Here is a 57,671-nt window from a genome sequence, read left to right on the forward strand (position 1 = left end):
TAGGGGAGTTTCTCGATAACGAGATACAATTCAACATGATTAAGGGATTAATTGGTAGCGCTCCGCTTGTCTAGGAATGGGCTATTTCAACCTGTCTGAACGCGCGCGCTATGAACAAACCTGCGCTACAGAATTTTCTGTTAAATCATCTTGCGCTACACAACTTTGAGTGGTACAATCATCTTCTGTTTCAAATTTCCCCAGTATCATATCATCATCCGGAAACGACAGGACAAATTCTAGGAAAGCGGAGGATCTGTACATGCAGAGACACCCTGATTTTGAGTTTGAGGCTGAGCGTCTGGACTACACGGTGCATTACATGCGACGGCTTTTGGAAGAGTCGCAGCGTGATGTCGACGCCTCTCAAGAACAAATTCGTCACGCAATGGCGGATTTGGATTATTTGGATTCCAGTATGAGTTACATTAACATCCTCACGAACACGCGGTTTTTCGAAATGGCACGCTCACAGAAGGAAGCATTTGAAGCCATCCAGAAGAAGCCGTATTTTGCGCGGATTCATTTCCAACCTGATGATGAAAAAGACCAATTTCTGTACATTGGTAAGACATCGGTGTTTCATCAGGAGACGCAAGAACCAATTATTGTCGACTGGCGGTCACCTGTCGCGAATGTTTATTATGACGGACGTTTAGGTGAAATGACGTATGATGTCCGAGGTGAAGAAGTCAGCGGGCATTTGCATTCAAAGCGGCAATATCAGATTGAAGAGGGCGAGTTGCTCGATGTTCGTGACATTGACTTGACGACGAACGATGAGTTATTGCAGGAAGCGCTTGCGGGCAAAGCAGATGTCAGGTTGACGGAAATTATCTCGACGATCCAGTCAGAACAGAATGATATCATTCGAGCGAGTTTGCGCAAGCCGATCATTGTGCAAGGTGCTGCTGGCAGTGGAAAAACCACGATTGCATTGCACCGGATTTCCTACTTTCTTTATACAAAAGGAACAGATTTCCCTGCTGAAAAGTTGATGATTCTTGCACCGAGCAAGTTGTTCATGGATTATATCGGAGATGTGCTGCCTGAGCTCGGAGTGGGCAGTATTTGCCAGACGACGTTTGAAGAATATGTTTTGAATGCGACAGGTTTGAAGGTGAAACTGACTGATACGAATGCAAAACTTGAGCGATTGGCATCATCAGATTCATTGGATGAAATGACGATAACCATTGCTAGGATGAAAGGATCCGGAGAGTATCGGTTGATTATGGCGAAGTACGTGGAAAAACTCGAACAACAAACAGTGGCACTTTTTGAAGATGTTTTCATCGACAATTATCGCATCATGGGTGCGAAGAGATTGCGAAAATTATTCATGGAAGACTTCGGATACTTACCAATCGAAAAACGGCTTGAACGCATTAAATTGATCATGAAATCCGAGGTCACGCGCAAGCGCAAACAGCTCTACCAACTTTTATCAGATAAATATGAAGCTGCGCTAGATAAAGCATTGTATGGAATTCGGGATGATGAAAAGCGTAGGGCTCGTATCACACGAATCATGGACGAGCGTGACGAGAGACTTCCTAAGATTGAGAAAGAAGGGAAGCAGAAGGTTGCTTCTTATATGAAGCGTTTCAAAAAGTTCAACGTCAAGCAATTGTATCGGAGTCTGCTGACGGATTCTGAATTACAGACAGAACTAGCGCCTGAGTGGTCGGAAGCGTTTAAGGTTTCATTCCAAGAAGTACATTTGAAAAATACGTGGGAATCTGAAGACTTGGCGGCACTTTACGACTTGCATGTGCAGCTGAAGGGGCTCGATAATGAATGGAAGATGCGAGTTGTTTTCATCGATGAAGCGCAAGATTACAGTGAGTATCAGTTGGCTGCGTTACATGATGGACTTGAGACGGAATTGTTCACGCTGGTTGGCGACTTGGCGCAAGGAATTCATAGTTATCGCGCACTTACGTCATGGGAACCAGTGCGGAACATGCTCCCGACAGCTACGTATACGACGCTTCAGAAGAGTTATCGGACAACGATTGAAATCATGAATCTGGCGAACACGGTGCTCGCGCAAATGGAGGAGGATTTGCCACTTGTTGAGCCGGTAGTTCGTCATGGAATCGAGCCTGCGTTTCATGAAATGAAAGAGTTGGATATTGGACGAGTGCGAGAGATTTACGAATCGATTTCGGGGCGTGGTCATCGCTCTGTCGCGATGATTTGTAAAACGAATGCCGAAGCGAAACAACTTTTTGGGGTGTTGTCGGAGGGTGGATTGGCGGTCCAATTGCTGGACGATCAAAGCGATATTGATGATTCCTGTATGCTCATCGTGCCGAGTGTTTTATCGAAAGGATTGGAATTCGATGCGGTCATAGTGGCAGCATTTGAAGATCCATTTCGAGATTCACCAATTGACCGCAAGTTGCTGTATGTGGCAATGACGCGCCCGATGCATGAATTGCATGTACTGGGCGATGCGGCGAAGGAAGTTTTAGGTAAATGAATTCTAGAATCCCGCGAGCGCTTCGTGCGCTGCGGGATTTTTTGTATGGAGAAAGATTTATCGGCAAAATGTCAGGGGGTATCGGAAGTTTTAAGCGAGGAATCAGAACATTGGATAGAGGAATCGGAACTTCCAAGCTAAGAATCGGCAATAGGGAGGAATTAATCGGAAACGAGACACAATTCAACACCGTAAAAGGATTAATTGGTAGCACTGCGTTTGATTTAAAAGAGCTCTCATCTTCTCCAAAAGATGCGGTTACATTTAGAGAATTATGCAGATTTAATCCAAAATCCAACAAATTCCTCAAACTACCATCGATTCCTTTGAAACCTCTGTCGATATTTGGTGTAATAGGGAAAAGAGAAGAAGTTAGGGGGACTCGTGTTGGAGGAGGATATTCAAACACCAACGCATTGTTTAGCTGTTGAAGCGGTACCTGCGCTAAGATGGGGATCGACCATCAGCCATGTAATCATGCTGGCAATTTTTGGGGTTTTATACGCCATCAGTGTGTACTTTTCTTGGTGGTCTTGGACTCATTGGATTGTATATGGATTCACAGGACTCACTCTGATATCGGCGGTCTGGTCAATTGGATTAAGGCCAGTCTATTTCCATAAGCATTTTCGTTATGGAGTGAATGATGAATTTCTTCAGATTAAATCAGGTGCGTTTCATGAAAGTTATGAGCTCATTCCGATGGCAAAGATTCAAGCGGTTTCGACAAATCAAGGACCGATTTTGAGACGCTTCGGTTTATATTCATTGGAAATAGAAACGATGGGATCGAGTCATGGAATACCTGCGTTGCCGAAAGAAGTAGCGATTGAAGTGAGAAATCAGATTGCCCGCTACGCAAAAATCAGGGAAGTGGATGAATGATGAAAATGAGGCGATACCATCCGTTATCCATCCTGTTCGAATTCGCCGCATTTTTGAAAAGCTATGCAATTCTTGCGTTTGTCGTGGTAGTCAACTACGGTTCAGACTCTTGGATAGCCCGATTGGGTCGTATACTTCTGTTAGTATCAGTAGCCCTTACAATCATCGCCAGTATTCTGAAATGGATCACCCGAAAGTATGCGGTTGACGAACTTGCGTTTCACCTGAAAACAGGGATTTTCGAGAAAACGGAGCGGACGGTCTATTTTGATAAAATCCAAAACGTGCAGCGCCATACATCGTTTTTACATAAGCTGTTCGGGATGACTTCCATAACTTTTGAAACTGGTACGTCTGGGATGAACTCGAATGTGAAGTTCGACGCTTTGACACGTTTGGAAGCGGATCGATTGGAATCCCTAGTAAAAGAGTTCATGCAATTAGGGAAGCCGACAACAGACTCTGAAACTGAAAAAGCTGCTATGACTTCGGATCGTGTCGTCCATTTCACACCGACTCGAAAAGATACCATTAAAGCTTCGTTCACATCGTTTAGCTTTTTGATCATCCTAGTGATTGGGGCATCTCTCTTTTCTAAGGTTGCTCAACTGTTCGAGGTAGTGGACTATGTGAAAGGTTGGGTTGCGTCTGTTCTGATATCGGGCTGGATTATCGGTGGAATAGTGGTGGGTCTAATTGTACTCGCTGTAACGATCGGAGTCATATGGACGTTTGTGAAATATGGAAACTATGAAATTGCTTCAGACGAAGAAAGGATCTATATTTCAAAAGGTGTTTTGGATGAAACCGCATTTTCAATCGGGAAGAAACGTGTGCAGGCAGTGGAAATTACGCAGTCCTTCATGAAAAGAATTCTTGGCCTCGCAGAAGTGAAGTTGATAAGTGCTGGTAATCTTGGAGATGATGAGGATGAAGTCAGTTCGTTGTATCCGTTTTTGCCGGTGAAGCGGGCGTATGCAATGATTGCAGAGTTGCTACCTGACTATCAAGTAGTTCCAGATACGGAACGGTTGCCACGGAAATCATTGTTGGCTCGTCTCATCAAGCCCTATTGGTTCTGGCTGATTGTAACGATCCCTCTCACAATTTTTAGACCAGAAGTATTTGAGTTGCCTATTGGGTGGGCAATTGTTTCAATCACACTTCTTGTCCTACTCATACTAAGCCGAGTACTCGGCTATTGGAACACTTCCTATGCGGTGAAAGGGCGATTCATTCAACTAAGTCAGGGGACATTTGAAAAAACGACGTTTCTGACGCGACGTGACAAAATCATCGAAGTATCTGTGAAACGGACGAAACTTCAGCAATGGTTTGGTGTTGCGACGATAGGTCTTATTAATCGTGCTAAACCGGTGCGCCATGAGACACTTCCAGATATGCCAATAAAAGAAGCCCAGCAATTTGTAAAGTGGTATGCGGAACGGACAAAAAATGTGCAACTGAAGTGAAATCGGTTTAATCGGGACGACTTCAGGAATAGACTAATTAGAGGCGTCTGTCTAAAAAAGGGGTGTTGGAATGGGACGACGGAAAAAGTTCGGGAAAATGAGTGTAGTTGTACTCGTGACATATCTAGTAATGATTGTGATGAACTACTTGGCGAATGCGCTTCCGCTGAACGGGATGACGACTGGAGAAGTGTCGGATTCCTATAGCAATCTGTTCGCACCAGCGGGTTATACGTTTGCAATTTGGGGACTTATTTATGTGCTACTTGCGTTTCATGTCATTTATCAACTAGGATTCTTCAGATCCGGTGAACGTTCAGAAGTGACGCAACTCGTGAAAAAAATCGCGGTCTATTTTTCGATTTCATCCGTAGCGAACGCATTATGGATTGTAGCATGGCATTATGGAAAGCTGGGGACTTCGATCGTTTTGATGCTCATCATTTTGGTGAGCCTAATCATTATCAATGGCATGACGGTGAAAGCTGATCTGTCATTTAAAGAGAAGTTTTTCATCCGGCTTCCGTTTAGTGTGTATTTTGGTTGGATTACAGTTGCCACTATCGCGAATATTACTTCGTATTTCGTTTCCATAGATTGGAACGGTTTCGGATTGTCAGATCAGACATGGACAGTCATCATTCTACTCGCTGGAACAATTATAGGAATTGCAACACTGCTCAAAAATTGGGTTGCCTCTTACGGATTTGTCCTCGTTTGGGCGTATATCGGAATTTACAACAAACACGTATCGCCTGAAGGGTGGAATGAAGCCTATCCTGGTATTATATTAACGGTTTCAATTTGTATTGTCTTACTTACCTTGCTAAGTTTGTGGGTACTGGTGAAACGACGGAAACGAACAAATCACAGTGGACGCATTCATACATTTAGGTGATTGAGCTTCACGAGAAGTGAGAAAGTTGTTTGATGTATTATTCAGATTTTTCATTGACCGCATTGGTCGAAGTATGGTATTCTTACTTCGACCAGTGTGGTCTAATTTTTTTGTTATCAAATCGACCGGGGTGGTCTAAAGAGGTGGGCAAATGGTAAAGGCGTTTGAAATGCTTGATGAATCTAAGAAAAAAAGAATTATAGATGCGGCAATACATGAGTTTGCGGAGCGTCCGTATGAACAGGCATCGACGAATCGAATTGTGAAAGAAGCGCATATCGGAAAGGGAATGCTGTTTCACTATTTTGAAACGAAACAAGCTCTTTATGAGTATTTGGTCGATCGCGCCCTCAATGTGATGGAAGAGTTGTATGTTCAATATATTGATGTGTCAGAACCGGATTTCATTGAACGGATGAAAGGTTCTGCCAAGATGAAGATGGATGTATATCGATTGCATCCGGACTTGTTTCATTTCATCGGTCAAGTGGTTTTAGAGAAAGAGACAAAAATTCCAAAGGCGCTTGCCGAACGATTGGAAAAGATGCAGCAGGATGGGATGACGAGTTTGTTGAGCGGAATTGACTTGTCCAGATTTCGGGAGGATATACCTGCAGATGAAGTGATGAAACTCATTAGTTGGTCGATTGAAGGATATGGTAAGGAGCTACTTGCAAAGCTGGATGGGCAGACATTTGTGGAATTGGAATTGGATTCGTATTGGCATGAATTTGACGCATTTTTAGATGTGCTGAAGAGAATTTATTATAAATAGGGGTGTGGGGATGGCGATTTTAGATGTAAAAGGATTGACGAAGACGTTTGGAAAGTTTAGGGCGCTTGATGGCGTGGATTTTGAAGTGAGAAAAGGCGAAGTGTTTGGATTCATCGGACCGAATGGGGCCGGGAAGTCCACGACGATTCGGGTGTTGCTGGGGCTGTTGAAACGGGATGCAGGGACAGCGACGATTTTCGGTCAGGATGTTTGGTCAGACGCAGTAGAGATTCATCGGAAAATCGCATATGTCCCGGGGGATGTGAATTTGTGGCCAAATTTAACGGGTGGAGAAGTCATTGATTTGTTTGCTAGTTTACAAGGCGATGTGAACGCAAAACGCCGTGAAGAACTAATTGTGAAGTTTAACTTGGACACCTCTAAAAAGTGTCGGACGTATTCGAAGGGGAATCGGCAGAAGGTTGCGCTAGTTGCTGCGTTTGCATCTGATGCGGAGCTATTCATCCTAGATGAACCGACGTCAGGATTGGATCCGTTGATGGAACGCGTTTTTCAACAGTGTGTGGAAGAGGTGAAAGCTGCTGGGAAGAGTGTTTTACTTTCAAGTCATATTCTTTCTGAAGTGGAGAGATTGTGTGATCGAGTCGGGATTATTCGTTCAGGGGTGATGGTGGAAACAGGAACGCTAGCAGAATTGCGTCATTTGACGCGTTCGAACCTGTATGTGGAGTTAAATTCACCTGTTACCGATATCAGGCAGATACCAGGTGTTCATGAGTTGGTGGAAGCTGGAGATGGTTGGAAGTTTCAGGTGGACGGTGATAAACTCGATGCTGTTATGTCGTATTTGAGTCCGTATGGCATCCGGAGGTTGGAGAGTGCGCCACCTACGCTCGAAGATTTGTTTATGCAACATTACGGAGACGTGACTGGAAGAGCAGAAGAAGGTGATTCTTAATGGGACGTTCTATGGCAGGAAGCGGTCGACTGACTAGGTTCATCATCCGACGTGATTTCTTCCGATTACTTCTTTGGATTATGAGCATTTCCTTTGTAACGTTTTCTGTACCGCTTGCATTACAGGAGTTGTATCCAATGCAGGAGCAGCGGGATGGAATAGCTGAAACGATGAGAAATCCTGCGATGACGGCGATGGTAGGACCAGGTGATTTGGAAAACTATACAATTGGTGCGATGACGGCACATCAGATGTTGTTGCTCACCGCAGTTGCTGTTGCATTGATGAATACCTTGTTAGCTGTCCGTTTTACGAGGTTTGAAGAGGAAGCGGGTATGATGGAAATGGTCCGATCCCTTTCCGTAGATCGACGTTCTCCACTACTTGCCGCGATGACTGTTTTGTTGGGGATAAATACAGTCCTAGCATTTGTTCTTTGGATAGGTCTCACGTGTTTGGGAATAGAGGGTATGGAGAGTTCCGGAGCGTTATTATATGGATTGACTCTTGGAGGAGTGGGTCTCTTTTTTGCTGGAGTTGCAGTAGTTTGTGCGCAGCTGGTAGAAAGCGCGCGCGGGGCGACGACTCTTGCGATGATTGTTCTGGTAGGTTCGTATGTGATCCAATCGTCAGGGAATGTTACAGAATCGGTAATGATTTGGTTGTCTCCATTCGGATGGGTAACTTCCGCTCAACCATTTAGTGAAAACAATGGATGGCCGATTGTGTTTTTAGCTGTTAGTAGTGTGGTGTTAGGGAGTATAGCTGGTATTTTGCAAGGGAAACGAGACCTCGGTTCAGGATTCATCCACCAGAAGCCGGGTAGGGAACATGCTTCTGCTTTCCTCAAAACTCCACTTGCGCTCGTGTTGCGGCTGCAACGGACAGGAATTAGCGTTTGGGCAATCGGAATGCTCATCCTTGGACTCTCATATGGTTCCGTCCTTGGTGATTTGGAATCGTTTTTCGATGGAAACGCATTACTAGCGAATATGCTTACTGGTAACTCAGATAGACCTGTCGCTGAACAGTTTTTACCCATGCTGATGCTCGTCATGGCATTCATTGCTACCATCCCTGGAATTCTAGCGCTGCACAAATTAGTGGGTGAAGAGAAGAAAGGTCGAGTCGATAGTGTGCTTGGCCGCCGCGTATCGAGGACACAACTAATGGGAGGATATGTATTCGTAGCAGTCATGAATGGAGTTGTGATGAATTCTCTTGCAGCAATTGGGTTGTGGCTAGCGGGGAGGAGTGTTATGGCTGAACCGCTAACGATTGCAACGGTATTCGGGGCGAGCGCTGTCCAACTGCCCGCAATCGCAGTGATGATTGGGGTGAGTTCCTTACTAATCGGTATCGCACCACGATGGAGCTCACTTGTCTGGCTGTATATCGTCTATTCGTTTGTCACGTTGTATCTCGGGAGCTTGTTTCAAGTGCCGGATTGGGCAGCAAGACTCTCCCCATTCGGGTGGGTGTCAGAGTGGCCAAGTGAATCAGTGAATTGGATGGCGGAATGCAGTTTGCTAGGAACAGCTGCAGTGTTAGTTGTCATTGGATTGTTCGGTTATCGAAGAAGGGATATCCTGTAGAGGTGAGTTCTAACGAGACTTAAATAAAGGCGAGTAGAATTAAAGGACAGAATAATAGAAAAAACTAATGATTTTAATAAAACCCATTGTGTCATTGATGGTCACGTTTCACTAAATCCTGTATAATGGCAGTAGGAAATTATTGGGGTGTGATTAGATATGAAACCATTTGATCAATTCATTCACTATATAACGGAACATACAGATGAACTAGCAGCGACCATCGTTGAACGGGTTTGCGAAAAACTACCAGTCGATGTCCCGCAAGTTGAGCAGCAACAGGCGTTGCTTATGTACAAGGAACTTTGGAAGTCACTAGGAGAATCACTACGAAGCGAGCATCTTGAAATTCCGGAAGCACTTATGACATGGAGTCGTAGCAATGCTGCCATGCAGACAAAAAACGGAGGTAAAATCTCTGTCATTGTCGATCGATATCCTTCCACACGAATTGTATTCTCGGATGTACTTGCTGAAATAAGTGAAAAACTGGAGCTTTCATTAAGAGAGTTTGCCCTTGTCAACAAACAAGTAAATGCAATGCTGGATATCAGTCTCAACGAAACGTATTATGCATTTGAGAAGCTATCTGAACTTTATCGGAAAAGTACTCAGCAGGAGCTTGCTAAGTTATCGGCACCCATTGTCCCAGTGCAGGATGGCATTGTCATTATACCGTTTATCGGAGAAATTACTGATGATCGAGCGTTTGCGATTATGAATAATGTCTTGCCTAAAGTTGCGCAAATGGATGTGGAGTGTACGATTGCCGATTTCTCTGGTCTCGTTTCAGTGGATGAACTAGTAATCCGATCACTTCATCAAATTGAAGACGCACTCAGTCTGATGGGGATTCTTGTCATTACGACGGGACTTAGACCCGAACTTGCACAGAAGATTGTTAATTCAGGTATGGATTTTGCGGGAACAAAGCATTATGCAACCGTTAAACAAGCATTAGAAAGTTTGTTGTGAAGTTATAAATCTAAGAAAAAGCGGGCTCTATCGTTTTAGAGTCCGTTTTTTTGTGTGGAATTTCGGTACTTTCGTAGGCGTGTCGTAAGATATAGAAAAACCAGCCGGATGATAACGGCTGGTTTGCTTTATAGAAATCCGATTTAGGATTGTATGTAGGTGTTCTTTTTGCTGCAAGATAGAAGTCTATTTTGAACAGAGAGTTCGTCTTCAGTAAGCAGACCAGATTCCCGTAAGTCCTTGAGCCGCTTCAGTTCACTTGCTAAAAACTCTTGGCGAGAGGAATGTTGGTTACTGTTCGGTTGTTCAAATTGTTTCGACTGTTTTTTTATGAAGACAAAACCTGAATAAAGTGCGCAGCACGAAAGAAGCAATACGATTCCTATACTTATTGACTTAGTAAATCCCCAAGTGACTAGCAGGACGAAAATACCGAGAACAGACCAGCTCATCTAGTTCAACCTCCACTGCATGATAAGACTATCTTATCTAGAAAATGAAAAAAAGTATACAGTACAAAGGAATCATATCCGCTTGTTCTGTAGGTTTTATTCAGCTTTCAAAAGGCATGATAGTATTAGAAAATGTGCGTTGTAAGAAACAGAGACAATAATAGGTTGCTTTCTAGTATGAAAACTGATTGTCTAGGACTATCTGGATTGTCGAAGCTGGAATTTAATAATAAACTCATTCGCCAAAGGGCTCAATAAGCTCTCGAGTGAGAGTGATCCGAGCACATAATTGACTCTCTTCGCTTTCATTCAACTCCGTCAAATAATTATTCAAATTGTATAATTTTAGTCGATATAAACAATAACTTAGGCATAGCTGATTACAACAGGGGGCAACGAATTGAAGAGAGATAAGAAAATCTATCAGAAGTGGGCATTACTAATTGTATTGATGATCACGATATCATTCATATCGCCGGTGATGGCGGAGGCGGATGGCTTTCGGGATGTCTCGCCTGCTTACGAAGAATCCGTGAATTACTTAACGAGCAAGAATTATACAAATGGAATTTCGCCGACACTTTTTGGTACAGGGCAACCGATTACTCGAGGAAGTGCAGCGGTGATATTGGCAAATGCACTGGAGTTGCCGATGAATCCCTCTGCCATTCGGGAATTTTCTGACGTTCCTGCACGTGCTAATCAGGCAGTGAGTGCTTTGAAATATGCAGGAATTATCCGAGGGAAGAGCGATAATTATTTCGGATTCACAGAGCCTATTAAACGAGGCGAGATGGCGCTTATGTTAAGCCATACGAAGGCTTATGCATTGCAAGGCGATGTTTCAAGCGTTTCGTTTCGTGATGTCAACAGTCGTTATATAAACGCGGTTGCGGGATTGGTTTCCAACGGGATAACTAGAGGGAAGTCAGAAACGCAGTTTGGCACAGACGATTTTCTGAAGCGCGGTGAGTTTGCGGTATTCGTGTACCGTGCTGAGATGGATAAAATAACAAAGTCCATGCCTGAGTCTTACGGTCAACTTGCAAACAAGTTAAAAAGCGAAAACGTGAAGTCCATCAAATTGATCGGCGATAGTATTACCGCTGGAGCTGGAGGAGATGGGTATAAGATACCTATAGATGGACGCGTGATTTTACAAGACGGGAAATCGACGTATCGTGAATCGGACCATGACGCGGATACGTGGGCAAATCGGTTCCGCACGTATGCTACAAAGACGGAATTTGGATCGATAGATTTCTTCAATGCAGGCATTAGTGGAAAGACGGCGAAATGGTCGTTGGAGCGCGTAGATAAACTCGTTTCATCCAAAGAAGATGTTGTGTTCGTCATGTTGGGTACGAACGACCGTCTTATTGGAGACCTCGATCAGTATGAGCAAACGATTCGCAAGTTGCTAAGCGAGGTGGAGAATCGGTCGGAGCTCATGGTTGTCATGGCACCGCCACCCTCTACAAACGAAATCGCAAACTATCAGTTCTCACCGGACAGTATCAACAACTTGTTGAAGCGAATTAGCAGTGAAAATGGGTATCTGTTTGTGTCGCATTACGATGCTTTGAATGCATATCTAGCTCAGCACCCTAACAAATCATATGAAGATTTGATGGAACCAGATAGTCCACATCCAACGAGCGCAGGGTATGCCGTGATGTGGGAAGCAATACAAGAAAAATTACAATTAAAATAAAGACAAGTAACCCCCTTCGAGATTTCTGGAAGGGGGTTAAATTGTGCTATGTTGAACGGCAATTTTAAAAGCCACCCTTTAAAAGGGTGACTTTTTAGCGAATCAAGAATCTGCACGAGCGTTTTGCAATTCATTGACAAACGTTCGGGTTATGTCACGGGGGCGTGTAATCGCACCGCCGACAACCGCAGCGTATACACCAAGTTCAAACACGCGCTTCAGCATGTCGGGTGTCGCGATGTTGCCTTCTGCAATCACTGGCGCAGACACTGCATTCAACACTTCCTTCAAGAATGCGAAATCATTGTTATACACTTTCTGACCTGTCGTGTTGGCGGTGTAACCATGTAACGTCGTCCCGATATAGTCGAAGCCGAGCTGATCCGCATGAACCGCTTCTTCTACGGTTGCAATGTCTGCCATGAGCTCGACATTCGGTGAAGTTGCGCGTACATAGTCAACTAATTCCTTGAGGGACTCTGCAGGACGCGATGCAAGAGTGGCATCCATTGCAATCACTTCGCAACCGCTCGCAAGCAATTCATCCACCTCAACACGGGTTGCTGTAATATAGACATCGGATTTTGGATAGTTCCGTTTCACAATCCCAATTACAGGCAGTGAAACTTCTTGCTTAATCGCTAAAATATCTTCTTTCGAATTGGCGCGAATCCCTTTTGCTCCACCTTGAAACGCAGCGAGTGCGAGTTTACTCATGATGAAAGATGAGTGTAACGGTTCGTCTTCAAGTGCCTGGCAGGAAACGATCAAGTCCGATGGTAAATGCATGAGATTTCCTCCTTATTGCTCTAAAATTTCTTCCACTTCGTTCTTCACGACAGAAACTTGAGGACCATATACGACTTGGACTCCAGTACCGTTCATGATGATCCCTTTGCTGCCTGTCGATGGGAAAACCTCTTTCTTCACGAGATCAGGATCTTTCACTGTAACCCGTAGCCGAGTCGCGCAATTATCGAGGTCTAGAATGTTACCTTTTCCTCCGAGGGCATCGATGATTGTATGTGAGCGGCTTACTTGAGGATCGATAGACGATTGACCATCAGCTGGTTCAACGGCTTTTTCATCTTCACGACCAGGTGTTTTAAAGTTGAACTTGCGAATCATGAACTTGAATGTGAAGTAGTACAGGAAGAACCAAACGATCCCGATTGGAATGACATACATCCAATTCGTCTTGGCCTCACCCTGCAAGACTCCGAAGAGCATGAAGTCGATAAAACCACCAGAGAATGTCTGACCGATTGTAATATTGAAAATGTCTGCCAACATGAATGCCAGTCCGTCAAATACGGCGTGGACCACGTATAGGGCAGGTGCAATGAATAAGAACGAGAACTCAAGTGGCTCTGTAATTCCTGTCAAGAAAGACGTCAATGCTGCAGAAAGCATGAGACCGCCCACAACCTTTTTGTGCTCAGGCTTCGCTGTGTGATAAATCGCAAGCGCTGCGCCGAGAAGACCGAACATCATTGTAATGAAACGACCGGACATGAAGCGGGATGTGCCTTCAAAGAATCGTTCGGTAGTCGGGTCACTTAGTTGTGCAAAGAAAATGTTTTGCGTTCCTTGGACGAGTTGACCTCCGATTTCTAGTGAACCGCCAAGGCCTGTTTGCCAAAATGGTAAGTAGAAAATATGGTGCAATCCGAAAGGTCCGAGCATACGTAGGATGAATCCATACAAGAACGTTCCAATGACACCTGTCGCATTGACCAAATTACCAGCTTCTGCAATTAGGTTTTGGAACAGTGGCCATACGAGATACATGATTGCTCCGAGTATGATAGCTGAAAATGCCGTTACGATAGGTATGAAGCGGGAGCCTCCGAAAAATCCTAAATACTGAGGCAACTCGATTTTGTTGAATCGATTGTGCAACATGCCAGCCATGATTCCGACAACGATACCACCGAATACACCCATCTCGAGCGTTTGAATGCCTAACGCAGTTCCTTGTCCGACAGCAGATAGATTGTCGACAGCGAGTGAATCGGTAATGATCAAGATTGCGTTAATGGTCGCGTTCATGACTAAGTAACCGACAAGTGCTGCGAGTGCGGCTGTCCCTTTATCGGATCGGGCTAGACCGATTGCAATCCCGACCGCAAAGATGATAGGGAGATTGGCGAATACAATACTTCCCGCGCTACTCATTATGGTAAATAGTGCTTGTAAGAAGTTCTGATCTAAAATCGGATAAGAACTGATTGTATTTGGATTGGATAACGCGCCCCCGATTCCGAGCAGCAAACCAGCAGCAGGTAAGATGGCGATTGGCAACATGAAGGATTTACCGAACTGTTGCGCTTTACCGAAAAAGTTTTTCATTAAAACTATACCTCCTGGAAATATTTTTAATAGAATAGCAAACGCTTTCACTATTGTCAATGTAGGAAACTGTATTTTCAAAGAGGTGTTAGCGGTTTTAGGCTATGCTATGATGAAAGAAACACCAAAATGTGAAAGGATTTGGCCTATGGACTTTGAAAATCGACTGCAAAAGCACAGCGCAGAGTTCACCGAGAACGATCGTAAAATTGCAGAACACTTGCTAGGTGAAAAAAATATCGCACAGAAATCGATTACTGATCTGGCTGAAGAAATCGATGTGTCGCCTTCTAGTATCACCCGTTTTTGCAAAAAAATTCGGTTTGCGAGCTTCCAGCAAATGAAGTACGCTTTGCTTGCGACTTACACCAAAAAACGTTCAAATGACGAAGAAGTGGAACGCGTAGCAAATTATTATCAGTCCATTATTTCGTCTACCCAACAATTCATGGACACAGAACAAACGGAGCGAATTGCAAATGACCTGATTAGTGCAAAGCGTGTGTTGTTTTGTGGCATCGGCAATTCAGGTTTGATAGCAATGGAATTCAATAGCCGCATCGAACGTATGGGAATCGATTCAGCAGCAGTCACTGATGCTCATGCAATGGTTATGAAAAGTGCGCTTTTAAGAGAAGACGATGTATTCATGTGTTTTTCATACACAGGTAAAACTCAAAGTGTGTTGGACGCTACGGAACAGGCAAAAGATTGCGGAGCGCGGGTCATTGTCATTACAACAAATGATGCAGCTGAGTTGACTGCGCTTGCCGATGAGAGCGTACTAATCTCTTCTCACATCTTCTTGGATGATGAAAAGTTCATTAACACTCAAATTTCCAGCTTGTTTTACTTGGATGTGCTGACATATCGATTGTTGGAAGATCAGATCCTTATGAAGAGTCGTCGAAAAACACTAGATGCGCTTAATCGCTTTGGATAAATGAAACAAATAAGCTGTGTTCTATAGAGACAAGAGAAGAAAGACACGATTGAAAAAAAAGCTAAATTATCCCTTCCCCCATTTGCCTACAGTTGGCAAGTGGTTTTTTTCGTTATAACAAATTATATTCTCATGGCGGGCATGAAAATTCATCAGTTTAAATGAGAGAAATAGGTCTCGTTTTAATAGACAACTCATTCATAAGAGGAGTTGAATTCGTGTATAGTTGGATTTTTATTCATATATAGGTATAGTTAGATTCGTTTAAATTAATAATAATTCCGCATTGACTACCTTTGTGTACTGTAGTAACGTATATAAAATCAATCGTTAGTCTGGTTGGAAAGTAGATTCTTATAACTGTTTATGCATACGTATACATATGTTAGGAGAATGGCCATTTGCGTGTTGTTACGTAGGTGCCTGCTTAGCAATTAAATAGAATGCAACAGGGGGGAAATGGATGTCAGAGAAGACAGGGAGTTCGAAGAAAAAGTGGAAAATGGAAGCACCACATCCATTCGTTATTTTATTTACAGTGATCATCATCATGGCAATCGCGACGTATTTAATTCCTGCGGGGGAGTATGATCGTGCCGTAAATGATGATGGCACCTCGTATGTAGTGGATGGGTCCTATCATCGAATTGACGCAAAGCCTGCAGGGATTTTGCCAGTGTTTGAAGCGGTACATAAGGGAATGGTGCAAAGCGCACCAATCATCTTTTTCATTTTCATAGTAGGTGGTGCGTTTAACGTTTTCCGGGAATCGAATGCAATTGAAGGGGCATTTGGCAGCATATCGTCTAAACTGGAAGGGAAAGAGATGTATCTGATCCCGATAGTGATGCTATTCTTCGGGCTAGGTGGAGCTGCAATTGGGATGTTTGAAGAATCGCTACCGTTCATCCTCATTATGATTCCACTTGCGATTATGATGGGATTTGACTCGTTAGTCGGGACAGGTATGGTGTTAGTAGGGGTTGCGTCAGGTTTTACGGCTGCCTTTATGAATCCTTTTACAGTCGGCGTGGCACAAGGGATAGCTGAAGTTCCGATGTTCTCTGGAATGGGATTGCGCGTTGTTTTTTGGGCCATTTATATGGTGGTTGCGATTCTTTACGTACTTCGCTATGCACATAAAGTACGTAAAAATCCTAAAGCGAGTCTTGTGTATGAAGAGGATAAGAAGCGCAATATCCGAGTGGATCTGGTCAAAGAACATACGTTGACAGGGAAGCAGATTACGACACTTATTATTTTGGTCGCAACGCTGATTGCTCTTGGATTCGGGGTTATCAAATTCGAGTGGTACATTACTGAAATTTCTGCTTTGTTCCTAATTATGGCGCTTATCATCGGTCTCGTAAACGGGAAAGGGATCAACGGCACGGCAGTTTCGTTTGTAAAAGGGTGCGAAGAATTGGTGGTCGGTGCCTTGGTCGTCGGATTTGCTTACGGTGCTTTGGTCATTTTGCAAGATAGTAGCACGATTGATACGATTCTATATGGAATTACCACGCTAGTTTCACAGATGCCTTCGAGTTTAGCTGCGATTGGCATGTACATTATGCAATGCTTGCTCAATATTGTTGTGACATCAGGAAGCGGTCAAGCTGCACTCAGTATGCCGATCATGACGCCACTTTCCGATCTATTAGGTGTGAGTCGACAAACGTCTGTACTTGCTTTCCAAATGGGTGACGGTTTGACAAATATCATTACGCCAACGAGTGGTTTACTACTTGCTGCACTCGCAATGGCCAGAATTTCATTTGCTAAATGGTTTAAGTGGGTTTGGCCATTGATTTTGATTCAATTTGTACTTGGAGCTATATTTGTAACAATTGCGCACGTGTTTGTCTGGCCTGCGTAACAACTAAGGAGGAATTGTTGTGTTAAATCAATTATTCGATCGTTTAGACGAACTATATCCTGAACAAGTCTCGATTCGCCGCGAGTTGCACCAACATCCGGAACTCTCGAACGAAGAGGTGGAAACACCGAAAATGATCGCGGAATACCTTAGGAAACTCGGTATCGATGTACGCGAAGGGGTTGGCGGTCGAGGAGTAGTTGGAACGTTAGTTGGCGGGAAGCCCGGTAGAACGATTGCGTTACGTGCTGATTTTGATGCATTACCGATCCAAGATGAAAAAGAAGTGCCATACAAATCGAAGGTACCTGGTGTGATGCACGCATGCGGACATGATTTACATACGGCGTCGTTACTCGGTGTTGCGAAAGTGCTGTCTGAAGTACGGGAACAGATCCCAGGTACTGTGATTTTCGTTCACCAATTTGCGGAAGAAACGACACCTGGTGGAGCAGATTTAATGGTTAAAGATGGCTGTTTGGATGGCGTTGACGTCATTTATGGTGCACACGTCATGTCGACTGAACCTGTTGGTACAGTGCAAGTAATGGAAGGGTATTCGTCTTCAGCGCAAGATGATTTCACGATTGAAGTGATTGGAAAAGGCGGTCACGGCGCGTCTCCCCATGAAACGGTTGACGCACTTGTTACAGCAAGTCAGCTCGTCGTCAATTTGCAGCAAATTGTTAGTCGTCGTGTGAGTCCGCAACAAGCGGCGGCTGTGACAGTCGGTTCGTTGCATAGTGGTGAAGGGCATAATGTCATTCCAAACCAAGCAATCATTAAAGGAACCGTCCGAACGTATAACGAAGAAGTTCGTGAAATGATTGAAGGCGCGTTGAAGCAAATCGTGAAATCCACGTGTGAAGCGGCGGGTGCCGAGTATAAGTTGGATTACATCAGTGATTGCCCTTCCATTTGGAATGATCCTGAAGAGACCGCGCGAGTAAAAGACGTAGCAACGAAGATTTTCAGCGAAGAAAAAGTGAGTTACGGTGAACCGATGATGGGAAGTGAAGACTTTGCCTACTATCAGAAAGCGGTGAAGGGTTCGTTCTTCATTGCTGGCGGAAGAAATCCTGAAATTCAAGCTGTCTACCCACATCATCACCCTATGTTCGATGTAGATGAACGCTCGATGGAATATATCGGGAAGACATTTATTGGACTGGTATTTGAAGAAGTATTGAACGAACGATTATAAGTGAACACTACAAAAGCTCGTACCCTTGTCAGTAAAGGGGTACGAGCTTTTTGTGTGGGGGATGTTAAAAAAGTACTTCGACTAACCCAATTATGATGAGCAATCCACCTGCAATTCCAGCTGGATACTTGCCAATCCACGTACGAGAAAGAATCGATCCGAATCGATGGCTTGCGCCAATTGTGATGAATGAAAAGAAACCGACCGAGGAAATCGTGCCAAGCATGGAGCTGCCACTAACGCCCATTCCGAATCCCGCCGCCAAACAATTTGCCGACAACAAAAAGCCGAGAGGGAGCGCTTCGCGAATGGAAATAATCCGGTCGCCATCAATATCCGCGACTGTGGGATTTTCAAATGGATTCGGTTGTACAGGCTTTGGCTGGAGCAACATCCAAACACCGATACTACTTAGCAACAACCCGCCTATGAGATCAGCAGTCCAGACTGATATATAGGTCGACAACCTGTCACCAGTGACCATTGCGAAATACGTAACAATCATCGACACGAGCGCAATGGTGACGTTCGATCGAAGGGGGATCTTCGTTTTTTGAATCCCATAAGCTAATCCAATCCCTAAATTATCTAAGTTGGCAGCGATGCCAAGGAAAAGTATCATAATCCACTGCATAGTCCTTGCCTCCTCGGTGTACCCTGCAGTATATGCAGGGGGGACTGGAAGGAAGGGGCGTCTGCATTAGATGGTGGGGCGATTCTTAGGATTGAATTGTGTCTCGATGCCGATAAATTCGCCCGTGTTGCCGATTGTTCGGATGATAATGCCGATTCCAGTGTCCATATTGCCGAATCGTCCCGTCAAGGTACCGATAAGTGGTAGCATCTTTCCGATTCAACTTCACAGCGGTGGAGCCCAGCCCTCAACAAGCGAAGCGCACCCAATGTAATCCCTTAACCGTGTTGAATTGTGTCTCGTTATCGAGAAATGCTGCTAAGTGTCGGAGAAATGTCCGTGAGTGAACGAGAAACTCACTTGAGTGAAGGATAAATCTCTCGCAGTGACGGATAACCGCCAAGATGTGTCGGACAAAGCTAGAGCTGCTTCTCCCAGAGAGCTAGCCCATCCTTCAACAAGCGAAGCGCGCCCAATGTAATCCCTTAACCGTGTTGAATGGTGTCACGTTATCGAGAAATTCTGCTAAGTGTCGGAGAAATGTTCGTGAGTGAAGGAGAAACCCACTTGAGTGATGAAGAAATCTCTCGCAGTGACGGACAACCGCCGAGATGTGTCGTACAAAGCTGGAGCGTCTTCTCCCAGAGAGGTAGCCCATCCCTCAATAAGCGAAGCGCAGCCAATAAATCCCTTAACCGTGTTGAATGGTGTCTCGTTATCGAGAAACTTCGCTAAGTGTCGGAGAAATGCCCGTGAGTGAAGGAGAAATCTCTCGCAGTGAAGGACAATCGTCGAGATGTGTCGGACAAAGCTGGAGTTGCTTCTCCCAGAGAGCTAGCCCATCCCTCAATAAGCGAAGCGCTACCAATAAATCCCTTAACCGTGTTGAATGGTATCTCATTATCGAGAAACTTCGCTAAATGTCGGAGAAATGCCCGTGAGTGAACGAGAAATCTATCGCATTGACGGACAACCGCCGAGATGTGTCGGAGAACTCTCAAATGTCTCAATTTAATTGATTACTCAAAAAATCTACAAACTAGTTATGGAAAACCATTGCCCCAACCAAGCTCACTATGCTATTCTATAAATGTGTAATCGGTTACACATGGAAATGAAATTCCTGTCTACTACTACTTGAAAACAGGTGATGAATTGAAGAAACGTATTGTCGTTGTCGGCAGTTTAAATATGGATATTATTATTTCAACAGATCGTTTGCCAAAAATTGGAGAAACAATTTTAGGAAGTGAAGTCAACTACCTTCCTGGTGGTAAAGGCGCCAATCAAGCCGTCAGCATCGCCCGTCTTGGTGGCGATGTCACTATGATTGGAGCAGTTGGCCAAGACGAATTCGGGAAAAGCTTACTTGAACAAATGGACCAAAATCAAGTGAATACCGCGTTCATCGAACAAGTCAAGGACGTCAAAACAGGTATCGCAGATATTTTTCACGTCAATCATGATAACTGTATCGTCGTTGTTCCTGGCGCGAATTTCACACTGACTCCCGATAAAATCACATCAGAAATGGAGCAACTAATCGCTCAATCGGATGTGTTGTTAACACAACTCGAAATTCCACTTGAAACAGTTCAGAAAGTCTTAGAAATCGCAAACAAAAATAACGTCAAAACGATCCTGAACCCAGCTCCTGCGCAAACACTACCTGCAGAATTGCTGAAACTCGTCGATTATTTGACACCCAATGAAACCGAATTTGCTCTACTTGCTGAGCACACGTTCACAACAAATGACGAACTCGCGAACCTTATGAAAGAATGGGAAGCCGCGTATAACCAAACGCTGATCGTCACACTCGGCAAGCAGGGAAGTGCGTATTTAAAAGAAGGCAAACTAGTCATTACTCCCGCTGAAAAAGTGGCAGTCGTCGACACGACAGGCGCCGGTGATTCGTTTAACGGAGCGCTTGCAGTCGGCATGGCAGAAGAAAAGTCACTTCCTGAAATGATTGCATTCGCAACGAAAGTCGCTGCACGTGCCGTGACAAAATTCGGCGCACAAGACGGTATGCCGTACGCCGCTGACTTGGATTAATTCACACAAAAGGAGACGATACGATGGAAACGATTTCTGTCCAATGGATCGAAGAACGCCTCGATGGGTATCTCCGAGACACATATAAACATCTACACATGAACCCAGAATTGAGTAAGGAAGAAACGAATACTCAAAGCTTCATTCAACAAGAATTGGATCGCATCGGGATCACACACAGAGCGATGGCAAAAACAGGCGTCTGCGCGGAAATTTCGGGCGCGAACCCTGGAAAGACGATTCTAATGCGGTGCGACATCGACGCGTTACCAATCGAAGAAGACACAGGACTCGACTATAGCTCGAAAAACAAAGGTGTCATGCATGCGTGCGGTCACGATGCCCACACAACAATCGGTCTTGCCATTTTAACAATCCTGAAAGAGCGCAAAGACGAGTGGAACGGGACGGTTAAAATCATGTTCCAACCTACGGAAGAAGCGCAACCGGGTGGAGCGCAACCGATGATCGATGAGGGGATCCTCGAGAATCCGAAAGTTGACGCGGCCATTTGTCTTCACACGAATCCATTCCTTGCACCGGGCGTCTTTGAGATGAAACCTGGATACATGCTTGCGAACACGGATCGCGTGTACATTACGCTGATCGGTAAAGGTGGTCACGCTGCAGCACCACAACAAGGAATTGACGCAATTGCGATGGCAGGTCAATTTGTAACAGGTGTGCAAAATATCGTGTCGCGCCAAACGTCTCCGCTGGACAATGGGGTCATCACGTTCGGAACAATCAATGGAGGAACGACTTCGAACGTACTATGCGGTCGTGTAGAAATCTCGGGAACGGTTCGTACTATTAAAACCGAAACTCAAGATAAAATCGCCTCTCAACTTGAAGTGTTGCTCCGTTCTATTACGGAATTTTGGGGTGGATCGTACGAGTACAACTACAGTAAAGGATATCCAGCAAGCTGGAATGACCCTGAACTGACGGATGTATTGACGAAATCGGTCACTAATACATTCGGAGAACAGTCTGTCGTTGTCAATGAACACCCATATATGAGTGGTGACGATTTCTCGGTTGTAGCAAGTGAAGTACCGTCCGTCTTCATGTATTGGGGTACGGGTTCATCCGAAAAAGAGAATTTCCCTTGGCATAACGCAAAGTATCATGTGAATTTAGATGCGTTGAAGTATGGCGTAGCGACAGGCTTACACTGCATTACAGAATTACTAGAATGTGAAAAGGTGGGACAAGCATGAAAAAAGTAATCATTGACGTAGATACTGGAATTGACGACGCAATCGGGATTTTGCTCGCAGAAAAGAGTGGAATGGCTGACATCCTCGGTATTACGACGGTGAACGGCAATACCTCTCTTGAACAAGCGACTATTAACACACGTAAAGTGACGACACTCCTTGGTCGCGATGACTTGAAAGTGGTCCAAGGTGCAAATCGTCCACTTATGCGCGAACCATTTTTCGAAGTGAGTGTTCACGGGAACGACGGAATCGGTGGCGCGTTAAAAGAGATGGAAGTGGAAATCCGCGATGAAGGCTTTGCACCGGATTTCATCATCGAACAAGCCAAGAAATATCCAGGTGAAATCACTGTGATTTTGTTGGCACCACTCACAAACATGGCCCTTGCACTTCGTAAAGAGCCACGTCTAAAAGAATGGTTAAAAGAGCTTGTCATCATGGGCGGAGCTGTAGACCATCCGGGAAATATCACAGCAACTGCTGAGTACAACATGTACATCGATCCGGAAGCTGCGAAAATTGTGTTCCATTCAGGAATTCCCATTACATTGGTTGGACTCGATGTGACGGCGAATACATTGCTCACGAAAAAAGACGTCGAAGCGATCCAACCAGGACCAGCGCGTGATTTTGTTGAGGAGTCGACGGTTCATTACATGAATCACTACCTTCAGAGAAATGGTAAAGAAGCGTGCTCGATGCATGACCCGTTAGCGGTTGGTGTTGCGCTTGATCGGTCGCTTGTGAAAACTAAGAAATACTTCGTGGATGTTGAAACGAAGAGTGAACTATGTGATGGACAAACGGTTTGCGACTTCAAAAATTATTACAAGAAGGAACCGAATGTGGACGTTTGTTTAGAAGTGGATGAAGCACGATTCATCCAAACGCTTGTCGATACATTGAGTAAGTAACCGTTTATTGGAGTCTGACATTGGCCTGTCAGACTTTTTTTATTCGATTTTTCATAAAGAAAGCAGGAGGTCCTATGTCGCGTTTATCTACACCCGCTTTTTCAGTTGCCGGCGTGCAATGGCTGTTTTTCATGGTCGTCAATACAGTGGTCGTCCCGCTTTCAATCGGTACCGCATTTGGTCTGACAGAAGCGGAAACAGCTGGACTAATTCGAACCTCATTCGTCACGATAGGTGTTATGAGTCTATTACAGGGGCTGATTGGTCATCGTTATCCACTACTCGAAGGTCATGGTGGAATTTGGTGGGGACTTGTCTTAAGTTTGTGTGCGTCTGCCCCTGCAATGGGTTTAAGCTACTCAGAACTTGGTGGAAGTTTGGCAGTTGGGATGCTACTTGCAGGCGTAGTGACGATCGTTCTTGGAGCAATTGGATTTATAGAAATCTTACAGAAAATATTTAATCCCGTAGTCCTGGTAATTTACTTGTTCCTGCTTGCTGTTCAGCTCATCCTGTACTTTTTTAAAGGAATGATGGGAATTGGAGAGGATGGGGCTATCAATTTGCCTGTCGCGCTTCTGTCTGTTGTAATCGTCATTGTGGTACTAGTCATGTCGCTGAAAGGGAAGGGAAGCATCGCCAATTTTTCTATACTTTTCGGAATGCTAGGAGGATGGATTTCTTACGTGCTGCTCTTTGGGAGTGAATCTCCACCGACTAGTGGCGGTATGATTTTTCAACTGCTACCACTCGGAGGATTGAAACTGCATGTCGGTATTGTCGTAACTGCCTTCATCGCAGGGCTCATTAACATGGCAAACTCCCTTGTCGCGATTTCGACAGTGGAGGAACTGTATGACAACAAAACGTCAACTAGTCGTTACAAAGCATCTTATTATGTGACAGGTGCCGGTACGATTGTCGCTGGTTTGTTTGGATTAATACCACTAGGTCCTTATTCGTCCTCCATCGGGTTTCTGCAAAGTACAAAAATCCTTCAAAGAGGACCATTCATTTTAGGAAGCATCTTATTCGTTATTCTGGGTCTTGTGCCGGCGCTTGGCGGCTTTTTCTCAACACTTCCTGCACCAATAGGGGACGCGGTATTATTTGTTGCGTATCTACAGCTATTCAGCACGGCAATCAGAAATATCCGTAAGCTCCAGATCGAAACAGTCTCGCTATTTCGTCTAACGATTCCGATGTTAGTTGGCCTTAGTCTTTTAAATGCACCGCCTGAAACGTTCAGTTCGTTTCCTGTCATGCTGCAACCGCTGATCAGTAACGGCTTGCTAGTCGGTGTACTGCTGTCCGTCATCATGGAATTCATAGCCCGCAACAAGCAAAAGGAGCTCCCGGTTTAATGGGGAGCTCCTTTTGCTTGGCAGTTAGTTCATCGTCGATTGTTTGGCGCGGAGTGTAACGGGAAAGACTTGATCGGTCATGATGTCGTTTTCTTTTCTGATCAACCCAATCAAGGCATCCATGGCGGTTTTGCCTAGTTCGAAAATAGGTTGTGCAATTGTTGAAAGCTCTGGATTCAACATCTCCAGGCCGATTCCGTCAAATCCAATCACTTTCACGTCTTGAGGTACCTTATGATTAGTTTCCTGCAACGCTTTCAGCGCCCCAGCAGCCATTAAATCATTACTGGCAAATACCCCATCTAAATCGGGATGCAGCGCAAGTAGGTCCATCATGGCAGTGTAGCCGCCTTTTACCGTGAAATCGCTATAGCCGATTAAACTTGGCATAAACCAATTCGTCCCTCTACAAGCACGCTCAAAGCCAGCGGTCCGATCACGTGAAGAAGTGATTGATAATGGACCACAAATGTGGGCTATTTTTGAGCATCCTTGTTCCAATAAATGCTGGACTGCCAGTTCGCCACCTTGTCGATTTTCAACGGTGAGCGAGACGATGGAATCACTGGAGAATACGTTATCCATGAGGACTACAGGGATGGATTGTTTCTGCAAACCTGTTAAGTGTTCGGGCTTAATCGTATAGGAAGAAATGATGATCCCATCAACTTGCTTCTGGATGAGGGTATCGATGTACTTTTGTTCTTTCGCAGAATCGTTATCCGTATTGCATAACATGACGGTGTAACCATATTCGTTTGCAGCATCTTCAATTGAACGGGCAAGCTCCGGGAAAAAAGGATTTAGAATATCAGGAACCATCAATCCAATCGTAGCGGTTTTCATGCCTGCAAGACTTCTCGCGATATTATTCGGACGGTAGTTAAGCTTTTCAATAACTTCAGCGATAGTCTCTGCTGCTTCCTTGCTGACATAGCCATTCTTGTTTAAATAGCGAGAAACGGTTGCTACAGAAACACCTGCTAACTTGCTGACATCTTTAATTGTGGCCATCTGATTCTCTCCTATTATGTGAACGTTTACATAAATATACCAATAATTGCGAGTCAGTTCAAGATGCTTTAAATAGTATGTCACAATTTGTTATTGACGCTCCTAATGAACCTGTGGTAAATTATATGAAACCGATTACACATCATAAAACAATCCATTTACAAGAGGAGAACCTAATGAACATCCTAACTGGCTTACTCGGATGCCTCGTCATCCTATTCGTCGCTTTTTTGCTCTCAGACAACAAACGCAAAATCAATTACCGCGTCGTCGGAATTGGTGTTGCCATGCAAATCTTCTTTGGTTATATCGTTCTGAAATCTTCCGGAGGACGGGCAGTTATTGAAAAGTTTTCTGCCGGTATCCAAAATGTCATCCATTATGGAAATGAAGGACTCGCTTTCGTTTTCGGAAGTCTTGCGGATTCATCAGCTCCTACAGGTTTCATCTTCGGGATCCGGGTTGCAGCGATGGCGATTTTCGTCACTGCGCTGATTTCTCTTTTGTACCATTTTGGCATCATGCAATTCTTCGTCCGAATTGTCGGTGGAGGATTGGCGAAAATTCTAGGAACAAGTAAGCCGGAATCACTTACTGCAGCCTCTAATATCTTCTTGGGACTTCAAGAAGCTCCGGTTATTATTAAGCCGTACATTAAAACACTAACACGTTCAGAATTGTTCGCAGTTATGGTTGGTGGACTAGCTTCGGTTGCGGGAGGAACGATGCTTGCATACGCAGCACTCGGAATCCCGATTAACTACTTACTATCCGCAAGTTTCATGGCAGCTCCAGCAGGACTCGTGTTCGCGAAAATTTTAATCCCTGAAACGGAAGTTCCTAAGAACGTAGTTGACGACGAGCCGAAAGAATTGATTGGCGAAGGCGGAGTGAAGCCGGGCGCAATCGACGCAGTCACTAAAGGTGCAGCTGAAGGTTTGAAAATGGCGGGACTTATTATCGCTATGCTCATCGCGTTCATCTCACTTCTTGCGATGGCTAACGGAATTCTTGGAGGCATCGGTGGCTGGTTCGGATATCCGAACATTTCACTTCAGCAAATCTTCGGTTACATCTTCTCACCACTTGCGTTCGCAATGGGTGTTCCTTGGTCAGAAGCGTTGACTGCAGGTAACTTGCTAGGTCAAAAAGTAATCTTGAACGAGATGGTTGCGTTCACATCATTCCAACCAATGATTGAAGCGTTGTCGGATAAAACCGTCGCAATCCTTACATTCTCCCTATGTGGATTCGCTAACATCGGTTCTCTCGGGATTCTAATTGCAAGCATGACAGCATTTGCTGAAAACCAACGTGCAGTTGTTGCGAAACTCGGCTTCAAAGCAGTTATCGCAGGAACTCTAGCGAACCTTATGAGTGGTACAATCGCTGGTATGTTTATGTAAATGAATTATAAAAAAGCACTCGCAGCCGCGAGTGCTTTTTTTGTGTTGAATTGTGTCCCATTATCGAGAAACTCCGCTAAGTGTCGGAGAAATGTCCGCGGGTGACCGAGAAACCTAGCTGAGTGAAGGAGAAGCCTTGCGTACCGTCGGACACTGATCAAGATGTGTCGGACAATGCTGGAGCCGCTTCTTTCAGCGAGATAGCCCTCCCTAAACAAGCGAAGCGCACCCAATTAGTCCCTTAAAGCAGTTGAATTGTGTCCCGTTATCGAGAAACTCCGCTAAGTGTCGGAGAAATGTCCGCGGGTGACCGAGAAACCTACTTGAGTGAAGGAGAAGACTCGTGTAGCGTCGGACAATGATCAAGATGTGTCGGACAACGCTGGAGTCGCTTCTTTCAGTGAGATAGCCCTCCCAAAACAAGCGAAGCGCACCCAATTATCCCTTAAAGTAATTGAATTGTGTCCCGTTATCGAGAAACTCCGCTAAGTGTCGGAGAAATGTCCGCGGGTGACCGAGAAACCTACCTGAGTGAAGGAGAAGACTCGTGTAGCGTCGGACAATCATCAAGATGTGTCGGACAACGCTGGTGCCTCTTCACCCAGTAAAATATCCAGAACCACAGATAAATAAATTATCAACCTATTGACACTCGGAACTAATAGTGTAATAATACACTAAATGAATCATTTTAAGTGTCGGAGGCATACAAGTAATGCAATCGAACCGTTAACCGACAAAATGATTCAGTTTAAGGCTATGAGACCTGAGTAAAGATAGAATACGCTCGGAAGCAATAGAAATGAACAGGAGGAGTGAAACTTATGAAACGTTGGATAATCGCATTGATGGGCAGTTACTGGGTTGCAATCGGACTAAATTTCATGACATCGAGAAAATATTTGGAAATGGAATTGACACTTATGCAAGCTGTTCCCTCGCTACTGTTTGTCGCTATACTTCTACTAGTTGCTAGCCGCTCACGATTATCCAATAAGGCGTTAACATGGATTTTCTGTATCGGCGTTATTGCCACCGTTATGTATTTGGGGAGCAATTATTTCTACCCGATTTTCATGGAGTCATCTATATTGACTGCGTTGTTTCAAGTCCAAATTCCGTTGTACTATCTATTCGTGACGCCAGTGGATGGATTGAACTTCTTCCTGCATGTAAGGCCGGATTTATTCCCGATAGTGCCAATCGTCATTTATAGTCTGGTGTTCATCCTCATAAAATTCAAAAAAACAACGGGCGATATCTATGATGTCGATAACAAGCTCTTTATGAAATTGGTTCTATTTTCCATATTATTTGTTTTCCTTGGTTTCACGATTGTTTATGGCTACATGTTCTTATACTTAAGTAGTCTAGCTCAATTTATCCCCATCCTGATAGCAGTAGTGGTGTTTATCTACAGTGGACTTGTGTTGTATCACTTCCATCTATTAAATACGAAGCGTCGTGTGCGCATATTCGTGATGTTTCTAATCTGCGTCTCAATCGCAGTGTCGATCTGGCCGATTCAAGTAGCCTACTCAGAACAAGAAGTCCACGTTAACTCACAATCAGATATTGGTCAACATTGACTGAATTTTACTCAACGATAGATAGGCACTCTCACTTATAGCAGTGGATTGTTCAGTTGATATTCAGTGAATTGGAGACTAACTGAACGAAGTGAAAATAGAGGAAGAGTGTTCATGAAAACTAAATTAGCAGTAGCAGTCATGATAATTTTAGCAACATATTTAGGTGTTTATGGTCAGAAATATGCTTATTACTTAAATGATCATTTCTTCGATATAGGCCCTCTCATTTATTTAACGGTTCAAACAGTCATCAGTATCGCGTTGTATATCCTGTCATGGATGGTAGCTTATCAAAATGGTTATGGAGCGGGAACGGATTTCTGGTTGGATTTCTCTACTTTTCTCAGTTCTAGTCGTAATGGGAGGAGCCGTTTCGCTATGGTCCATCCTCGTAACAACATTGTGGTGGGGGTAAAAAAGACGTTGAGAAATATGGAATTTGTCTTGATATTCTTGATGCTTCCAATCATTATTTTTGCTGCGTCTATTTCCGGTTTCTAATCCATTTATAGATAGTTAGTCATGCGCCTGTAACTTAAGTAGTGTAACAAACAATATATTGTTCAATTGATAGGAGAGGTTTTCAGTGGCAGCTTTAATATCAGCTTTGCTACTCGTTGTACTCGTAATTCTAACTTTAATTGCCTTCATCATTGCGATGTTGAATGGAACGGCTTATCCCATACCTTTAATTATTGTATTCCCGACAGTTTTATATTTGGCTGTCTCCTTATCCTTATTCAGATTCTTCAATACGCGAAAGAGGATCTTCACCTTCATCGGCATTGCTAGTATTGCACTGGTGATTTCCGGGTACGTGCCACTTCGGGAAGCATACACTGAAAGCATTCCGACGGTGAACGAAGAAGTAAATCAAACGTTTTACCAGCCATTTAGAGAGGATTCTAAACTTGCTCAACTTGAAACACCTGCATCGTTGAAACTTCAGGAGAAGTTGCCGAAACTGGATGGCGAGACTTGGCTATATCCCATGTATGCAGCTTTTGTCGAAGCTGTTTATCCTGAAGGGGACTATCCTTCGTATATGAAAGATGGTCTCGTAATGGGGGATGGTGGAGGCTATGCGTTTACGCATTTGATCGAGGGGAAGGCGGATATGATTTTTACTACTGCACCTATGAAGTGGCATTATAAAAAAGCGAAAGAAGCAGGGCTTGAACTGACAGTGACGCCTATTGGCAAAGAAGCGTTCGTATTTTTTGTGAATGAGAAAAACCCGGTGCAGAACATGACAACTCAGCAAATCCGAGAAATCTATGCAGGGACTACCGAAAACTGGGATGAAGTAGGTGGAAAGGATATGCCCATCATCGCATATCAGCGGAAAACCAGCAGTAGGGGTCAGAAGGCGTTAGAACAATTTATGGAAGGCGCGTCTCTGATGAAGCCCGTGACAGAGGATGGGTTTGAAGATGGGTACGGCAACGTTCAGCAGCTTGCTGAGTACCGAAATTATGAAAATGCAATTGGATTTTCACATCGATTCACAACGTTAGAATTAGTGGGAAAGCATAAAATAAAGCTGCTGAATATAGATGGTGTGGCCCCGACAAACGACTCGATCCGCTCAGGTGAATATCCGCTAGTACGTGAGTTTTATGTCGTTACAGCTGGTACGGACAATCCAAATGTACAGCAATTCATAGACTGGATTGTATCAGAAGAAGGACAACAGTTAATAGAAAAATCCGGCTATGTTCCGCTACGAAATGGGAACTAAGGAACATAACTCGACAGCCTGCACAATGTCAATGTGCCTTTCGAACATCTTGAAAAACGATTATAAACTTGTCAAAAAGGAGTTGCTATTCGATGAAAAAGTCAACTCTCATACTCTCCCTTCTATTATTTGCAAGCATCGTCACTATATTGTATTTGGCCGTCGACAGATACAATTATCGTTCTTACTCACCCAACCTGGAGGATCAAGTGATTTTAGGAGAAATGACCATGATGGTACTTGGTAACAAACAATATCAGGACATAGCATCCAAGGAAACTGTCTACGCTATCAAACAGGGAGTGAATCGTTTTAATGTAGGGGACCCGGCTTCCATGGCTAACTACGAAGTGAATGTGGTAACCAATAAGCAAACCTATATATTTACATGTGAAGATCGAGCATGTACGGATGTTTCAAATGGCGGTTGGACATATTCCAGATACTTAGAGAATGGTCCGGTATTGCCGTTAGACTTAGATGAATGAATCGTGCATCATGGTGGGAAACGAAATTAGTATCTTGCTACGGCTGGACAAATAACAAGTGCTTTTACAATCGTCTCGTTACATACCGAACATTCAGCGATAACAGACCGTCTTTCCTCTAGTAAGGAGAATGACGGTCTATTTCTATTTTATAAGATTTCTCCCCTTATCAGGCTAAAATGAAATTTTAAAATTTTTAATCTTTTTGCAATGTCTTGCCACTTTTTTAAAGGGTTTGGCAATTGTCAGCATGCTATATTTGCCTTGGAAGGAGAAACCAATTCTCCACCAAAATTGGGATGCGCACCCCTGTGAAAAGTTCTTTCTGCGAGTAGGATTTGCTGGTTCATATGAATAATGAGGTTGCAAGCAAGCTATGTAGAGTACGGATCATATTGCAGGTGAAACCTGCGGTAAAGGAGTGATTTCAATGGATGAAACAATCGAACAAAGAAATCAGCTGGTTGTGGACAAAATTAGAGAAGGCGCACCTTTTCTAATTGATGTTGTACCCGCCAAAGAAAAAATAAAAGAGTTTAATGGTAGAAAACTATTGTTGCATGCAGGACCACCGATTGAATTTCAAGACATGACGGGTCCTATGCAAGGTGCCTGCATTGGAGCTTCTCTGTTCGAAGGCTGGGCAGAAACGGAAGCGGGAGCATTAGCGATTCTCCAAAATGGGGAAGTCGAGTTCATGCCTTGCCATCACGTGAATGCAGTCGGACCGATGGGGGGAATCACCTCAGGCAACATGCCGGTATTTGTTGTAGAAAATCGGTCAGAAGGCAATGAAGCCTACTGTACGATGAATGAAGGAATTGGAAATGTCCTGCGATTCGGAGCGTATTCAAAAGAGGTCATTGATCGCCTGGAGTGGATGCGGGATGTGTTGGGTCCAACGTTAGCAAAAGCGCTGCGTTCTATAGAAGGTGGCATGAACCTGAACGTATTGATCGCTAAAGCCATTACGATGGGTGACGAATTCCATATGCGGAATATGGCATCCACCCTTGTGTTCCTGAAGGAGATCAGTCCATATCTGATGGCTGTCCCAATGGATAAGGGCGATCGGAAAGATGTCATTCAATTCATCGCGGATGCTGAGCAGTTTTTCTTGAATATCGTAATGGCTTCTGGAAAATCAGTGCTCGATGGTGCCCGTAAAATCGAAGAAGGAACTATTGTTACGGCAATGTGCCGGAATGGAAAAGAGTTCGGCGTTCGAATTAGTGGTATGGGAGACCAATGGTTCACAGCGCCTGTTAATGTTCCTCAAGGGTTGTATTTCACTGGCTACAGTCAAGAAGATGCAAATGGTGATATTGGAGATAGCGCAATTATGGAAGCGTATGGACTTGGGGGCATGGCAATGGTAGCGTCACCAGGACTGGCACGCTTTGTCGGAGCTGGGGGCTATAAAGAAGCACGAGAAATCAGTGACGAAATGAGTCAAATCGTTACGAGTCATAACGCAAACTTCCCGATTCCGACATGGGACTTCCAAGGAACTTGTCTTGGTGTAGACGCAAGAAAGATTGTTGAAACTGGAATCGAACCTTTGATAAACACAGGTATTGCGCACAAAGAAGCGGGTCTTCCTCAAATTGGTGCAGGTCAGGCTCGTGCGCCACTCGCATGTTTTGAAAAAGCAATCGAAGCATATGCAGAAAAACTGAATGTCCATAGCTAAAAGAGGAGGTAGGTTAAAATGGCACAGCACTCTATGCGTGAACAGGATGGTGTCGGTCTCAAACGTGAACCGCTCATTCCGTATTGGGTTAAACTAGTCACCGTTTTCTTTCTTGGATGGGTTGCACTCTATGCGACACGAACTGTATTAAACCCAGTGATGGGGGATATGCAAAGTGAATTCGGCTTAACACAAGCACAACTTGGATTGATTGTCAGCGTGAACTTTATCGGTAACGTAGCGTTGCAAGTTCCTTCTGGGATAATGGGGGATAAAATCGGGAGAAAACGTGTACTCGTACCAGGCTTCTTAATCGGCGGAGTGTTCGCGGCTGTAGCTGGAGGAATGCCAACGTTCTTCCTATTCATGGCTGCATGGTTCATTGTTGGAGCCGGTCAAGGTACGTACTATGGACCACAGTACGGAATTTCTTCAGCAGCTATTCCTGCAAAACGAATTACACTCGGAAGTGCAATTATTAATAGTGGGATGGCGTTCGGTACGTCCATCGGGTACTACCTCTCCAGTTATTCTGTAAGTGAATTCGGTTTGAACTGGCGTGTTCCATTCTTTATCATAGCGGGGTTATCCGTTGCTGTTGCCATCTTGATGTATGTCGTAGTTAAACGAGATCCTAGTAGGAAAGAACGACAAGCGGCAGCAGCTGCTTCTGAAAACCCAGATGACACGGGCGAGAAGCTAAAATTAAGTGTACTGTTCAAAAACAAAAACTTGCTCGTTTCCTACATTATCATTTTCGCTTCAATCTATGGATTCTTCATGTTACTCACGTGGCTCCCTTATTACTTGGAAGCCGACAGAGGAATTGTTGGTGGGAAAGTAGCGTTTGTATCGTCCATTGTTCCATGGGCAGCGATCCCAGGTTCCCTTCTCCTCAGTATGTGGAGTGACAAAATCGGAAAACGTAAACCTGTTCTGCAACTCATGCTACCAATCGCATTTCTATCAGTTGCCTCCATTGTGTTCTTTGAAAGTATGACAATGGTGTACATCGCACTGATTCTTTACGGTATTTTCGGTAAGATCAGCACGAATCCGATATTAGTGGCAGTCGTAGCGGACAATGCACCGAAGCAAGCGTACAGTACTGCATTCAGTGTTTATAATTTCTTAGGGATGTCAGCCTCCATTTTGGCACCTTATATCACAGGTTTTCTTGCAGACAAAACAGGTAGTCTCGCGTCTGGATTCTATCTTGCCGCGATTCTACTAGTCGTCGGATTCATCGCCAGCTTCTTCTTAGATGAAAGCAACCGTCCGAACGTGGCGGATGAAGAGACGGCAAAAGCTTAATCTAAAAAACCTGTCTACGCCTTCAATTAAGGAGTAGACAGGGTTTCTACTATGTTGTCATTTATATTCAAAAAGTTATCCGCTAAATTATGACGGCACGGGTTCCGTTACTTCTACTTCTGAACACAGACTTTTCACCAAAATTTCCAGCATCACTGGCAAGCGCACAAACGCACTCTCAATATGAAGTCGTTCCGTACGTTGGTGGGCATCTTTGCCGAACGGTCCTACATTTAATACAGGTGCATCCAACTCCGTCATCGCTTCAAATGGAATACTATAGGTCTTGCCCCATACAGGCGTGTTGTGCTCGTAAGCAGTCCAACCTGTTGCATTCCCTGTATAGTGGACATAGCTTAAATCGCAAATACCATTGAAGTAATGGACTTGATCGACATTCGTCCCTAACGCCGTTGCCGTTTTTTTCATAAGATCAATGGACTTGATCACCAGTGGATCTTCTGACGTGTTCACAGCTGGGTAATAGGGAGGTGCAAACAATAGGACAGTTGCAGGCGTTAGCTCCTGACATTCAATGAGAAGCGCGTCTGTAATTTTGAAGCACTTATCCCGATCATCCAGCTCCTGATCCAGAATCGCTTTTTCGATCATCAACTCTACAGCCTCTGAACCTAGCTTCGATTGCGCATACTCCAGCAATTCCTCATAACGCATCACGCGTACTTCACCAACTGGTTCCGTTCCTTCACGTTCGCAAATCCTTTTATAGGAATCATTACAAGCACTCATCGCTTGGTGAGCAACGTCTGAAAAAAGGTCCATGATTTCTGCAGCGTCGCGATCCATTAGAAATACGTTAAATAATGACGCTGCACGACATGGTGTTTGCGTCGAATACGAAGTCTTCAAATCTTTAAGTTGAAGTGAGACAGGAACAGGGGTTGTTTCTCCATAATTCGTCTCTTTAAACAACGGATTGAATTCCATCTCCTGAGCTAAAAATGAGGAGATATACGTGGCTGTTAATCCTTTCAAAGGCTCACCCACATGCGTTTCTTTCCCATAAAACAACGCAGCGGGCATGATTTTGCCGATAGTCCCAGAATAGATATACTCTTTAGGATCTCCCGGTTCTTGTGAAAAGGTCGGCTCACTGTTTAAGAACAGCTTATAGGAAAGACCATACTCATCGCGCATTCGGACGAGTTCTTCGACAGCTGTGCGCATCCCTGCTGAATTCACTTCTTCATCAGGAACCGTCAGCAATACTAGATTAATTGGCCATTGTTCAAGAGTTGCCTTTTCAATGAGCGCCATGTGAAGGGCTAGACCCATCTTCATGTCCATCGTGCCGCGCCCAAATAAGTAGTCCCCCGACAATAAATCCTTCCGCGCATCTTCAGGAAGTTCATCCGCGAGTTGATGCAGCGTAGCAGTCAACTCTTCAGGTTGGAAAGCAAGGGGCTCCAATGTGCCATATTCTTCCGTCCAGACAGTATCGAAATGACTGATCAGGACAATGGTATCTGTTGCAGCAGGATTTTTGTAAAGTGCGAGCACGGAATTTCTTCCGAGTCCTGCGTCATGGAGCTTAAGGTGTTCCGGATGGTGCGTGAAATAAGCTAATGTCTTTAGTTTGTCAGCGACACGTAATGGAAATGTGCATTCACCATCTGTAGTTGTGCGACTTTCCCAGCTGACGAGTTCGTTTAGTAAACTTCTCAGTGAAGCGGGTGTATCCCATTGTGAAATGCTCATTCTATAGCCTCCTGAATTGAGATGTCAGTAATTCGTTAGTTATTCACTTTTGCTGGTTCGGCCGTTAATGTGCCATCCGCAAGGTGCTTTTTCTCGAGTCTAAATTTATAAAAAATCATGCAAGCAACAAAGAAGCCTATGCCGTATACCAAACCAATACGCTGCGAGGGATCAAACGCAAGGAAGACAAGGATAATCAGACAGAACGAAATACAAGTAAGTGGAACAAAGGGATAGAACTTCACTCGATATTGAAGATCTTCCAGTTTTCCTCCGTGTTTCAGGTAGCGTCTTCTGAATAATAATTGGGAAGTTGCGATGCCCATCCACGAAATCGTGACAGCAATCGCAGCGATGGACATTAGCAGGACAAACACTGCATCCGCTTCCATAACACTTGTTAGAAGGGAAAGTAGTGAAAATGCCATCGTGAAAATCAAGGCATTCAATGGTACTCGGCGTTTAGTCAAACGGCCGAAGAGTCCAGGAGCCATACCGTCGTTCGCCATGGACCATAGTAAACGGGTCGATGCATATAAACAGGAATTCCCGACAGATAAAATCGCTGTCAAAATGACGAAGTTCATAATCCCAGCAGCATATGGTACTCCGGCAAGTTCCATCAATGTGACGAATGGACTTTGCATCAACCCGAGTTCAGCAGAAGGGAAGATTGCAGATAAGACAACAATCGATGCGATATAGAATACGACGATTCTGAACAAAATCGTCCGAATCGCTTTCGGAATATTCTTCTCAGGGTTTTCAGTTTCACCAGCAGCAATCCCTACTAATTCAGAACCTTGGTAGGAGAATATGACATTCATCATCGTAATGAAGACAATCGCAATCCCTGCAGGGAATAGTCCCGAAGGTGCTAAATTCGTTAAGTGTGGCGTTGGTACGCCATCCAAAGGAATCCATCCGATAATCGCTGCTCCGCCGATTACGATAAAGGCCAAGACAGCAACGACTTTGATGCTCGCAAACCAAAATTCTGCCTCCGCAAAGCCTTTTGTTGTAAGTGCATTTAGTGAGAACAGTAAAACCATGAACACAGCACACCAAATCCATATTGGCGTATGTGGGAACCAGTGTTGCATCAAGATTCCAGCGGCTGTAAATTCAACACCGGCTGTTGCGGCAGACCCGACAAAGTACATCCAGCCGAGTGAAAACCCGGCAGATGGACTGATGTATCGGGAAGCGTATTTTTGGAAGGATCCTGTTACTGGCATGTAAACTGCGAGTTCTCCAAGACAGGTCATGACCATGTACAAAATCAGACCACCAATCAGATAGCCGACAAGTGCGCCTCCAGGTCCAGCTTGGTTGATCGTATAACCGACGTTTAGAAATAATCCTGTTCCGATCACGCCGCCCAGCGACAGCATCATCAAGTGGCGGCTTTTCATTGAACGATTTAATTGAGGTTCTTCCAGGTTTTTCATTGACTATCCTTCCTCTCGATCGGATCTCGTGTAGCGTTCTTTAGAAGCGAAGCGATAGGCAGCTTAGACCACCGTCATGTTTTTGAACTTCAGACATGTCTAATTCAATCGTTTGATAGCCAGCTTCGGTGAACTTGCGATTTGTTTCCGGGAAGCCGCTTGGAAGGATCACGTAATCGTTCATGCGGATACAGTTTGCTGAGTATTCGTCTTCTTTTCCAATGACGATTTTTTCATACGAGTCAAATGCAGGATGATCCACGAACTCTCCAGCGACAACTAACTGGTTGTTTCCTAAGTAAGCGATTCCTGTCTTCAAATGGAAAAACTCTTTCAAAGGAATAATTGTCGCTTTGAATCCTTCTGACTCCAAGATTTCCTTGAGCTGTTTAGCACCTTCTTCGTTCGTGCGCTCAGAGATTCCAATGTAAAAATGATCTTCTGCCTGTAAGACATCCCCGCCATCAAGCGTTCCAGGAGATTGTATAAAATAAAACTTCTTGTAGAACTTTTTAGTGACAGCTTCGATTTCAACGGTTTCCGCATTTCGAGATTCCGCCCCAGGGTTTGTGATAACTGCAAAATCCGTAGTCAATACAGCAGCATCTTCAACAAATGTCGAGTCCGGAAATTCTTCACTTTCCTCGAGTTTCGTTACAGCAACTCCACATTTTTCGAGTGCTTCCACATATGCTTCATGCTGTTTAAGCAAGAGTTCATAATCCGGCTTTCCTAAATCTGAAGTAGTTAGACCTTCCAAATAACTTTTTCCTGGTTTCTTAACGATTACATTTGTGAACATTGCATTCTCTCCTTATCAATTACGATTATTTTTTATCCTCGAACGACTGGGCATGTCAAACAAGTAGGACCGCCAGTACCTAGAAGACTAATTTCTTGTCCTTTATAAACGTGTACAGTTGCACCAGCATCTTTCAATTGTTGAATAGTGGAAGCGTTCTCATTCGTCAGCACACAAACACGAGGAGCGATTGCCAACACATTACAGCCTAACGTGTCATATTCTTTTTTGGGTACTTCAATTAGCTGGAATCCTTTTTGTAGTAACAGCTGACGGAGGAAAACGGGCATTAAAGGTGAATGCACGACAGCTAGATCATTGTCCACCACACTCAGGAATGACATCAGATGCAGACATTCTTCCTCGCCTTGGTCATGTGGGAGCTGTACTACGATGAATTCATCCACTAAATCAGCTGTCATTTCTTTCAGCTGACGAATAGCTTCATCATTTGTCCGGTAGCCTCGACCTACGAGTAAAGTTCGGTCATCAAGCCATACGATATCCCCAGCGTCCGAAACAGCGTCTCCAACAAGTTCTCCAATAATAGGAATTCCTCTTTCAGTTAGAAACTCTTTAAATACATTAGCTTCGGGTTGACGCAGTTTTTTACCGGATTTTAAGATGAGTGCGCCAGCTGGAGTGAACTTCACTGGATCATGAGCATAAATTGAATCCAAACCAACAGTGTCACTTGAAGGAAGGTAGTCGATTTGAGTGCCTTGCTGTTCTAATATGTTCACTAATTCTGAAAACTCATTGAGTGCTTCATCGAAGTTCGGTTCTCGTAGATAGTTGAACGTTTTCCAGTTTTTCGATAGATGATCTTGAGACTTAAATGCATCTCTTGGATGTTTCATAATCACGTGCTTTAGTGGACTGTACATCGAACTGTTGTATCTCATCATTATGCCTCCTGTTTTCCGTCTGGTGGAAAGTGTTTCCGCTGAAAGGAAACCTTATCTGTTAATATATTCTGAGTATGTTATAATGTCAATGTATTTAGAAAATAAAATTGAATTTCAACTCACAACTAGGAAGTGAACTTATGCAGACAATCAATCGAGTCATGCAGCTTGCCAAAATTTTAGCATCTGAAAATACTTCTACTGGCATCTCTATTTCAGAACTAGCTAAGGAATGTGACTTAGCATTGAGTACCCTTCATCGCATCTTGAAGTCGATGGTGAAACAAGGCCTCGCTGAACAAGTTGCTGATACGAAACTCTATAAATTGGGACCGGTATGGATGGAATATGGTCTCCGCGCTTACGATACGATGGATTATGTATCGTCCATTCGTCCAGAATTAGATCGACTAAGTAGGGAAGTAGAAGAGAGTATTTATTTGAGTAAATGTACGGGGTTAGAGGCGATTATTATCGAGAGAATTGATAATGAGAACAACCAAATCCGAATGTATGACAAGCTTGGTCTGCGGATTCCTATGAATATAGGGGCGGCTAATAAAACCATGCTGGCGTGTATGCCGACTTCAGAATCCGAGAAAATTATTCAGCAACTTGTGCCGGAGTACGAACAGGACGCTTTCAAGAAAATGTTGCAGGAGATTAGGAAGCAGGGCTATGCAATCAGTCACGGTGAGCGAACTGAAGGCACTTCTTCAATCGGAGTGGCAGTGTGTAATATTACAGGAGAAGTTGTAGGTGCTATTAGTATTGGGTGTGTGACGTTTAATCTTACGGAAGATAGGTTGCAGATGATGATTGAGGCAATTTTAGCTACGAAGGAACGGGTGGCTGAGAAGATCGGGCGGAGCAACTAACGAAATCGATCCCACAAAAAAGCAGAGAGGAAGTTGTTGAATTTCCTCTCTGCTTTTTCGTTTACACTTCTAACTATTTAGTTACTAAGGCAAGGGGAACGTCATAATAATCCTGTCGCTCTTGCTGCACAAATCCGATACGTTCATACAATTTCAAAGCGTTTTCATTCTGTGTTTCTACGTCTAACTTTATAATGTTTCCAGTAGGCAGTTCCTGTTTAACAATTGATTGCAGCGCCTTACCTCCATAGCCTTTACCTCTACATTCAGATATCACTGCGAAGCCGGATATATAGGATTCGTTCAGATTACGCATGACCCGGATCTTGCCAATTGGAGTTTCATCGACCTCGATGATATACCTACTTTCTCTTTCGCGGGACAATCTTTCGTTATAGTAGGATTCGGCGTCTTCTAATGAAAAGAAAAAGGCATCTGCATCCAATGCAGTTTCAAACGCTTTGTCTTCTGGTGTAGCTTCTCTCAGCACGATATCTTCTGATTTCGAAAGTTCTTTCTGATGCCAATGCATATGGAACTCTGAAAACGAATAGTCGCACGGCTGGTCTGACATCCATCCTTTGGCGGATTCTGAGGTTCCTGGTGCATTAAATAATACCTTCTTGAATCCATTGTCTTCAATCGCTTGTTGTGCCTCGTGCCAAAGTTTTGTAAAGTATCCATTCATGCGTTCTTGCGGTTTCACCATGCCGCATACTTCGACTGTGGAACCGAATCCGTATAGCGCTAAATAAGCAATCAGTTCATCATCATTCCACATAAAGAAATCTAGTGAATCACCTTTTCTTTCCCGAAGCATTTCCCAATTCAATTTCAATTCAATCGTTTCGTACTGTTCGCATTGCTGTTGTAACTGTTCGATCCCTTTGAGTTGTTTTGTTGTTAACATTTCGTACCTCCAATGATTAGTAAGTTAAACCGTTTAAGTTTTTCACTTTCAATGTTCTATCAAAAGTTGAGTTTTGTTGCTATGCTATATGGATTCAAAAGCATTTTATAATGAAAGAAGGAATAACCATGAAAAAAGATATGCGCTATATTTGTTACCCGTTTATGCGAGAATCCGCGTCTACGGTAGACTTTGAAATTCGAACAGACTCGCTGACCACAAGGATCGGAGAAGCGTTATCCCTGACGGAAGAGGTAGAGAAAGTTCACACGGATCTTCGCTGGTTACAACCACTTGCATACCATTTGAATGGGTCTGTCAGAGGGAAACTGGCTATCTTCCCTGATGACTTACAACGTCTAAGTGACATCTATGATGAGTATGTCGAAGAACTTGGTGAATTGATAGAACAATTTGTGCTCCCGCAAGGAACCCATGCGGCTACTGTCCTTCACGTATGTCGAAGTGAAGCCAAGAAATCCGTACGAGCACTTCACAAAGTATCGTTAGAGCGCGAAGTTCCAGAAATTCTATTCGATTTTGCCCAACTGATGGCAAACGTGCTATTCGTGATGGCGGTCTATACGAACAAAGCACAAGGTTGCGATGAAATCCCGTTTGTCAGTAAATCGTATCCCGAATGGAAGAAGAAAAAGAAACAAGCTGACACGGTAAAATCTTCTTATGAATCTTGAGTTATGAATTATAAGAAAGGCTTATGTTATTCCATCTAAACTATCGAATTACCTTATCTGTTGCAGAGGGGTATACTACAACAGACAGGGAGGTGAGTGAGTATGGATTACATATTGCTCTTTTTCACGGGTCTTATTGCAATGATGCTTGGAACACTTGCTGGCGGAGGCGGGCTTATTACGATGCCAGCGATGCTGTTAATGGGAATTCCGATCCATTCTGTAATCGGGGCAAATAAGATCTCCACAACTTTCAGTTCCTTTACTACATTCCTTACCGTTCTATTAAAGAAGCAGATAACTCTCCGTGAGTCGTGGTGGATTCTTCCAATATCACTTACAGCTGGCACGTTAGGCGGACTCACCGCGACCCATATTGCAGAAGCTACTCTTTACAAACTCGCAATTGTGTTGCTGATTGGGGCCTTTTTCACATCTTTTCTCTCTAAAGCGGACTTTGCAGGAGAAGCCACTCTGCAACCATCGAAAACAGGAGTGGCAGGACTTATCGGAATCGGACTATATGACGGGCTGTTCGGTCCGGGACAAGGAACACTGCTCCTTTATTTGTTCAATCAGTTGCGAATTTCTTACATGCGATCGATTGGATTTGTGAGACTCGCTTCATTTTCAAGCGGGTTAGGGGCTGCCATCAGTTTTATCGCAATGGGGAAAATCATTTGGCCATTCGCAATAGCGCTTGTACTGGGTTCTCTGTCCGGTGCTCAAATCGGTGTACGAATTGCAGAGAAGTTGAACCCAAAGTACGTTAAAATTTTGTTGCGCGTAGTAATTATTGGATTGATCATCCAACTAATCGTGAAAGCCATTTTAAAATGAAGAAACGCGAAAGCGGCCAACTCTATTGCCGCTTTCGTTTTTTATTGTCCAGAAAATCATTTTCGTAGGGATTTTGTAACTGCCTTCCAACGTTTTCTTTCAGCAATTTGTGCTTGGGCATCTGTTTTTCGATCCAAGTAGGCAATTTCTCGTTGCAATTTGAGGTAGCTCGCGAAACGGTCTTCTGCTAGAGAGCCTTCACCTAACGCTTGTTGAATGGCGCATCCTGGCTCGGTTTTATGGCTACAATCATTGAACTTGCATGACTCTGAAAGTGCTTCAATATCTGAAAAACTACCTTCGACACTTTCACTATCGTTCCATAACTGGAATTCCCGCATTCCAGGCGTATCAATTAGTACACCTCCAGCAGGTAACGCAATGAGTTCGCGGTGTGTCGTTGTATGGCGACCTTTCGCATCGTCTTCGCGGATTGTTTGCACCGTCATCGTCGCGTCGCCACAAATTGCGTTGACTAGGGAGGATTTTCCGACACCTGAAGAGCCTAACAGCGCCGCGGTTTTACCGTCTTTAAGCAGAGAGATGACCTGATCGATTCCGTCGCCAGTTTTACTACTGACAGCGAGTACTTCCGTACCGAATGCAACGCTGCGTGCTTGGTCGATAAAATCTTGTGGTTCATCACACAGATCGGCTTTTGTTAACACGATTACTGGTGTAGCACCCGAGTCATAGGCCGCAACCAAGTACCGTTCCAGTCTTCGAATATTGAAATCATCGTTCATGGAAGTGACAAGAAAGACAATATCGACGTTGACTGCAATCAGTTGCTCAGTCATGGTGTCCCCCGCAGTTTTCCTGGAAAAAACAGAAGTTCTCGGGAGAATTGAATGGATGATTCCGCGCTCTTCACCAGGCATTTGCTCAATCGCGACCCAGTCTCCGACAGCGGGGTAATCCCGCCGGCCGATTGCATGATGAAGTAGAGATCCGGAACAAACGGAGAGCCACTCACCTTGTTCAGTAACGACCCGGTACATATGCTTGTGTTCTAAAGTCACTCGTCCAATCGTGCAGTCGTTTGCTTTAAAGTCTTGCTGTTGTTCATTCCAATGTGATTGGTGAAGTTCGTTCCAACCATAATTTTGTAGTGTGTTCAAGTGAATTCCTCCTAAATATGGGCATATAAAAAAGCATGGGGTCCGTGGATCGGACTCCATGCTTTCACGCGCATACCAGAAGAAACATGCCTATACTTAAGGCATGGCAGGTGAAAGTATGGGTCCGATCCAATTTGCAATTGTCAAGTTGAAGTTTGCCATTGTCATCACCTACTTTCTGAAAGTTATATTTATCATAAAGGAGAAACGTTTTGAAGTCAACGAATTTTTTGAATAAGGAGTCGCGATATGTATGACTAACTGGGAATTTTTAACGAATTTCATTTCTCGACACCTACAACCGCAATGCGTCAGCGAACTATGATACACTTAATCTCACTAGCAAACTAATAACAGCATTAGATGAGGTGACTCTATGAAGTCTTATATAGTAAACATAACAATGGTTGACGTTGTACCAGTAGTAAGGCGAAGAGTGATTATGCCTGCAGGGGCGACGTTTAATCGTCTCCATGAAATCATCCAACAAATGACGAATTTTGAAAGTTACTTTACGGATCAACCGTATCACTTTTTTGAAGTTAGAGTGGATGGCCTGTGCATCACTGATAATCCTGTTCAACGAGAGGAACTTAAAGACTCTAAGATCCTTACTCCAAAACTGCCGACTCGAGTCAAAATCGATAAATACTTAGAAGAACACAAGCAACTAATGTATACGTATGACTTGGGCGATTACTGGCGCTTTTCGATTCAGCTAGAAGAAATCGTAGAAGATTATCACTTCGGTTTCCCGACGCTGTTAGATGGAGAAGGAACAGCACCACCGGAAGACGTCGGTGGTCCTCCAGGATATACATCGTTCTTAGCGATCATGGAAGATCCGACACATCCTGAACACGATCATATGAAGCAATGGGTATCCAATGCGAGATATGAACCGTACGATAAAAATAGGATTAATCAATCGTTAAAAATCGTTAAATATAAAAAGACGGAATGGGATTCTATTAACCATCAAAATTACGCGATTATTAGTGATCCGTACCGCGACACAGAACTTTCGGAGGAGCAAGTAGCTGCGAAACCTGAAAAATCACTTCCGAAGAAATCTGCAAAACATGAACTAACTTCAGAGCAGCAAGAAGAAGTGGAACTGTACATCAAAGCGATGACCCGGTTATATGGCATGGTGCAGTTTGAGCAAGTCATCACGTTGTACAATCAACAAAATGACCATAAGATCACTGTTGGAAACGTGCAAGAACTCCTTACTTCAGATGAATTGGATTCGCGCTTACAAAAAGAAGATATTCTCTATAAAGATACAGTTTTCCTAGGACCGAAACTTGCCGGAATCGTCCCTGAACAATTTGTAAGGGAAACGATTGAGAAACCGTATTATCAGCCGGCAAAAGAACAGTTGTTGCGCTATGCAGATCCTAGTTATTTCGATCAGACGCCGGAATTGCTCCATCTTGAGAAACTATTCCTGAAGGAGAACATTCCACAAATCCAGATTGACCGGATGCTTCATACGTTCATGGTCGGATTGTCTATGTGGCATGCGAACTTCATGGAAGTTATCGGTAGACTAATGGCGCAAGCAGGACCATTAGCGGAAGAACAGGTGAAAAAAATCGTCCCTGTTGCCATCAATGTCTCCAATGCAGTTCGTCTCATTGAAAACAGAGGACATACCCCTCAAGAGATGTTTGAATTGGAGCGATCAGAAGTAAAGCCGTTGACGGAACAGTCTGCTGTGCATGAAGTGAAGGTCGGGCGCAATGACCCATGCCCGTGTGGTAGCGGTAAGAAGTATAAGAAATGCTGTGGTAGATAAGCATTCATAAAATGCCCGTGTCTCTGTTATAAAAACAGGCACGGGCATTTACTCGTCCGCTTATTGATGGACATGGGTATTCAATTGTTTACGAATCAGCTCCAAAACATTGAAAAACCTGTCAAGTTCCCTGTCTGTACTTCGATACCTTCGTGGTTCTGCAATCCGACTTCGAAGAAATATTGGTCTCTATCCAATTATGTTTAAATATACCAACCGACCAAGGATTCACTTTTGCATGGTTATCCGTTTCTGTAATGATGATATGATCGCCCTCATGCAAGTTTCTGCCTAAGTGATAAGCAAACAAATGGAAGAAGTTTGTCACGTTTTGACTGAATGCGATTTCTGTATGATTTTCCGCACAGATTAAATCCACATCGAGTTGACAAGCATCGACAATCTTTTAATGCATCTGTGCGGTAAGTGCAAAATCGTCTTTTTTGTGCCTTGCGATGAATGTAATAGTACGAAACGCGGTCAATGACGAAATGTGACACTTGGGCGCCTGCTGAATTGTCCAACATACTAAGGGAGGTTCCTTTGACCAAGAAGGTGTTTTATAAATTAGCACGGGTTTTAATGCGCTGGGAGTCAACTAATTATGCAACATGTAATAATGCGAGTAAATTCGGTTTTACCACATAATCCTATTTCAAGATTCATTGTAAGGAAAAAAACTTCAACATCGAGTACACTGAAACTAGTAGAAATTTGATAGTGAAAAGGAGATAGGACATGGAAGGAAACAAAAGGGACACCGAGTTGTTAGAAGCTGTACATCAGGGAGACCATCCTCGTATTTCACATTTGCTTGAACAAAAAGCAAATGTTGAAGTGACTGATGAAATGGGGCGGACAGCGTTGATGATTGCCGTTCAACATAACGACACGGATGCAGTTGCCCAGTTGCTAATAGCGGGGAGTGATCCAAATCATCGAGATATCACAGAATTGACGCCTTTCATTTGCGCAGGAGCAAATGGGTTTACTGCTTCGTTACGTTTGATGGCTACTTCAGGAGCGGACGTAACTAGTGTGAACCGTTTCGGTGGAACAGCTTTGCTACCAGCAGCTGAAAAAGGCTATTTACATACTGTGGAAGCATGTCTATCAGTAGGTGTTCCAGTCGACCATGTTAACCACCTTGGATGGTCCGCGTTGCTGGAAGCGGTGATTTTAGGGGATGGCGGAAGGCTGTACGCAGATGTAATTCAAACATTGCATGAAGCAGGAGCATCTGTTCATCTACAAGATTTCGATGGGAAATCAGCAGTGATGTACGCGGATGAACAAAAGCAAGAGCGGGTTCTTGGATTACTGACAGATACACTCGAAGATCCACAACATCCAGCAGTTCTTGAAGCGAAGTCTTATGCAGCAGATAAAGATTGGACAGCCGCTTCACAAACTGTACAAGTAGCACTCGAGTCCGATGGAGACAACTTGGATCTACTATTTTATGCAGGGTTTTATTTAGCTGCCCAAGATCGTTTTGAAGAGGCTTTGGAACAATATAGCCGGGCGTTAGTGGTTGCTCCAGATGCTTTGGAGTTCTATTTTTACACAGCCTATTGTTACCGGTTAATGAACCAACCAGAAGATGCGCTTCTTGAGTTTGATAAAGGCGCGGCGCTCTCTTTTGAAAACGCATTTCATCTCTATCATAAATCGAATTATTTACGCGAACTCGGGCGTCACGAAGAGGCGGTCGAGGTGATGGATGAACTCGTAGAACGACATCCGACACGATATGATTTCTGGTTCCATAAAGCGAACAGCTTACGCTCACTTAATCGCCACCAAGATGCAATTACGGCGATTGAACATGCAATCGAGTTACAGCCGGATAATCCGCTTTATACGAAACATAAAGCACAGTCTGAACTCTTGTTGCAGCGCTAATAAATGGATGGACAACTGCCTAGTTATTGGACTAGGCAGTTTTTTGAGTGCTTAAACAAGAAATTGATCCGGATGGTGTATATTCGTGCTCATCGAATCCCCTCCTTCTATAAGAGGAACTTCCATGATAAACTGTATAAAAACTCAGAAATGGAGTACACCATACATAATGAACAAACACATTCTGATCTATGGTGATGTATTTGTCGATTACATCGCTGAAGACGAAACCAATTCATCATTTAGTACGTATTTAGGCGGAGCAACTGTCAATGTGGCAGCTGGCATCGCTCGTCTAGGCGCACCAGTATCTTTCATCACTATAACCGGGGATGACGAAACATCTGAATTTGTGCGCATAGAGCTTCAGAAAGAAGGGGTTGACTTGGCAGCCGCTATCCTTGAACCCGCAAAACGTGTGAATGGCGTTTACGTACATCTAACACCAGAGCATGATCGCGTTTTTTCAAATTACCAAAACGAAACACCGGATATTCAAGTAACTGCACAAGATTTACGGGAAGAAACGTTTGAGCAAGCGTCTATATTACATATTTGCTCAGGCACTATGTTTCATCCGACAGCTCTAGAAACGACTCGAAGAGCAGTGAAGCTTGCGAAAGAAAAGGATACACTTGTCTCATTTGATGCAAATATTCGCCCCTTACGATGGGAAAGTGAAGAAATCTGTCGTGAAACAACGACATCTTTTTTGACGGATGCAGATCTTGTCAAACTAACGGAAGAAGAGCTAACATTCATGACGAATAAGGAGACGTTGGAAGAAGGGGTGTCTGAACTTGAAATGTATGCGATTCCTGTAGTCTTAATTACGCGAGGTGACTTAGGCACGATTGCCATTATTCATGGTGAACAGTTTCACATTCCTTCAGTCAAAGCGGTGGCAGTAGATACAACTGGAGCCGGGGATGCATTTATGGCTGGGGTATTACGTCAGATTCATCTACATGGATACCCAGTAAATTCCTCTGAGTGGAAAGAAGTGGTTCGTTTCGGAAATCAGATGGGAGCGCTATGTGTGACGAAAACAGGTGCATTGTCCGCAATGCCTTATGCGCATGAATTGGATTATATTATTTCGGAATAATAATTTTCGAGGTATTATTTGATTGGATAAACTTTTTGAGTTGGCATAAATTATTCTAAAAATAATTTAAAACTTTTTTCAGACTTCTGGAAAAAGTTTTTTTATTTATTTGAACATCTAAATACTGTCGAAAAGTGATATACTATGTTGGTTGGACAAGTCGTGGATTATCAAAGGTGCGCACAATACAAAAAAGAATAAGGTGGGACTAGTATGGAAAAGACAAAAAGTAAAATTCATTACGCATGGTGGATTTTAGTTGGGCTATGTTTAATGGTCGGACTTGGAAAAGGCGCGCTCAATAATACAGCGGGTCTATTCATTACCCCGGTTGCTAAGGATTTGGGAGTTGGAATTGGGAACTTAACGCTGTACTTAAGTATTTCAGCTATTGTAACGTTAGTATTTTTGCCGATCGGTGGAAAGTTGATGGCGAAATATGATACGAAAACACTTCTTGTTTTTGCTATAGTTTTACAGGCAGGCGCTTTCGCTGCCTTTGGATTCATGAAAGCTGTATGGGGTTGGTACGTATTCTCTATTCCATTGGCAATTGGTGGTGTGTTCATTACTGTTATTGCAGGACCAGTCTTAATCAATCAATGGTTTAAGAAAAGTAATGGGCTGGCGCTAGGGATTATGGGTGCTGCTGGAGGTGCAATCGGTGCGATTGCTCAACCTGTAGTTGGAAATCTTATTGCGGGTCGAGGCTGGAGCCAGACGTATATTATTGTCGGTGTCGCAGTAATGATTATTGTCATACCAGTGATTCTGTTACTCATCCGTAAATCACCAAAAGACAAAGGCTTGTTGCCTTATGGTGCAGCGGTTGCGTCTATCGATGGAGTACCAGCCGAGGACACAAATGACAAAGGTATTTCTTTTGCAATTGCACGCAAGTCAGGAGCATTCTATTCACTAGCAGTATTTTTCTTCCTAATTACGGCAATTGCGAGTTTCTCCATTCACATACCAACGTTTCTTGCAAACAAAGGTTATTCTGTTGGTTTTTCAGGAACAGTGATGGGGGTTTCTATGATAGGAGTGTTGGTAGGAGCACTGGTGCTTGGAGTACTAAGTGATAAACTGGGCTCTAAAAATACATCAGTACTTGCTATGCTTCTCGGAGTTGTGGCGATTGCAATGTTCTTATTCTTTGCTGAAAATGGTGTGCTTGTTACAATTGCTGCAGGGATTTTTGGATTTACTACTGCATCCATTGGGACACTTGCACCAACGCTTGCTTCAACGCTTTTCGGAAGTAAAGACTATAGCCAAATTTACGCGACTGCATCATTGGGTCTTGCTGTGGCATCCATCATCGCATTGCCTGCATATGGGTTTGTATATGATTTTTCTGGAACGTACACAATCGTTCTTTGGATCATCGCCGCAATGTTTGTTATTAACATCCTAGCAATTCTTTTTGCATTCAAAAGTAAAAAGAATCTTGTCGAACAGGGCCATTGGAACTGATCGAGCTATTCTATCCTCACTTCTATTTCTGGAAGTGGGGATTTTTTTTCTATTTCCACCAAGTCAAAAAAGGCTGCTTGCCCGTCAATAGAGACGGACAAGCAGTCTTTTTTATCGGAAACGATCGGAATGCCCCGAGAAACGAGCGTTTCCGTACCTTGAATGGAATAGTGAGAGTTATTTCACTTTCAATAATGTTGAAAGGTTATATGTAATCTCAATTTCTTCCGCGGGTAGTGGCTTACTGAACAAATAACCTTGCCCGAATTGGCATCCACACTGTGCGAGAAGTGTTGATTGGTCAACTTCTTCAATTCCTTCTGCAATAAGTTCCATATCGAGATTACGTCCCATATCGATAATCGTCTGTACAATGGATTGCATGGGTTCATGGGTCAGCATCTCCATCGTAAAGGACCGGTCAATTTTTAAATAGTCGATTGGTAAAAATCCGAGTTTACTCAAGGACGAATAGCCGGTTCCGAAGTCATCAATTGCTAATTTTATGCCGAGCGAACGAATTTCCTCGATGACTCGGACAGACTCTGAATCATTCAACATCATGGATTCTGTAATTTCTAAAATAAGTAAATGAGCAGGGAATTGAGTAATTTCCAGGACGTCTTTCACGAAAACTGGGAATTTTGGATCCTTGAACTGTCGGATGGAAACGTTGACTGCAAGACCTAAGTTATCGTTGGCACTGTGCCACTCTTTCACTTGTCGGCATGCTGATTCCAATACCCATGTACCTATATCGTTGATCAAACCTGACCTCTCCGCAACGGGTATGAACTCTCCTGGGGGCACGAGTCCTAATTCAGGATGCTTCCATCGTACAAGTGCCTCGAAGCTTTTAAGACGCCCCGTCGCAAGATTGACCACCGGTTGATAATGGATGAGTAACTGATCGGTCTCTAAAGCATTCCGGAGATCATTTTCAAGCATCAGTTTCTTCAGTTCTTCATTTTCGGCAGATTGGGAAAATACTTTATATGTGTTTCCGCCTAGCTCTTTGGCGCGATACATCGCCCGATCGGCATTTTTTAATAGTGTCACTGAATCAGAACCGTGTTCAGGAAGGTGGCTAATTCCAATACTTGCAGACGTATAAAGGAACGTGTTGTTGACTTCAAATGGTTCCTTGAACGCATCCAGTATATGTTGTGCAATCTCAACGGCTCGTGAGTTTGGCAGTTCAGACAAAATGACGAACTCATCGCCTCCGTGACGAAAAACTTGGGAACCCATGGGAATCGTTTGCCTCAGTCGCATACTAACCAATTTAATGAACTTGTCGCCTGACAAGTGCCCCATTGTATCATTGATCGACTTGAAACGATCAAGATCGAGAAAAAGGATAGCGAGTTCGGAACGCTCTGCCGTCATTTTGTCGAGTACGCGAAATAATCTATACCGATTTTGAAGACCTGTTAGAAAATCATGATTGGCATTGTAGTCCAATTCGATGTTGGTTAACGTCAGTTTCTGCTGAATTTCTTTATTCTCTACAAGTTGTTTTTGTAGAGAATAAGCAGTTTTATCAGCTTTTCGGAACAAGTATATGAAAACCGGTGTGGAAAAGAGGAGCATAGTTCCGGTTCCCAAGAGGCTATACCAAATTTTGTTATTGAACTCTAAGTGATAAATCCGAATAAGCGATTCTTCAGCAATAAGAGGCAGAATAACTACGAAAGTGATGATTAAAAAAAGTCGCTTATATTTGTATGTTTGAGTTGCTAGCTCCATAGTAGACCGCCATCCTAAGTAATGTTTGATAAATTGAAGTAAATGGGAAAGAAACCATCTGAAGGATATACGTCATTTATCGACAAAATTTTGACGGCTTGAATAGGTTTAATGGCATATGTATTGAAGTTATAAGACCTATTTAAGAAAGTGCTAACTTCAATATATTTAACATTTTTGGATAGTGTAGAGAATGTTCGCATACAGTATGCTATAATTATTTTGAAATTTACTATTATTTAGAATTTTGATGCAGAAGGTTGATTATAAGATCCGGTTTGTCGGTGAAAATACCGTTCACTCCCAGTGAAATGAGAGTGGAAGCTTGCTCTGATTGATTGACAGTAAAAGGGTGTATCGCTAACCCTGACTGATGCACGGCTTCCACAAGCTGTTCTGTAACAACCTCTGCGTTTACTCCTATACCAGAGGCATATCGTGATACTTGTTTCAGTTTTGCAGATGACAAATTCGCTTTTTTCTTAAATGAATATAGTTGGATCAGAGGAGTGGTAGGACTCAATTCATGTACTTTTTTTAAGCTGTCACTGCTGAAAGATTGGATGATAACTTTCGGAAGCGGATCATCTCGGTCTAGCAGGTGATGACCGTCCAACTGTTCAAAAAGTTGCTGTTCAATACCTGGATAACGATCGGGAGACTTGATTTCAATGTAGTAATTGGTTTGGTCTCCGAATTCACGCAGTACTTGCTCAAGGGAAGGAACACGAAGACTAGTAAACCTCTGAGATGCGAATTTGTTATCCGGTCGATTGAATTCATCTGCAGGTTTGAAAGCGCTTAACGTATCTGTGGTGATCTCATCAATCTCCAATTCACTGCCATTCAATTCAATTGAATCGTTGTGAAGGACGACGAGTTTGCCGTCTTTCGTCCGATGGAGATCGAGTTCAATATAATGTGCGCCCATTTCGATCGCGAGCTCATAGGATGGAAATGTGTGCGCTGGCGCATACGCAGAGGCTCCGCGGTGTGCAATTACAAGAAACGGTTCTGACGGTAGAGAAACAGGTTGTTGGTAAGTAGGAGAGCAGCCGGAAAGGAAGAGAAGGAGAATAGTGCCGACCTTTAGTAGCTTCAAGAGAGTGACCTCCGATCCTTTTGAATGTAAATCTCGTGTAAAGTTGATGTTAACTTATGTAAATAGTACGAAAACTTGTTACTGGAAATGATACCATGACCTTGATAAGAGCGACAGGTCAAATGGAAGTTGACTACCCGAAAGGATGGATTGGATGAAGAAAGTCGAACTGATTGACGTGTCAAAGTCTTATGACAAACAAGTCGATGTGATTTCGAATATCGACGTAACGATCGAACCCGGAGAGTTTTTTGTCTTAGTCGGTCCTTCTGGGTGTGGCAAGAGTACAATGCTGCGGATGATAGCTGGACTGGAAGAAATCACTGGTGGAATAATTGAAATCGGCGGGAAACGTGCAAATCATTTGTCTCCGGACAAGCGTGATCTATCGATGGTTTTTCAAAATTATGCTTTGTATCCACATTTGACAGTGCAGCAGAATATAACGTTTGGGCTCGATGTCAAGAAGGTGAAAAAAGCCGTCCAAACAGAAAGAGCTAACGAAGTTGCAGAGATGCTTGGGTTAACCGACTTTTTGAAACGTAAGCCGCGTGAACTTTCAGGTGGTCAGAGACAGCGAGTTGCTCTTGCACGTGCGATTGTAAGCGAAGCACCGATCTGTTTGATGGATGAGCCGCTTTCCAACTTGGATGCGAAATTACGTGCTCACATGAGGATGGAGATTCGGCGAATTCAGCGTAAGCTTGGTATCACGATGATATACGTAACGCACGACCAAGTGGAAGCAATGACAATGGGTGATCGGATTATGATCCTTCACGAAGGGAAGATCCAGCAAGTCGGAAAGCCAATCGATATTTATAATTATCCTGCGAATCCGTTTGTCGCAACATTTATCGGTTCACCGCCTATGAATATTAGTCCAGCCAGGGCGGAACCGACCAAGTCTGGTGTTTTCATTGAAGATACGATCCATGTTCCGATGAATGAGCAACAGCTTGTAGCGAGTTCTGCGAGATCGTTGCTAGCAGGGATACGTCCAGAGCATATAAAACCACTCGTGTCTGGGACGGAGAGTGGAAATCGGATTCAGGTTGAGGTGACGAATGTCGAAATCCTTGGCAATGAAACCGTATTTTCTTTCCAAGTCGGACAGCGTGAATGGATGGCGAAATGGAGTGGACAATGGGATATAGCAATTGGTGATCATATTCCTATTTTGTTAGGCGCTGAATACTTCTGTGTATTTGATGAAGAGACAGGAGAGCTGATTCGTAAACCAGAGGGTCTTGAGCACCTCTCGATTGCGAAAGAGGTGATCCTATGACGACGGTTCGTGCTCCAGGTATCTGGAAACGTTCTGCAAACTTACGTGTTGGATTTTTATATCTTTTGCCGTCCATCATTTTATTTGCGGTCTTCCTCTTTTATCCGATGATCAGGACGATTTACTTAAGTTTTTTTCTGACCGATCAAAACGGAAATGCAGCGGTCAATGTGGGGTTTGAAAACTACAGCTACTTACTCACATCTCCTGCATTTTTGAATAGTATGAAGGCAACTGGGTTATTCGTCCTGTATACGGTGCCTATAGGTATTATTCTCTCATTATTTTTTGCATTGCTCGCAAATGAAAAGCTGAAAGGAATTGGCTTTTTCAGAACGATGTATTCGTCAACAATGGGAATATCTGTTGCCGCATCCTCAGTCATCTGGTTGTTTTTGTTCCATCCGAGTGTCGGTGTTTTCAATCGGATTTTGCTTGTTCTCGATTTTCCGCAAATCCAGTGGTTACTGGATCCGGAATGGGCGCTTATATCGATTGCGATTTCAACGATTTGGATGAATACAGGGTTCTCGTTTCTGATTCTTCTCGGTGGATTACAAAACATTGACGAGCATCTGTACGAGAGCTCACGCATTGATGGGGCAGGGTATTTTTATAGACTTCGGCGCATTACAATACCTATGCTATCACCTACGTTATTTTTCATCATTACCATTTCACTGATTAATGCATTTCAAACTTTTGGCCAGATTGATATTTTGACCAAAGGAGGACCTTCTCAGTCAACAAATTTAATTGTGTACTCGATTTATCGGGAAGCGTTCATCAATTATCAATTTGGAACGGCAAGTGCGCAGGCGGTTATTCTTTTCGTTATCATTCTGGTGGTCACCATCCTTCAATTTAAGCTTGTCGAAAGGAAGGTGCATTATCAGTGAGAGACTCGACGCTTAAGAAAGTTTGGATTTACTTTCTATTGACTGTCACATCCTTTCTGGTGTTCTTCCCTGTGTTGTATGCTTTTATGATTTCATTTATGAGTGGACCTGAAATTCTTCAAGGTCGATTTTTTCCGGAAGCATTTAATTTCGATAATTATGCGAAGGTGTTTGACAGGCTTCCGTTACTTAAATACTTGTTGAATAGTTTCATTGTTTCACTTAGTGTCATGGTTGGGCAGCTCGCAGTTTGTAGTTTGGCCGCCTATGCATTCGTTTTTATTCCGTTTAAAGGAAGAGACCTCGTATTCTTCTTATTCATCTCCACGATGATGATTCCATGGGAAGCGACGATGATTCCGAACTTTTTTACGATTCAAAAGCTCGACTGGTTGAATACTTATCAAGGAATGTCCTTGCCATTTTTCGCACTCGCATTTGGAACGTTCTTGCTGCGCCAGCATTTCAAAACGATTCCGAAAGAGTTGCAGGAGGCTTCCCAAATTGCAGGGCTCAGTCGCTTTGCGTTCTTTTGGAAGGTGATTTTACCAGTTTCCAAAACAAGTCTCGTCACACTTGGGGCATATGGCTTCCTGACGACGTGGAATATGTATTTGTGGCCATTGCTGATCACGACAAATAGTTCGGTGCGAACAGTTCAAATCGGATTAAAGCAGTTGCAGTCCCAAGAGATTTCAACCGATTGGGGGGTGGTCATGGCTGGTGTCATCGTCGTCATCATTCCGACGTTATTGCTGTTGTTCATCGGACAGAAGCAATTGCAAAAAGGCTTGTCGCAGGGTGCTTTGAAGTGATGGTGTTATATAAATGAATCATTAACTTCAAATATACTCCGTTGATTGGAGCGGAAGACGGCGACTCCTGCGGAATCAGCGAAGATCGAAGACCCCGCAGAAGCGTAGCGCCGAGGAGGCTGAGATCGAGCCCGCGGAAAGCGTCCGTCTGAAGCGTAAATCAACACTGTTTATTAGCAGAACAATAGAATGAAAACTATGAGAGATGGGGTGTAGAGGAAGATGAGAAAAACTGTGAAGCTCATGCTATTATTTTTAACGGTACTCAGTCTGGCAGTCCTTGCAGCGTGTACGAATAGTGACTCCAGCACGAAGGATGAAGAGAATAAGGGAGAAGACACGAAAGGCGAAGCTACGAAGACAGAAGATGGCAAAGTGTCCATCGAGTTTTGGCACGCCATGTCCGGGACTGGACAAACGTCGTTGGATGAAATCGTTGCAAACTTCAACGAGTCTCAAGATAAATACGAAGTGAAAGCCGAATTCCAGGGGACGTATGAAGAGTCGCTGACCAAATTACGTAGTGTCGGCGGAACGAAAGACGCTCCTGCGATCACACAAGTTTTTGAAATCGGTACAAAGTATATGATCGACAGCGGCTATATTGAGCCAATCCAGAAGTTTATTGACAAAAATAATTTTAACGCTGACGAGCTCGAGCAGAACATCTTGAACTACTACAAAGTGGATGACGAGTTGTACTCCATGCCTTTTAACTCTTCCACACCAGTTATGATCTATAACAAAGATGCGTTCAAGGAAGCTGGACTCGATCCTGAAAAAGCACCTGAAACGTTCGCAGAGGTCATCAATTCCGCTGAAAAGCTGACAAAAGGTGAAATGTACGGGTTCTCCATGCTGACGTATGGTTGGTTCTTCGAGCAACTATTGGCAACACAAGGTGGCGACTATGTGAATGAAAACAATGGGCGCACAGGTGATGCAACGGAAGCTGCCTTCAATAGTGACGAAGGACGCCTCGTGTTCCGCACACTCGATACAATGAACAAAGCGAAAACGTTCGGAAACTTTGGAACAAACTGGGATGATATCCGTGCAGCGTTTGCATCTGAAAAAGTAGCGATGTATTTGGATTCATCCGCAGGGGTTGCAGGAGCAATCGACACTGCGCCGTTTGAAGTCGGTGTTGCATATATCCCACATGCGGACGAAGTGAAACGCAATGGCGTTGTAATCGGCGGGGCATCACTTTGGATGTCGAAAGGGATTGCAGAAGAGGAGCAAGAAGCTGCTTGGGAATTCATGAAATACTTAACGACTCCTGAAGTTCAGGCGAAGTGGCATTTGGATACTGGTTACTTTGCGATTAACCCAAAAGCATATGACGAAGAAAACGTGAAAGAGAAGTGGGCCGAATTCCCTCAATATAAAGTGACTGTGGATCAGTTACAAGATACGGTCCCAGGCTATGCAACACAAGGCGCGCTCATTTCCGTGTTCCCAGAGTCGCGTCAACAAATTGTGACAGCACTTGAAGATATGTATCAAGGAAAAGATCCGGCTGAAGCATTGGAACAAGCGGCAGAAGGAACGAATCGTGCGATTGAAGTGGCAAATAAAACGAAAAAATAAGAGTGAAGGCGCTCCACTACTGTGGGGCGTTTTTGCATGTGATAGGAAGGATTAAAGAAGGATATGTAGAAGATACTGGGAATTGAGTGTGGAAGGGGTGGCGGCGTGTGAATGGAAAAAGAGCTAAGCGTAACAAGAAGAAAGAAGAGAGTGGTTGCTTGTCAGATTTGTTTTTTGTCGTACCCGATATAGTGTTTGCGCCGATTCAATGGCTGTTTCGTGGTGTTATAGCATTTTTTAGGAATGTTTGGTGACGGCTAGGTCGCTACGAGAGAAAATCGGCAACATGGAGGCTGTTATAGGCAGTTTGCCGTTAGGAATCGGAACTAAGGTGTCGTGAATCGGCATTATCAAGAGAAGAATCGGCAACGAGACACAATTCAACATCATTAAGGGATTAATTGGTAGCGCTTCGCGCGTTTTTGGAAGGGTTAGTTTCACTGCGAGCTGTGCATTTTACGTTCTCCGACAGTTCTCATAGAATGCCCGACACTCCGATTGATTTCTCAGACACTGGGAGACTTTCTCAATCACTCCGACTGATTTCTCCGACACTTAGCAGAGTTTCTCGATAACGGGACACAATTCAACTGCTTGGAAGGATTAATTGGTAGCG

General features: G+C 43.8%; 50 protein-coding genes and 1 pseudogene. 36 read left to right on the forward strand and 15 right to left on the reverse strand.

Annotation, left to right across the window (positions count from 1 at the left end):
- The first annotated feature begins 262 nt into the window (after positions 1 to 262).
- The 9 genes from helD (at position 263) to N693_RS0115480 (ending at position 10,007) form a co-directional block, all read left to right on the forward strand.
- Entirely contained in the window at positions 263 to 2,488 is a 2,226-nt protein-coding gene (gene helD, locus N693_RS0115440; RefSeq protein WP_025785729.1) for an RNA polymerase recycling motor HelD, read from the forward strand.
- 110 nt (positions 2,489 to 2,598) lie between these two features.
- The gene (locus tag N693_RS0115445) at positions 2,599 to 2,919 is read left to right on the forward strand and encodes a hypothetical protein (RefSeq protein ID WP_156028943.1); all 321 of its coding nucleotides are present in this window, start codon (positions 2,599 to 2,601) and stop codon (positions 2,917 to 2,919) included.
- Positions 2,876 to 3,373: a PH domain-containing protein gene (locus N693_RS0115450; RefSeq protein ID WP_025785731.1), complete on the forward strand. Its 498-nt coding sequence runs from the start codon at positions 2,876 to 2,878 to the stop codon at positions 3,371 to 3,373. Before N693_RS0115445 ends, N693_RS0115450 begins: the two co-directional genes overlap by 44 nt.
- Positions 3,370 to 4,845, forward strand: coding sequence for a PH domain-containing protein (locus tag N693_RS0115455; RefSeq protein ID WP_025785732.1), 1,476 nt, complete (start codon positions 3,370 to 3,372; stop codon positions 4,843 to 4,845). The genes N693_RS0115450 and N693_RS0115455 overlap by 4 nt, the downstream gene beginning before the upstream one ends.
- A 70-nt stretch (positions 4,846 to 4,915) precedes the next feature.
- Positions 4,916 to 5,743: a hypothetical protein gene (locus tag N693_RS0115460; RefSeq protein ID WP_025785733.1), complete on the forward strand. Its 828-nt coding sequence runs from the start codon at positions 4,916 to 4,918 to the stop codon at positions 5,741 to 5,743.
- Positions 5,744 to 5,894: 151 nt separating this feature from the next.
- The gene (locus tag N693_RS0115465) at positions 5,895 to 6,518 is read left to right on the forward strand and encodes a TetR/AcrR family transcriptional regulator (protein ID WP_025785734.1); all 624 of its coding nucleotides are present in this window, start codon (positions 5,895 to 5,897) and stop codon (positions 6,516 to 6,518) included.
- Positions 6,519 to 6,528: 10 nt separating this feature from the next.
- Positions 6,529 to 7,437 (forward strand): ABC transporter ATP-binding protein, encoded by a 909-nt coding sequence (locus N693_RS0115470; protein WP_025785735.1) that lies wholly within the window; start codon positions 6,529 to 6,531, stop codon positions 7,435 to 7,437.
- Positions 7,437 to 9,032, forward strand: coding sequence for an ABC transporter permease (locus N693_RS0115475; protein ID WP_025785736.1), 1,596 nt, complete (start codon positions 7,437 to 7,439; stop codon positions 9,030 to 9,032). The genes N693_RS0115470 and N693_RS0115475 overlap by 1 nt, the downstream gene beginning before the upstream one ends.
- A gap of 159 nt (positions 9,033 to 9,191) precedes the next feature.
- Entirely contained in the window at positions 9,192 to 10,007 is an 816-nt protein-coding gene (locus N693_RS0115480; protein WP_025785737.1) for an STAS domain-containing protein, read from the forward strand.
- A gap of 143 nt (positions 10,008 to 10,150) precedes the next feature.
- Here N693_RS0115480 and N693_RS0115485 read toward each other — a convergent pair whose 3' ends face one another.
- Positions 10,151 to 10,459, reverse strand: a complete 309-nt coding sequence (locus N693_RS0115485) for an SHOCT domain-containing protein (protein ID WP_025785738.1) — start codon at positions 10,457 to 10,459, stop codon at positions 10,151 to 10,153.
- Positions 10,460 to 10,859: 400 nt separating this feature from the next.
- Between N693_RS0115485 and N693_RS0115490 the strand changes: the two genes are divergently transcribed.
- The gene (locus tag N693_RS0115490; RefSeq protein ID WP_025785739.1) at positions 10,860 to 12,173 is read left to right on the forward strand and encodes an S-layer homology domain-containing protein; all 1,314 of its coding nucleotides are present in this window, start codon (positions 10,860 to 10,862) and stop codon (positions 12,171 to 12,173) included.
- A 102-nt stretch (positions 12,174 to 12,275) separates the two neighbouring features.
- Here the strand turns inward: N693_RS0115490 and N693_RS0115495 are convergent, their stop codons facing one another.
- The gene (locus N693_RS0115495) at positions 12,276 to 12,962 is read right to left on the reverse strand and encodes an N-acetylmannosamine-6-phosphate 2-epimerase (RefSeq protein WP_025785740.1); all 687 of its coding nucleotides are present in this window, start codon (positions 12,960 to 12,962) and stop codon (positions 12,276 to 12,278) included.
- A 12-nt stretch (positions 12,963 to 12,974) separates the two neighbouring features.
- The gene (locus N693_RS0115500) at positions 12,975 to 14,525 is read right to left on the reverse strand and encodes a maltose/glucose-specific PTS transporter subunit IIC (protein WP_025785741.1); all 1,551 of its coding nucleotides are present in this window, start codon (positions 14,523 to 14,525) and stop codon (positions 12,975 to 12,977) included.
- A 148-nt stretch (positions 14,526 to 14,673) separates the two neighbouring features.
- Here N693_RS0115500 and N693_RS19395 point away from each other — a divergent pair, with 148 nt between their 5' ends.
- The 3 genes from N693_RS19395 (at position 14,674) to N693_RS0115515 (ending at position 18,548) form a co-directional block, all read left to right on the forward strand.
- Positions 14,674 to 15,468: a MurR/RpiR family transcriptional regulator gene (locus N693_RS19395; RefSeq protein WP_172643604.1), complete on the forward strand. Its 795-nt coding sequence runs from the start codon at positions 14,674 to 14,676 to the stop codon at positions 15,466 to 15,468.
- Positions 15,469 to 15,931: 463 nt separating this feature from the next.
- On the forward strand, positions 15,932 to 17,344 hold the full coding sequence (locus N693_RS0115510) for a YfcC family protein (RefSeq protein WP_025785743.1): 1,413 nt from the start codon (positions 15,932 to 15,934) through the stop codon (positions 17,342 to 17,344).
- Positions 17,345 to 17,363: 19 nt separating this feature from the next.
- Positions 17,364 to 18,548 carry an amidohydrolase gene (locus tag N693_RS0115515; RefSeq protein ID WP_025785744.1) on the forward strand — a complete coding sequence of 395 codons (1,185 nt, stop codon included), beginning with the start codon at positions 17,364 to 17,366 and terminating at the stop codon, positions 18,546 to 18,548.
- A 64-nt stretch (positions 18,549 to 18,612) separates the two neighbouring features.
- Here the strand turns inward: N693_RS0115515 and N693_RS0115520 are convergent.
- Together N693_RS0115520 and N693_RS20295 are read right to left on the reverse strand one after the other, a co-directional pair.
- A pseudogene (locus N693_RS0115520) lies at positions 18,613 to 19,185 on the reverse strand (manganese efflux pump); the annotation flags it as partial.
- A gap of 63 nt (positions 19,186 to 19,248) precedes the next feature.
- Positions 19,249 to 19,392 (reverse strand): hypothetical protein, encoded by a 144-nt coding sequence (locus tag N693_RS20295; RefSeq protein ID WP_156028944.1) that lies wholly within the window; start codon positions 19,390 to 19,392, stop codon positions 19,249 to 19,251.
- Positions 19,393 to 20,337: 945 nt separating this feature from the next.
- Here N693_RS20295 and rbsK point away from each other — a divergent pair.
- The 4 genes from rbsK to N693_RS0115540 all read left to right on the forward strand — a co-directional run bounded on the left by rbsK (position 20,338) and on the right by N693_RS0115540 (position 24,744).
- Entirely contained in the window at positions 20,338 to 21,240 is a 903-nt protein-coding gene (gene rbsK, locus N693_RS0115525) for a ribokinase (RefSeq protein WP_025785746.1), read from the forward strand.
- 23 nt (positions 21,241 to 21,263) lie between these two features.
- Entirely contained in the window at positions 21,264 to 22,463 is a 1,200-nt protein-coding gene (locus N693_RS0115530; RefSeq protein ID WP_025785747.1) for a M20 family metallopeptidase, read from the forward strand.
- A complete protein-coding gene (locus N693_RS0115535) occupies positions 22,460 to 23,380 on the forward strand; it encodes a nucleoside hydrolase (protein WP_025785748.1) in 921 nt (306 codons plus the stop codon). Before N693_RS0115530 ends, N693_RS0115535 begins: the two co-directional genes overlap by 4 nt.
- Before the next feature lie 74 nt (positions 23,381 to 23,454).
- A complete protein-coding gene (locus tag N693_RS0115540; RefSeq protein ID WP_025785749.1) occupies positions 23,455 to 24,744 on the forward strand; it encodes a uracil/xanthine transporter in 1,290 nt (429 codons plus the stop codon).
- 24 nt (positions 24,745 to 24,768) lie between these two features.
- On the opposite strand, the gene N693_RS0115545 is transcribed toward N693_RS0115540, so the two are convergent.
- Positions 24,769 to 25,758 carry a LacI family DNA-binding transcriptional regulator gene (locus N693_RS0115545; protein ID WP_025785750.1) on the reverse strand — a complete coding sequence of 330 codons (990 nt, stop codon included), beginning with the start codon at positions 25,756 to 25,758 and terminating at the stop codon, positions 24,769 to 24,771.
- Positions 25,759 to 25,934: 176 nt separating this feature from the next.
- On the opposite strand from N693_RS0115545, the gene N693_RS0115550 reads away from it, so the two are divergent.
- From N693_RS0115550 to N693_RS0115580, 7 genes are all read left to right on the forward strand, one after another.
- On the forward strand, positions 25,935 to 27,164 hold the full coding sequence (locus N693_RS0115550) for a NupC/NupG family nucleoside CNT transporter (protein ID WP_025785751.1): 1,230 nt from the start codon (positions 25,935 to 25,937) through the stop codon (positions 27,162 to 27,164).
- Between the two features lie 824 nt (positions 27,165 to 27,988).
- Complete coding sequence (locus N693_RS0115555) at positions 27,989 to 28,753, forward strand: hypothetical protein (RefSeq protein WP_025785752.1); 765 nt, start codon at positions 27,989 to 27,991, stop codon at positions 28,751 to 28,753.
- Between the two features lie 114 nt (positions 28,754 to 28,867).
- On the forward strand, positions 28,868 to 29,257 hold the full coding sequence (locus N693_RS0115560; protein ID WP_025785753.1) for a hypothetical protein: 390 nt from the start codon (positions 28,868 to 28,870) through the stop codon (positions 29,255 to 29,257).
- 85 nt (positions 29,258 to 29,342) lie between these two features.
- Positions 29,343 to 30,497, forward strand: coding sequence for a PstS family phosphate ABC transporter substrate-binding protein (locus N693_RS0115565; RefSeq protein ID WP_025785754.1), 1,155 nt, complete (start codon positions 29,343 to 29,345; stop codon positions 30,495 to 30,497).
- A gap of 92 nt (positions 30,498 to 30,589) precedes the next feature.
- On the forward strand, positions 30,590 to 30,985 hold the full coding sequence (locus tag N693_RS0115570) for a hypothetical protein (RefSeq protein ID WP_025785755.1): 396 nt from the start codon (positions 30,590 to 30,592) through the stop codon (positions 30,983 to 30,985).
- A gap of 430 nt (positions 30,986 to 31,415) precedes the next feature.
- Positions 31,416 to 32,678: a DUF1116 domain-containing protein gene (locus N693_RS0115575; protein ID WP_037593516.1), complete on the forward strand. Its 1,263-nt coding sequence runs from the start codon at positions 31,416 to 31,418 to the stop codon at positions 32,676 to 32,678.
- Positions 32,679 to 32,696: 18 nt separating this feature from the next.
- Positions 32,697 to 33,992: an MFS transporter gene (locus N693_RS0115580; RefSeq protein WP_253271211.1), complete on the forward strand. Its 1,296-nt coding sequence runs from the start codon at positions 32,697 to 32,699 to the stop codon at positions 33,990 to 33,992.
- A gap of 87 nt (positions 33,993 to 34,079) precedes the next feature.
- Here N693_RS0115580 and N693_RS0115585 read toward each other — a convergent pair whose 3' ends face one another.
- The 4 genes from N693_RS0115585 to N693_RS0115600 are packed head-to-tail and all read right to left on the reverse strand — an operon-like array spanning position 34,080 to position 38,869.
- On the reverse strand, positions 34,080 to 35,711 hold the full coding sequence (locus N693_RS0115585; protein ID WP_025785758.1) for a M20/M25/M40 family metallo-hydrolase: 1,632 nt from the start codon (positions 35,709 to 35,711) through the stop codon (positions 34,080 to 34,082).
- 35 nt (positions 35,712 to 35,746) lie between these two features.
- Positions 35,747 to 37,162, reverse strand: coding sequence for an amino acid permease (locus tag N693_RS0115590; protein WP_025785759.1), 1,416 nt, complete (start codon positions 37,160 to 37,162; stop codon positions 35,747 to 35,749).
- 40 nt (positions 37,163 to 37,202) lie between these two features.
- Entirely contained in the window at positions 37,203 to 37,964 is a 762-nt protein-coding gene (locus tag N693_RS0115595) for a dimethylarginine dimethylaminohydrolase family protein (protein ID WP_025785760.1), read from the reverse strand.
- Positions 37,965 to 37,996: 32 nt separating this feature from the next.
- The gene (locus N693_RS0115600) at positions 37,997 to 38,869 is read right to left on the reverse strand and encodes a dimethylarginine dimethylaminohydrolase family protein (protein ID WP_025785762.1); all 873 of its coding nucleotides are present in this window, start codon (positions 38,867 to 38,869) and stop codon (positions 37,997 to 37,999) included.
- Between the two features lie 143 nt (positions 38,870 to 39,012).
- On the opposite strand from N693_RS0115600, the gene N693_RS0115605 reads away from it, so the two are divergent.
- Positions 39,013 to 39,750, forward strand: coding sequence for an IclR family transcriptional regulator (locus N693_RS0115605; protein ID WP_025785764.1), 738 nt, complete (start codon positions 39,013 to 39,015; stop codon positions 39,748 to 39,750).
- Between the two features lie 73 nt (positions 39,751 to 39,823).
- Here the strand turns inward: N693_RS0115605 and N693_RS0115610 are convergent, their stop codons facing one another.
- A complete protein-coding gene (locus N693_RS0115610; RefSeq protein WP_025785765.1) occupies positions 39,824 to 40,660 on the reverse strand; it encodes a GNAT family N-acetyltransferase in 837 nt (278 codons plus the stop codon).
- A 128-nt stretch (positions 40,661 to 40,788) separates the two neighbouring features.
- Between N693_RS0115610 and N693_RS0115615 the strand changes: the two genes are divergently transcribed.
- Both N693_RS0115615 and N693_RS0115620 read left to right on the forward strand, forming a co-directional pair.
- Positions 40,789 to 41,355 (forward strand): hypothetical protein, encoded by a 567-nt coding sequence (locus N693_RS0115615; RefSeq protein WP_025785766.1) that lies wholly within the window; start codon positions 40,789 to 40,791, stop codon positions 41,353 to 41,355.
- Between the two features lie 102 nt (positions 41,356 to 41,457).
- Positions 41,458 to 42,195 (forward strand): sulfite exporter TauE/SafE family protein, encoded by a 738-nt coding sequence (locus tag N693_RS0115620; protein WP_025785767.1) that lies wholly within the window; start codon positions 41,458 to 41,460, stop codon positions 42,193 to 42,195.
- A 56-nt stretch (positions 42,196 to 42,251) separates the two neighbouring features.
- Here the strand turns inward: N693_RS0115620 and rsgA are convergent, their stop codons facing one another.
- Positions 42,252 to 43,316, reverse strand: a complete 1,065-nt coding sequence (rsgA, locus tag N693_RS0115625; RefSeq protein ID WP_025785768.1) for a ribosome small subunit-dependent GTPase A — start codon at positions 43,314 to 43,316, stop codon at positions 42,252 to 42,254.
- Between the two features lie 376 nt (positions 43,317 to 43,692).
- On the opposite strand from rsgA, the gene N693_RS19730 reads away from it, so the two are divergent.
- The gene (locus N693_RS19730) at positions 43,693 to 45,120 is read left to right on the forward strand and encodes a plasmid pRiA4b ORF-3 family protein (protein WP_025785769.1); all 1,428 of its coding nucleotides are present in this window, start codon (positions 43,693 to 43,695) and stop codon (positions 45,118 to 45,120) included.
- A 121-nt stretch (positions 45,121 to 45,241) separates the two neighbouring features.
- On the opposite strand, the gene N693_RS20820 is transcribed toward N693_RS19730, so the two are convergent.
- Positions 45,242 to 45,499, reverse strand: coding sequence for an aminotransferase class V-fold PLP-dependent enzyme (locus N693_RS20820; protein WP_172643605.1), 258 nt, complete (start codon positions 45,497 to 45,499; stop codon positions 45,242 to 45,244).
- Between the two features lie 359 nt (positions 45,500 to 45,858).
- On the opposite strand from N693_RS20820, the gene N693_RS0115640 reads away from it, so the two are divergent.
- From N693_RS0115640 to N693_RS0115650, 3 genes are all read left to right on the forward strand, one after another.
- The gene (locus N693_RS0115640; protein ID WP_025785770.1) at positions 45,859 to 47,025 is read left to right on the forward strand and encodes an ankyrin repeat domain-containing protein; all 1,167 of its coding nucleotides are present in this window, start codon (positions 45,859 to 45,861) and stop codon (positions 47,023 to 47,025) included.
- Between the two features lie 169 nt (positions 47,026 to 47,194).
- Positions 47,195 to 48,133 carry a carbohydrate kinase family protein gene (locus tag N693_RS0115645; RefSeq protein WP_025785771.1) on the forward strand — a complete coding sequence of 313 codons (939 nt, stop codon included), beginning with the start codon at positions 47,195 to 47,197 and terminating at the stop codon, positions 48,131 to 48,133.
- Positions 48,134 to 48,346: 213 nt separating this feature from the next.
- Entirely contained in the window at positions 48,347 to 49,609 is a 1,263-nt protein-coding gene (locus N693_RS0115650; protein WP_025785772.1) for an MFS transporter, read from the forward strand.
- 177 nt (positions 49,610 to 49,786) lie between these two features.
- On the opposite strand, the gene N693_RS0115655 is transcribed toward N693_RS0115650, so the two are convergent.
- Positions 49,787 to 51,358 (reverse strand): bifunctional diguanylate cyclase/phosphodiesterase, encoded by a 1,572-nt coding sequence (locus N693_RS0115655; protein ID WP_025785773.1) that lies wholly within the window; start codon positions 51,356 to 51,358, stop codon positions 49,787 to 49,789.
- Between the two features lie 235 nt (positions 51,359 to 51,593).
- Positions 51,594 to 52,460: a glycerophosphodiester phosphodiesterase family protein gene (locus N693_RS0115660; protein WP_025785774.1), complete on the reverse strand. Its 867-nt coding sequence runs from the start codon at positions 52,458 to 52,460 to the stop codon at positions 51,594 to 51,596.
- Positions 52,461 to 52,614: 154 nt separating this feature from the next.
- Between N693_RS0115660 and N693_RS0115665 the strand changes: the two genes are divergently transcribed.
- From N693_RS0115665 to N693_RS20305, 5 genes are all read left to right on the forward strand, one after another.
- Complete coding sequence (locus tag N693_RS0115665) at positions 52,615 to 53,748, forward strand: ABC transporter ATP-binding protein (RefSeq protein ID WP_025785775.1); 1,134 nt, start codon at positions 52,615 to 52,617, stop codon at positions 53,746 to 53,748.
- Positions 53,745 to 54,647: a carbohydrate ABC transporter permease gene (locus N693_RS0115670; RefSeq protein ID WP_025785776.1), complete on the forward strand. Its 903-nt coding sequence runs from the start codon at positions 53,745 to 53,747 to the stop codon at positions 54,645 to 54,647. The genes N693_RS0115665 and N693_RS0115670 overlap by 4 nt, the downstream gene beginning before the upstream one ends.
- Before the next feature lie 26 nt (positions 54,648 to 54,673).
- Positions 54,674 to 55,462 (forward strand): carbohydrate ABC transporter permease, encoded by a 789-nt coding sequence (locus N693_RS0115675; RefSeq protein ID WP_371257570.1) that lies wholly within the window; start codon positions 54,674 to 54,676, stop codon positions 55,460 to 55,462.
- A 222-nt stretch (positions 55,463 to 55,684) separates the two neighbouring features.
- Positions 55,685 to 57,055, forward strand: coding sequence for an ABC transporter substrate-binding protein (locus N693_RS0115680; RefSeq protein WP_025785778.1), 1,371 nt, complete (start codon positions 55,685 to 55,687; stop codon positions 57,053 to 57,055).
- A gap of 107 nt (positions 57,056 to 57,162) precedes the next feature.
- Positions 57,163 to 57,309: a hypothetical protein gene (locus N693_RS20305; protein ID WP_156028945.1), complete on the forward strand. Its 147-nt coding sequence runs from the start codon at positions 57,163 to 57,165 to the stop codon at positions 57,307 to 57,309.
- Positions 57,310 to 57,671 lie beyond the last annotated feature (362 nt).

It is taken from the genome of Sporosarcina sp. D27 (assembly GCF_000586555.1).
GTDB lineage: Bacteria > Bacillota > Bacilli > Bacillales_A > Planococcaceae > Sporosarcina.

Excerpts from the sequence above, each read along its gene's own strand:
- N693_RS0115475 (WP_025785736.1), top strand. The coding sequence starts at position 7,437 with ATGGGACGTTCTATGGCAGGAAGCGGTCGACTGACTAGGTTCATCATC.
- N693_RS0115570 (WP_025785755.1), top strand. The coding sequence starts at position 30,590 with ATGAAAAAGTCAACTCTCATACTCTCCCTTCTATTATTTGCAAGCATC.
- N693_RS0115585 (WP_025785758.1), bottom strand. The coding sequence starts at position 35,711 with ATGAGCATTTCACAATGGGATACACCCGCTTCACTGAGAAGTTTACTA.
- N693_RS0115455 (WP_025785732.1), top strand. The coding sequence starts at position 3,370 with ATGATGAAAATGAGGCGATACCATCCGTTATCCATCCTGTTCGAATTC.
- N693_RS0115615 (WP_025785766.1), top strand. The coding sequence starts at position 40,789 with ATGAAAAAAGATATGCGCTATATTTGTTACCCGTTTATGCGAGAATCC.
- N693_RS19730 (WP_025785769.1), top strand. The coding sequence starts at position 43,693 with ATGAAGTCTTATATAGTAAACATAACAATGGTTGACGTTGTACCAGTA.
- helD (WP_025785729.1), top strand. The coding sequence starts at position 263 with ATGCAGAGACACCCTGATTTTGAGTTTGAGGCTGAGCGTCTGGACTAC.
- N693_RS0115535 (WP_025785748.1), top strand. The coding sequence starts at position 22,460 with ATGAAAAAAGTAATCATTGACGTAGATACTGGAATTGACGACGCAATC.
- N693_RS0115460 (WP_025785733.1), top strand. The coding sequence starts at position 4,916 with ATGGGACGACGGAAAAAGTTCGGGAAAATGAGTGTAGTTGTACTCGTG.
- N693_RS0115495 (WP_025785740.1), bottom strand. The coding sequence starts at position 12,962 with ATGCATTTACCATCGGACTTGATCGTTTCCTGCCAGGCACTTGAAGAC.
- N693_RS0115620 (WP_025785767.1), top strand. The coding sequence starts at position 41,458 with ATGGATTACATATTGCTCTTTTTCACGGGTCTTATTGCAATGATGCTT.
- N693_RS0115555 (WP_025785752.1), top strand. The coding sequence starts at position 27,989 with ATGAAACGTTGGATAATCGCATTGATGGGCAGTTACTGGGTTGCAATC.
- N693_RS0115500 (WP_025785741.1), bottom strand. The coding sequence starts at position 14,525 with ATGAAAAACTTTTTCGGTAAAGCGCAACAGTTCGGTAAATCCTTCATG.
- N693_RS0115605 (WP_025785764.1), top strand. The coding sequence starts at position 39,013 with ATGCAGACAATCAATCGAGTCATGCAGCTTGCCAAAATTTTAGCATCT.
- N693_RS0115560 (WP_025785753.1), top strand. The coding sequence starts at position 28,868 with ATGAAAACTAAATTAGCAGTAGCAGTCATGATAATTTTAGCAACATAT.
- N693_RS0115540 (WP_025785749.1), top strand. The coding sequence starts at position 23,455 with ATGTCGCGTTTATCTACACCCGCTTTTTCAGTTGCCGGCGTGCAATGG.
- N693_RS0115480 (WP_025785737.1), top strand. The coding sequence starts at position 9,192 with ATGAAACCATTTGATCAATTCATTCACTATATAACGGAACATACAGAT.
- N693_RS0115665 (WP_025785775.1), top strand. The coding sequence starts at position 52,615 with ATGAAGAAAGTCGAACTGATTGACGTGTCAAAGTCTTATGACAAACAA.
- N693_RS0115590 (WP_025785759.1), bottom strand. The coding sequence starts at position 37,162 with ATGAAAAACCTGGAAGAACCTCAATTAAATCGTTCAATGAAAAGCCGC.
- N693_RS0115550 (WP_025785751.1), top strand. The coding sequence starts at position 25,935 with ATGAACATCCTAACTGGCTTACTCGGATGCCTCGTCATCCTATTCGTC.
- N693_RS0115485 (WP_025785738.1), bottom strand. The coding sequence starts at position 10,459 with ATGAGCTGGTCTGTTCTCGGTATTTTCGTCCTGCTAGTCACTTGGGGA.
- N693_RS0115645 (WP_025785771.1), top strand. The coding sequence starts at position 47,195 with ATGAACAAACACATTCTGATCTATGGTGATGTATTTGTCGATTACATC.
- N693_RS0115650 (WP_025785772.1), top strand. The coding sequence starts at position 48,347 with ATGGAAAAGACAAAAAGTAAAATTCATTACGCATGGTGGATTTTAGTT.
- N693_RS0115680 (WP_025785778.1), top strand. The coding sequence starts at position 55,685 with ATGAGAAAAACTGTGAAGCTCATGCTATTATTTTTAACGGTACTCAGT.
- N693_RS0115640 (WP_025785770.1), top strand. The coding sequence starts at position 45,859 with ATGGAAGGAAACAAAAGGGACACCGAGTTGTTAGAAGCTGTACATCAG.
- N693_RS0115530 (WP_025785747.1), top strand. The coding sequence starts at position 21,264 with ATGGAAACGATTTCTGTCCAATGGATCGAAGAACGCCTCGATGGGTAT.
- N693_RS20295 (WP_156028944.1), bottom strand. The coding sequence starts at position 19,392 with ATGCTACCACTTATCGGTACCTTGACGGGACGATTCGGCAATATGGAC.
- N693_RS0115575 (WP_037593516.1), top strand. The coding sequence starts at position 31,416 with ATGGATGAAACAATCGAACAAAGAAATCAGCTGGTTGTGGACAAAATT.
- N693_RS0115510 (WP_025785743.1), top strand. The coding sequence starts at position 15,932 with ATGTCAGAGAAGACAGGGAGTTCGAAGAAAAAGTGGAAAATGGAAGCA.
- N693_RS0115655 (WP_025785773.1), bottom strand. The coding sequence starts at position 51,358 with ATGGAGCTAGCAACTCAAACATACAAATATAAGCGACTTTTTTTAATC.
- N693_RS0115470 (WP_025785735.1), top strand. The coding sequence starts at position 6,529 with ATGGCGATTTTAGATGTAAAAGGATTGACGAAGACGTTTGGAAAGTTT.
- N693_RS0115600 (WP_025785762.1), bottom strand. The coding sequence starts at position 38,869 with ATGAGATACAACAGTTCGATGTACAGTCCACTAAAGCACGTGATTATG.
- N693_RS19395 (WP_172643604.1), top strand. The coding sequence starts at position 14,674 with ATGGACTTTGAAAATCGACTGCAAAAGCACAGCGCAGAGTTCACCGAG.
- N693_RS0115465 (WP_025785734.1), top strand. The coding sequence starts at position 5,895 with ATGGTAAAGGCGTTTGAAATGCTTGATGAATCTAAGAAAAAAAGAATT.
- N693_RS0115580 (WP_253271211.1), top strand. The coding sequence starts at position 32,697 with ATGGCACAGCACTCTATGCGTGAACAGGATGGTGTCGGTCTCAAACGT.
- N693_RS0115670 (WP_025785776.1), top strand. The coding sequence starts at position 53,745 with ATGACGACGGTTCGTGCTCCAGGTATCTGGAAACGTTCTGCAAACTTA.
- N693_RS0115595 (WP_025785760.1), bottom strand. The coding sequence starts at position 37,964 with ATGTTCACAAATGTAATCGTTAAGAAACCAGGAAAAAGTTATTTGGAA.
- N693_RS0115545 (WP_025785750.1), bottom strand. The coding sequence starts at position 25,758 with ATGGCCACAATTAAAGATGTCAGCAAGTTAGCAGGTGTTTCTGTAGCA.
- N693_RS0115610 (WP_025785765.1), bottom strand. The coding sequence starts at position 40,660 with ATGTTAACAACAAAACAACTCAAAGGGATCGAACAGTTACAACAGCAA.